51 protein-coding genes and 1 tRNA gene (1 of these 52 cut by a window edge) are annotated in these 57671 nt (G+C 42.6%); 20 read left to right on the top strand and 32 right to left on the bottom strand.

Annotated elements, in window-relative coordinates; all coding sequences use genetic code 11:
• The first annotated feature begins 190 nt into the window (after nucleotides 1-190).
• The 3 genes from crp (at nucleotide 191) to PR795_RS09700 (ending at nucleotide 3066) form a co-directional block, all read left to right on the top strand.
• The gene (gene crp / locus PR795_RS09710; RefSeq protein WP_006659550.1) at nucleotides 191-823 is read left to right on the top strand and encodes a cAMP-activated global transcriptional regulator CRP; all 633 of its coding nucleotides are present in this window, start codon (nucleotides 191-193) and stop codon (nucleotides 821-823) included.
• 169 nt (nucleotides 824-992) lie between these two features.
• Nucleotides 993-1643, top strand: coding sequence for a hypothetical protein (locus tag PR795_RS09705; protein ID WP_181480508.1), 651 nt, complete (start codon nucleotides 993-995; stop codon nucleotides 1641-1643).
• A gap of 187 nt (nucleotides 1644-1830) precedes the next feature.
• Nucleotides 1831-3066, top strand: a complete 1236-nt coding sequence (locus tag PR795_RS09700) for a hypothetical protein (RefSeq protein WP_232373758.1) — start codon at nucleotides 1831-1833, stop codon at nucleotides 3064-3066.
• A gap of 45 nt (nucleotides 3067-3111) precedes the next feature.
• On the opposite strand, the gene PR795_RS09695 is transcribed toward PR795_RS09700, so the two are convergent.
• From PR795_RS09695 to ppiA, 3 genes are all read right to left on the bottom strand, one after another.
• A complete protein-coding gene (locus tag PR795_RS09695; RefSeq protein ID WP_181480506.1) occupies nucleotides 3112-4329 on the bottom strand; it encodes an aspartate aminotransferase family protein in 1218 nt (405 codons plus the stop codon).
• A gap of 131 nt (nucleotides 4330-4460) precedes the next feature.
• A complete protein-coding gene (locus tag PR795_RS09690) occupies nucleotides 4461-5036 on the bottom strand; it encodes an aminodeoxychorismate synthase component II (protein ID WP_006659554.1) in 576 nt (191 codons plus the stop codon).
• Between the two features lie 424 nt (nucleotides 5037-5460).
• Complete coding sequence (gene ppiA / locus PR795_RS09685; RefSeq protein ID WP_006659555.1) at nucleotides 5461-6033, bottom strand: peptidylprolyl isomerase A; 573 nt, start codon at nucleotides 6031-6033, stop codon at nucleotides 5461-5463.
• Between the two features lie 267 nt (nucleotides 6034-6300).
• Here ppiA and yihA point away from each other — a divergent pair, with 267 nt between their 5' ends.
• Complete coding sequence (yihA, locus tag PR795_RS09680; RefSeq protein WP_006659556.1) at nucleotides 6301-6921, top strand: ribosome biogenesis GTP-binding protein YihA/YsxC; 621 nt, start codon at nucleotides 6301-6303, stop codon at nucleotides 6919-6921.
• 113 nt (nucleotides 6922-7034) lie between these two features.
• Here the strand turns inward: yihA and PR795_RS18130 are convergent, their stop codons facing one another.
• From PR795_RS18130 to PR795_RS09660, 5 genes are all read right to left on the bottom strand, one after another.
• Complete coding sequence (locus PR795_RS18130; RefSeq protein WP_438361642.1) at nucleotides 7035-7082, bottom strand: hypothetical protein; 48 nt, start codon at nucleotides 7080-7082, stop codon at nucleotides 7035-7037.
• Between the two features lie 549 nt (nucleotides 7083-7631).
• Nucleotides 7632-10436, bottom strand: coding sequence for a DNA polymerase I (gene polA / locus PR795_RS09675; protein ID WP_181480505.1), 2805 nt, complete (start codon nucleotides 10434-10436; stop codon nucleotides 7632-7634).
• A 329-nt stretch (nucleotides 10437-10765) separates the two neighbouring features.
• Nucleotides 10766-11389 (bottom strand): thiol:disulfide interchange protein DsbA, encoded by a 624-nt coding sequence (gene dsbA, locus PR795_RS09670; protein WP_006663036.1) that lies wholly within the window; start codon nucleotides 11387-11389, stop codon nucleotides 10766-10768.
• 33 nt (nucleotides 11390-11422) lie between these two features.
• Complete coding sequence (locus PR795_RS09665; RefSeq protein ID WP_036966595.1) at nucleotides 11423-12418, bottom strand: serine/threonine protein kinase; 996 nt, start codon at nucleotides 12416-12418, stop codon at nucleotides 11423-11425.
• A 6-nt stretch (nucleotides 12419-12424) separates the two neighbouring features.
• Entirely contained in the window at nucleotides 12425-12694 is a 270-nt protein-coding gene (locus PR795_RS09660; protein WP_006659561.1) for a YihD family protein, read from the bottom strand.
• 214 nt (nucleotides 12695-12908) lie between these two features.
• Between PR795_RS09660 and mobA the strand changes: the two genes are divergently transcribed.
• The gene (gene mobA / locus PR795_RS09655) at nucleotides 12909-13496 is read left to right on the top strand and encodes a molybdenum cofactor guanylyltransferase MobA (RefSeq protein ID WP_006659562.1); all 588 of its coding nucleotides are present in this window, start codon (nucleotides 12909-12911) and stop codon (nucleotides 13494-13496) included.
• A 2-nt stretch (nucleotides 13497-13498) separates the two neighbouring features.
• Nucleotides 13499-14017: a molybdopterin-guanine dinucleotide biosynthesis protein MobB gene (gene mobB / locus PR795_RS09650; RefSeq protein ID WP_006659563.1), complete on the top strand. Its 519-nt coding sequence runs from the start codon at nucleotides 13499-13501 to the stop codon at nucleotides 14015-14017.
• 35 nt (nucleotides 14018-14052) lie between these two features.
• Here the strand turns inward: mobB and PR795_RS09645 are convergent, their stop codons facing one another.
• The 6 genes from PR795_RS09645 to PR795_RS09620 are packed head-to-tail and all read right to left on the bottom strand — an operon-like array spanning nucleotide 14053 to nucleotide 19790.
• Nucleotides 14053-15066, bottom strand: a complete 1014-nt coding sequence (locus PR795_RS09645) for a LacI family DNA-binding transcriptional regulator (protein ID WP_036959695.1) — start codon at nucleotides 15064-15066, stop codon at nucleotides 14053-14055.
• On the bottom strand, nucleotides 15063-15803 hold the full coding sequence (locus tag PR795_RS09640; protein ID WP_006663039.1) for a ribonuclease Z: 741 nt from the start codon (nucleotides 15801-15803) through the stop codon (nucleotides 15063-15065). The genes PR795_RS09645 and PR795_RS09640 overlap by 4 nt, the downstream gene beginning before the upstream one ends.
• Nucleotides 15793-16833: an ABC transporter ATP-binding protein gene (locus tag PR795_RS09635; RefSeq protein ID WP_006659566.1), complete on the bottom strand. Its 1041-nt coding sequence runs from the start codon at nucleotides 16831-16833 to the stop codon at nucleotides 15793-15795. The genes PR795_RS09640 and PR795_RS09635 overlap by 11 nt, the downstream gene beginning before the upstream one ends.
• 12 nt (nucleotides 16834-16845) lie before the next feature.
• The gene (locus PR795_RS09630) at nucleotides 16846-17658 is read right to left on the bottom strand and encodes a carbohydrate ABC transporter permease (protein ID WP_006659567.1); all 813 of its coding nucleotides are present in this window, start codon (nucleotides 17656-17658) and stop codon (nucleotides 16846-16848) included.
• 2 nt (nucleotides 17659-17660) lie between these two features.
• Entirely contained in the window at nucleotides 17661-18524 is an 864-nt protein-coding gene (locus PR795_RS09625; protein ID WP_006663042.1) for a carbohydrate ABC transporter permease, read from the bottom strand.
• A 48-nt stretch (nucleotides 18525-18572) separates the two neighbouring features.
• Nucleotides 18573-19790, bottom strand: coding sequence for an ABC transporter substrate-binding protein (locus PR795_RS09620; RefSeq protein WP_006659569.1), 1218 nt, complete (start codon nucleotides 19788-19790; stop codon nucleotides 18573-18575).
• 219 nt (nucleotides 19791-20009) lie between these two features.
• Between PR795_RS09620 and PR795_RS09615 the strand changes: the two genes are divergently transcribed.
• Both PR795_RS09615 and PR795_RS09610 read left to right on the top strand, forming a co-directional pair.
• Nucleotides 20010-20708 (top strand): helix-turn-helix transcriptional regulator, encoded by a 699-nt coding sequence (locus PR795_RS09615; RefSeq protein WP_181480504.1) that lies wholly within the window; start codon nucleotides 20010-20012, stop codon nucleotides 20706-20708.
• Between the two features lie 50 nt (nucleotides 20709-20758).
• Nucleotides 20759-21358 carry a glutathione S-transferase family protein gene (locus tag PR795_RS09610; RefSeq protein ID WP_036959691.1) on the top strand — a complete coding sequence of 200 codons (600 nt, stop codon included), beginning with the start codon at nucleotides 20759-20761 and terminating at the stop codon, nucleotides 21356-21358.
• A gap of 8 nt (nucleotides 21359-21366) precedes the next feature.
• On the opposite strand, the gene PR795_RS09605 is transcribed toward PR795_RS09610, so the two are convergent.
• The 4 genes from PR795_RS09605 to PR795_RS09590 all read right to left on the bottom strand — a co-directional run bounded on the left by PR795_RS09605 (nucleotide 21367) and on the right by PR795_RS09590 (nucleotide 25958).
• Nucleotides 21367-22506, bottom strand: coding sequence for a terpene synthase family protein (locus tag PR795_RS09605; protein WP_272516821.1), 1140 nt, complete (start codon nucleotides 22504-22506; stop codon nucleotides 21367-21369).
• A gap of 12 nt (nucleotides 22507-22518) precedes the next feature.
• Nucleotides 22519-23478 carry an SAM-dependent methyltransferase gene (locus PR795_RS09600; protein WP_036966509.1) on the bottom strand — a complete coding sequence of 320 codons (960 nt, stop codon included), beginning with the start codon at nucleotides 23476-23478 and terminating at the stop codon, nucleotides 22519-22521.
• Nucleotides 23479-23645: 167 nt separating this feature from the next.
• On the bottom strand, nucleotides 23646-24998 hold the full coding sequence (gene gorA / locus PR795_RS09595) for a glutathione-disulfide reductase (RefSeq protein WP_006663047.1): 1353 nt from the start codon (nucleotides 24996-24998) through the stop codon (nucleotides 23646-23648).
• Nucleotides 24999-25115: 117 nt separating this feature from the next.
• Nucleotides 25116-25958, bottom strand: coding sequence for a 23S rRNA (adenine(2030)-N(6))-methyltransferase RlmJ (locus PR795_RS09590; protein ID WP_006663048.1), 843 nt, complete (start codon nucleotides 25956-25958; stop codon nucleotides 25116-25118).
• A gap of 230 nt (nucleotides 25959-26188) precedes the next feature.
• Here PR795_RS09590 and PR795_RS09585 point away from each other — a divergent pair, with 230 nt between their 5' ends.
• On the top strand, nucleotides 26189-26590 hold the full coding sequence (locus tag PR795_RS09585) for a DUF1090 domain-containing protein (protein ID WP_006663049.1): 402 nt from the start codon (nucleotides 26189-26191) through the stop codon (nucleotides 26588-26590).
• Between the two features lie 174 nt (nucleotides 26591-26764).
• Nucleotides 26765-27757, top strand: coding sequence for an inner membrane protein YhjD (gene yhjD / locus PR795_RS09580; RefSeq protein WP_006663050.1), 993 nt, complete (start codon nucleotides 26765-26767; stop codon nucleotides 27755-27757).
• A 44-nt stretch (nucleotides 27758-27801) separates the two neighbouring features.
• Here the strand turns inward: yhjD and PR795_RS09575 are convergent, their stop codons facing one another.
• Complete coding sequence (locus PR795_RS09575) at nucleotides 27802-28860, bottom strand: NAD(P)H-dependent flavin oxidoreductase (RefSeq protein ID WP_181480501.1); 1059 nt, start codon at nucleotides 28858-28860, stop codon at nucleotides 27802-27804.
• Between the two features lie 245 nt (nucleotides 28861-29105).
• Between PR795_RS09575 and PR795_RS09570 the strand changes: the two genes are divergently transcribed.
• On the top strand, nucleotides 29106-30098 hold the full coding sequence (locus tag PR795_RS09570; RefSeq protein ID WP_272516820.1) for a serine hydrolase domain-containing protein: 993 nt from the start codon (nucleotides 29106-29108) through the stop codon (nucleotides 30096-30098).
• A gap of 41 nt (nucleotides 30099-30139) precedes the next feature.
• Here PR795_RS09570 and PR795_RS09565 read toward each other — a convergent pair whose 3' ends face one another.
• The 10 genes from PR795_RS09565 to glyQ all read right to left on the bottom strand — a co-directional run bounded on the left by PR795_RS09565 (nucleotide 30140) and on the right by glyQ (nucleotide 42577).
• Nucleotides 30140-31672 (bottom strand): insulinase family protein, encoded by a 1533-nt coding sequence (locus tag PR795_RS09565; protein ID WP_272516819.1) that lies wholly within the window; start codon nucleotides 31670-31672, stop codon nucleotides 30140-30142.
• 354 nt (nucleotides 31673-32026) lie between these two features.
• Nucleotides 32027-32725, bottom strand: a complete 699-nt coding sequence (locus PR795_RS09560) for a HAMP domain-containing protein (protein WP_006663054.1) — start codon at nucleotides 32723-32725, stop codon at nucleotides 32027-32029.
• A gap of 195 nt (nucleotides 32726-32920) precedes the next feature.
• Entirely contained in the window at nucleotides 32921-33931 is a 1011-nt protein-coding gene (dppF, locus tag PR795_RS09555) for a dipeptide ABC transporter ATP-binding subunit DppF (protein ID WP_006663055.1), read from the bottom strand.
• Nucleotides 33928-34908: a dipeptide ABC transporter ATP-binding protein gene (gene dppD, locus PR795_RS09550; protein ID WP_006659583.1), complete on the bottom strand. Its 981-nt coding sequence runs from the start codon at nucleotides 34906-34908 to the stop codon at nucleotides 33928-33930. The genes dppF and dppD overlap by 4 nt, the downstream gene beginning before the upstream one ends.
• A 12-nt stretch (nucleotides 34909-34920) precedes the next feature.
• Nucleotides 34921-35823: a dipeptide ABC transporter permease DppC gene (gene dppC / locus PR795_RS09545; protein WP_006659584.1), complete on the bottom strand. Its 903-nt coding sequence runs from the start codon at nucleotides 35821-35823 to the stop codon at nucleotides 34921-34923.
• 11 nt (nucleotides 35824-35834) lie between these two features.
• Nucleotides 35835-36854 carry a dipeptide ABC transporter permease DppB gene (gene dppB, locus PR795_RS09540; RefSeq protein ID WP_006659585.1) on the bottom strand — a complete coding sequence of 340 codons (1020 nt, stop codon included), beginning with the start codon at nucleotides 36852-36854 and terminating at the stop codon, nucleotides 35835-35837.
• A gap of 177 nt (nucleotides 36855-37031) precedes the next feature.
• Nucleotides 37032-38642, bottom strand: a complete 1611-nt coding sequence (dppA, locus tag PR795_RS09535; protein ID WP_036959677.1) for a dipeptide ABC transporter periplasmic-binding protein DppA — start codon at nucleotides 38640-38642, stop codon at nucleotides 37032-37034.
• A gap of 639 nt (nucleotides 38643-39281) precedes the next feature.
• Nucleotides 39282-39358: transfer RNA gene (locus PR795_RS09530), tRNA-Pro, on the bottom strand.
• 231 nt (nucleotides 39359-39589) lie between these two features.
• Nucleotides 39590-41659 carry a glycine--tRNA ligase subunit beta gene (gene glyS / locus PR795_RS09525; RefSeq protein ID WP_006663057.1) on the bottom strand — a complete coding sequence of 690 codons (2070 nt, stop codon included), beginning with the start codon at nucleotides 41657-41659 and terminating at the stop codon, nucleotides 39590-39592.
• 9 nt (nucleotides 41660-41668) lie between these two features.
• On the bottom strand, nucleotides 41669-42577 hold the full coding sequence (gene glyQ / locus PR795_RS09520; RefSeq protein WP_006659589.1) for a glycine--tRNA ligase subunit alpha: 909 nt from the start codon (nucleotides 42575-42577) through the stop codon (nucleotides 41669-41671).
• Between the two features lie 200 nt (nucleotides 42578-42777).
• Here glyQ and PR795_RS09515 point away from each other — a divergent pair, with 200 nt between their 5' ends.
• Nucleotides 42778-43341 (top strand): DNA-3-methyladenine glycosylase I, encoded by a 564-nt coding sequence (locus PR795_RS09515; protein WP_006663058.1) that lies wholly within the window; start codon nucleotides 42778-42780, stop codon nucleotides 43339-43341.
• A gap of 205 nt (nucleotides 43342-43546) precedes the next feature.
• Nucleotides 43547-44803, top strand: a complete 1257-nt coding sequence (locus tag PR795_RS09510) for a valine--pyruvate transaminase (protein WP_181480499.1) — start codon at nucleotides 43547-43549, stop codon at nucleotides 44801-44803.
• Nucleotides 44804-45022: 219 nt separating this feature from the next.
• Here the strand turns inward: PR795_RS09510 and PR795_RS09505 are convergent, their stop codons facing one another.
• Nucleotides 45023-46681: a putative transporter gene (locus PR795_RS09505; protein ID WP_006659592.1), complete on the bottom strand. Its 1659-nt coding sequence runs from the start codon at nucleotides 46679-46681 to the stop codon at nucleotides 45023-45025.
• Nucleotides 46682-47007: 326 nt separating this feature from the next.
• On the opposite strand from PR795_RS09505, the gene PR795_RS09500 reads away from it, so the two are divergent.
• Complete coding sequence (locus PR795_RS09500) at nucleotides 47008-47352, top strand: YceK/YidQ family lipoprotein (RefSeq protein WP_036959671.1); 345 nt, start codon at nucleotides 47008-47010, stop codon at nucleotides 47350-47352.
• Nucleotides 47353-47623: 271 nt separating this feature from the next.
• On the opposite strand, the gene PR795_RS09495 is transcribed toward PR795_RS09500, so the two are convergent.
• Nucleotides 47624-48952 carry a DUF3748 domain-containing protein gene (locus PR795_RS09495; protein WP_006659594.1) on the bottom strand — a complete coding sequence of 443 codons (1329 nt, stop codon included), beginning with the start codon at nucleotides 48950-48952 and terminating at the stop codon, nucleotides 47624-47626.
• A gap of 123 nt (nucleotides 48953-49075) precedes the next feature.
• Here PR795_RS09495 and PR795_RS09490 point away from each other — a divergent pair, with 123 nt between their 5' ends.
• Nucleotides 49076-49690: a trimeric intracellular cation channel family protein gene (locus PR795_RS09490; RefSeq protein ID WP_006659595.1), complete on the top strand. Its 615-nt coding sequence runs from the start codon at nucleotides 49076-49078 to the stop codon at nucleotides 49688-49690.
• Nucleotides 49691-49725: 35 nt separating this feature from the next.
• Here PR795_RS09490 and ligB read toward each other — a convergent pair whose 3' ends face one another.
• Nucleotides 49726-51420, bottom strand: coding sequence for an NAD-dependent DNA ligase LigB (ligB, locus tag PR795_RS09485; RefSeq protein WP_181480498.1), 1695 nt, complete (start codon nucleotides 51418-51420; stop codon nucleotides 49726-49728).
• 317 nt (nucleotides 51421-51737) lie between these two features.
• Here ligB and gmk point away from each other — a divergent pair, with 317 nt between their 5' ends.
• The 5 genes in view from gmk to recG are tightly spaced (at most 56 nt apart) and all read left to right on the top strand, a layout consistent with a single transcriptional unit that may run on beyond the window.
• Nucleotides 51738-52361, top strand: a complete 624-nt coding sequence (gene gmk / locus PR795_RS09480) for a guanylate kinase (RefSeq protein WP_181480497.1) — start codon at nucleotides 51738-51740, stop codon at nucleotides 52359-52361.
• A gap of 56 nt (nucleotides 52362-52417) precedes the next feature.
• Nucleotides 52418-52693: a DNA-directed RNA polymerase subunit omega gene (rpoZ, locus tag PR795_RS09475; protein ID WP_006659598.1), complete on the top strand. Its 276-nt coding sequence runs from the start codon at nucleotides 52418-52420 to the stop codon at nucleotides 52691-52693.
• A 19-nt stretch (nucleotides 52694-52712) separates the two neighbouring features.
• Complete coding sequence (spoT, locus tag PR795_RS09470) at nucleotides 52713-54842, top strand: bifunctional GTP diphosphokinase/guanosine-3',5'-bis pyrophosphate 3'-pyrophosphohydrolase (RefSeq protein WP_006663061.1); 2130 nt, start codon at nucleotides 52713-52715, stop codon at nucleotides 54840-54842.
• 31 nt (nucleotides 54843-54873) lie between these two features.
• On the top strand, nucleotides 54874-55587 hold the full coding sequence (trmH, locus tag PR795_RS09465; protein WP_181480496.1) for a tRNA (guanosine(18)-2'-O)-methyltransferase TrmH: 714 nt from the start codon (nucleotides 54874-54876) through the stop codon (nucleotides 55585-55587).
• 9 nt (nucleotides 55588-55596) lie between these two features.
• A protein-coding gene (recG, locus tag PR795_RS09460; RefSeq protein WP_006663063.1) for an ATP-dependent DNA helicase RecG crosses the window boundary here: on the top strand, nucleotides 55597-57671 show its 5' portion. The gene runs 7 nt beyond the window's last position; the window shows 2075 of its 2082 coding nt (coding positions 1-2075); the start codon lies at nucleotides 55597-55599; its stop codon lies beyond the right edge, outside the window.

Raw genomic sequence — 57671 nt, 5'->3', positions numbered from 1 at the left:
AGTTGATAGGATTAAGATCAAAACTCAACGTTTCAATTGATTATATTATACAATTGATATTAATTTGCATTGGTCCATAGCAGCATTAATAATAGGCATCAATGTGACTTAATATGCTAAGCTAGACACTTTAAAGTCAGCCTTTCCCTACTTTTCGAAAGGTTGCAATAACATACAGAGGATAACGCTAATGGTTCTCGGCAAGCCACAAACAGACCCTACTCTTGAATGGTTTTTGTCACACTGCCATATTCATAAGTATCCATCCAAGAGCACTCTGATCCATCAGGGTGAAAAAGCAGAAACCCTTTACTACATTGTTAAAGGTTCAGTGGCTGTTTTAATCAAAGATGAAGAAGGCAAAGAAATGATTCTCTCTTATTTAAATCAGGGAGACTTCATTGGCGAACTTGGGTTATTTGAAGAAGGACAGGAACGTACTGCATGGGTTCGCGCAAAAGTTGCTTGCGAAGTCGCTGAAATTTCCTATAAGAAATTCCGTCAGCTGATTCAAGTCAACCCAGATATCCTGATGCGTCTTTCTGCGCAAATGGCGAATCGCTTGCAAACCACTTCCGAAAAAGTAGGTAACCTTGCATTCTTAGACGTTACTGGTCGTATTGCTCAAACATTGTTAAATTTAGCAAAACAACCTGATGCGATGACTCACCCTGATGGCATGCAAATTAAAATTACCCGTCAGGAAATTGGTCAAATCGTCGGTTGTTCCCGTGAAACAGTGGGTCGTATTTTAAAAATGCTGGAAGACCAAAATTTAATCTCCGCGCATGGTAAAACAATTGTTGTCTACGGCACACGATAATTTATTTTGATAGAGCATTTCCGCTCTGCCTCTTATAAAAACAGCCATATAGTTTAATATATTGGCTGTTTTTATTTCAAATAATGAAAACCAGCGTTTTTTTATATTATTACCATCCATCATTTGCATAGAATACTAATAATGAGTCTATTATTTATTAGGAGTTTTTATGCTAAATTCATCACTTTTCATTCATAAATCGCAGCTTGAACCGAGAAATACTTTCTTAAATACACCTCATGAAATGAGCTTTACTAGTAATATAAATTCAGTCAGTCAATCAGAAAAATCGGTTCCCAATAAAGTGAAAAGCTTTATTGAAATGTCATTTGAGGAACGTCAGGAGAAGCTCAATGTTGCCCAAAAAATTGCAGAACAAGTTAACAAACCTCAATTACCTAAATTGCCTAAATTAATCCCAAAATTAAGCTATACATTAAAAGCTGATATTTTACCAAGTAGTATCATCTCTCAACCTAAGACTGAACCCGCTAAACCGCTAGAGAGAGAAAAAACCCAATTAGCGATTAACCAAACACAACCCAAGCCTGTCATCAAACCCAAGCCCATAATAAAACCATCTGTATTCGTTAATGAATCTCCAAAAAAAATGATTTTCCCTAAACTCATATTAGCAAAGAAAGTCTACATTCCTATTATAGGTCAAGATATTAACATTGATTCAATCAGTTACACTAAAAGCCATGCATTTTTTAAAAAAATGCAATTTTCAGATCCATTAATTAGCCCAACAAAACAAACCCAGCCAATCGGAAAAAATATCGTATCGAAATTAAGAATAAATTTTGAAAACAAATAGTCTAGCCGCATTTTAAATCATTACACAGATCCAATGATTTTATGCCACACTTTTGCCTAACCGCTATTTGTTAGGCCTTTTTTATCAATTAGTTAATTATCTAAAGTCGTTTTTTTATATTGCAAGTACATATTACTGAATAAACTAGCCTCATTTTTACATTATCAAGGTGAGGTATCATATGCCCATGTCATTCCCAAAAATTCGATGTGACACCAGTTCCGCACTCAAACTCTATATCCAAAAAACCAACCAAGGTTCATTAAGTTCTGAGACTAAAATTTCATTAATTGCCAATCAAATTGCTAAAATAAAAAGTCGTCATGATTTTTTTAATTTAAAAAATCATGAAACAGAATTAAAAGACCAAAACACCACTCACGATTTTATTATGACCACAATGGATGATGCATCATGGGATGATGAGTCATTTGAATCCTGTGAAAAGTTGCCTGCTTGGAAACAAGAAATTTATGATGATTTTGCATCAAATAAATTTAAAAAATGGGATAAACAAACTAAACCATTAATCCATAATCATTACGATGGCACGGTATTTGCTCAATATTTTAATGCTAAAGAAGAACAGCATGAAGATAGCCTCCCCCCCACGCAAGCACCTTCTGACACAGCTACACCACAAATATCCCAGCCTTCAGCTACGGCATTATCTCGAAAATTAAAAACAGTGAAACAAGAAAAGAAACAGATTAATACAACAGTAAAACCAACGGTATTCCGTACAGATGGCACTCCGGTGAGCGCAAAACAACAATTAGCATCCAGTGACCGACTATCTAAGCATAAATCGTCGAATTTAACGCTGGTAAACTTAACAAAAAATAGTCAGAAAGAACACGTTACCCGACATACACCAAAATCGACGATCAAACCTGTTCGTAATGTGATATCAAAAACAACACACACCAGAATGAATTCAGCCAGTGAAAAAACTCGAGCTTCAACATCATTCAATCCGATATTAGAAGAGAGAAATGTTCCAAATGAATTTTCTTATAAAAAACAGGAAAGCCCGGCTATACAGGAGACAAAATCTACGCCCCAAACGATAAAAACGAAGAAAATTAATGGCAATTTGATCGGACTTTACACATCAGGAAGTACAGTCAAGTCGACAACTGACATGACGAAAAATAGGAGCACTGAAAATCAGTCAATAAAGAAAAATATCTCGTCGAAAAAAACCTTCAACTCTCGATTAGAACAAGAAAAATCAATTAATCGATTACAAAATCATCGAACTCAACAACCCATAATGTCGCAGTTACAAGATGGATTTGTTATGAATATCAACAAAGAAATGGTAAGAAATGCACAGCAAATAAAAGCATTGAAGACCGATATTGCCGTGAAAAAACAGAACGCAGAAATTATCAAACAAAGAATAGCAGCCCGAAAATAAGTCTAAAGCTCAAAGAGGTATCACTCTCTTTGAGCTTTGAGTTAATTATTCAGCCAATAGCTTTTCTATTGCTGCCGTCAGTTTCGCCATCCCACTGTTAATCTCTTCCTCAGAAATAATCAGTGATGGTGTGAAGCGCAACACGTTGGCTCCTGCACTGAGCATCATCAACCCTTCTGCTGCACTGGCTTGTAACACATCTTTCGAGCGATTCAGTAATTTACCTTTGAGCTCTGCACCAATTAATAAGCCCATTCCACGAATTTCAGCAAAAATTCCATGTTGGTCATTTAGCTTATTTAGGTGTGCGGTAAATAACTCACGGCGTTTTGCAACACCATCAAGCACTTCATCTGTATTGATAATATCGAATGCTGCATTACCGACTGCACATGCTAGTGGGTTTCCACCGTATGTCGTACCGTGAGAACCTACTTCCATCGTTTGTGCAATATCTTCAGTGGTGATCATCGCACTGATTGGAAAGCCGCCACCGAGCGCTTTGGCAGTGGTTAAAATATCAGGTGTCACATCGTAATGCATATAAGAGAATAGCTTCCCTGTACGCCCCATACCGCTTTGTACTTCATCAAAAATAAGCAATGCATTATTTTCATCGCAAAGTTGACGTACTCCTTGCAGGAATTCTAGAGTTGCAGGTGTCACCCCACCTTCTCCTTGAACGGGTTCCAGCACGACTGCACACGTGTTTTCATCGATAACCGCTTTGACGGCATCAAGGTCATTGAAAGGCACATGAATAATATCTGCAGGCTTTGGGCCAAAACCATCTGCATATTTTGCTTGCCCACCAACTGACACCGTAAATAATGTTCTGCCATGGAAAGCTTGCTTAAATGCAATGATCTTCGTTTTATATGGGCTATATTTGGTGATGGCATATCGACGCGCTAGCTTAAATGCGGCTTCATTTGCTTCAGAACCTGAATTAACAAAAAACGCGCGGTCTGCAAACGTTGCTTTCGTTAATTTTTGAGCCAGTTTTAGCGCCTGTTCATTCGTAAAAACATTACTCACGTGCCACAGTTTTTCGCTTTGGTCACGCACGGCCGCAACTAGACTCGGATGACAATGACCTAGCGCTAAAACCGCAATCCCGCCTGCAAAATCAATATATTCTTTACCTTGCTGATCCCAAACGCGGCTCCCTTCGCCTTTAACTGGAATAAATTCAGCTGGCGAAAAAATAGGTAGCATAACCTGATCGAAAGTTTGCCGATTGACTGCTTGTTGTTCTGACATACCCCTCACCTGCTCTTTATCGAATGCTTAAGTGAAAATATAAGCATCAAATATGAATAAAAAATCAATAAAGAGCAAGAGGAAAGGGTAAAATATGCATAATTAATTTTGCTAGCCGGAAAATATAGTGACTAGTATTTGAGGAAGTTACTCAACAGCTCATGACCTTGTTCGCTGAGAATACTTTCGGGATGGAATTGAACCCCTTCTATTGGCAGGGTTTTGTGGCGGATCCCCATAATTTCATCAATATCCCCGTTATTCAATGACCAAGCAGAAACATCAAAAGAAGCAGGAAGTGTTTCAGCCGCAATCACAAGAGAATGGTAGCGGGTCACAGTTAAAGGTCGGTTAAGCCCTTTAAATACCCCCTGATGGTTATGATGGATAGACGAAGTTTTGCCGTGCATCACTTCACGCGCCTTTACAACAGATGCGCCAAATGCTTGACCAATCGCTTGATGACCTAAGCAAATACCCAAAATAGGTACTTTGCCCGCAAAATATTTTATCGCTTCCAGAGAAATCCCCGCCTCATCTGGCGTACAAGGACCGGGTGAAATGACCAAATGGGTTGGAGCCAATTGTTCAATTTCTTCAATGGTAATTTCGTCATTACGTTTCACCAGCACTTCAGCCCCTAGTTCGCAAAAGTATTGGTATAAGTTGTATGTAAATGAATCGTAATTATCAATAAGTAAAAGCATAGTAGCCTATCCGACTGATTTTTATCATTATAAGTTTTTTGTTTATGCATAATTTATAGCGGTTAGCAATCAGAGCGCCACCCAAAATCCATAAATTTACACAAAGGGCGGCTATCATAGCACAGCCAAGACAGGAAAATAGCCTATTTAAGTCAAGTAATCTATTTTCAATATAAAAATTTCCATATAAAAATCATGGAATTATATTCACAGAGATATAACAATTTCATAATTGGACAAGAAATGCTTTAAATACAATAAAGTAAAATCACAACGGTCAGATGGGTAAAATCAGAAGATACGGTTAACCCACGAAAAAATCATGCATTCGCAAGCTAGGAAATAAGAAAAAATGCAAAGAAAGGGTTTTTAAACGAAATAAAGAGGATGATTAACGAAAACCATCCTCTTCATGAGAAAGATATTAAGGCTTTTTAATCACTTCAGCAGAAATAATCGTGATTGGTTCAACAGGAACATTTTGGTATGGTCCGACATTCTCTGTTTTGACTTTCGAAATTTTATCCGCGACATCCATTCCTTTAACCACTTTGCCAAATACGGCATAGCCAAAATCACGCTGTCCGTGATCTAAGAATGCGTTATCAGCAACATTAATAAAGAATTGGCTTGTTGCACTGTCTTTATTTGCACTACGCGCCATCGCAATGGTTCCACGTAAATTACGTAACCCATTATCAGCTTCGTTAGCAATTGGTGCACGAGTTTGTTTTTGCTGCAATTCTTTATTAAAACCGCCGCCTTGGATCATAAAGCCGGGAATCACACGGTGGAAAGTGGTGCCGTTGTAATAACCTTCATTAACATATTGCAGGAAGTTTTCAGTACTAACAGGGGCTTTTTTACTATTTAGCTCTAATTCAATATTACCTGCTGACGTCACTAATTTAACGTAAGTTTCACCAGCTGCTAATGCAAGAGAAGTTGTGCTCATCGCACAGACTGCCAATAATGGCACAAAAATTCGTTTCAACATTCAAGATCCCTTTTGTTAATACCCAAAAACATATTAATGCCCAATTCTAGAGCGAAGCGGGGGTAATTGCTAAAGATTTACCTATATTTACGCCGAATAGTTAAATTTCGCTAAATATAATTAATTGTAGGACATTTAAATGAGAAAGCTTTCGCATAATGTCATTCTCAAATAGATATAGCATCAAATATCCCCCTTTTGTTGTTTGTATGCTATTCAGTCGCTATAATCCCCCAGCCTTTTGAGGCTACTCAGGGAGAACCACCAATGGCAATTAAAAACCACAACTATCACATGACAAAATTTGTCATCAGTGCCCCCGATATCCGTCATCTGCCAAAAGATACGGGCATTGAGGTGGCGTTTGCTGGCCGATCTAACGCGGGCAAATCCAGTGCATTAAATGCATTAACACAGCAAAAAAGCTTAGCGCGTACCAGTAAAACACCGGGAAGAACTCAGCTTATCAACCTATTTGAAGTTGAAGAGGGCATTCGCCTAGTTGACCTCCCGGGCTACGGTTATGCCGAAGTGCCTGAAGACATGAAGCGCAAATGGCAGCAAGCTCTCGGTGAATATTTACAAAAAAGAGAATGTATCAAAGGGTTAGTAATTTTGATGGATATCCGTCATCCACTGAAAGACCTTGATATGCAAATGATCGAATGGTCAGTTGCGATGAACATTCCCGTCCTCGTTCTACTCACCAAAGCTGACAAACTGGCTTCTGGCGCGAGAAAGAAACAATTAATGGAAGTTCGCCAAGCATTAGCACCTCTTGAAGCTGAAGGCGATATTGAAGTGGAATATTTCTCGGCACTGAAAAAGATAGGTATTGATAAGTTACGTATCAAACTCGATAGCTGGTACAGTACTTCCGCAGAATAATCTTTTCGTTCCTTGTACGCCAATCGCGGCGTACAACGGTCTATGCCGTTAGCGCATCAGAATTTATGCAAAAAAAATGCTCCAGTCAAAAACTTGACTGGAGCAGCTAATATTCAGCTAAATCCGATTACGTGAAGTAAAAGGTCTGAAAGATAGAACATCTTACCTCTGTACCCTACGCCTGATAATGTACTTTATTTTTCGCTCGAAAAAAAGGCTTTTTGTAGTTTTTTTTCAAAGCTTACTACGATTCAGCTCCGAGAATCGTCTAAAAACTCGCATAAAACGTATTTTTACTACATATTTATGAGATCTAAGTCGCATAATTATCCCTTACGTCATTTCACTGATAGTTTTAAAATTCAGTGTTTTACCGACGAATTAACTGCAATTTAAAGAGAATAAAATGGCGGAAAGATTAACGCATGTTCCACTGATAAAAAAACACCCCAAACATTGTCTCCAACCTTTGGGGTGCCTTACATTATCTTTTGCTTTTAAAACCCAGACTAACCAATATTCTGAATAGCCCACCGTTTTATTAAACGTTTTTCTATTTTTATTTATTTCCCAATCAATACTCTAAATAGTTCGCGGCTGTAGGTAGGCGGCAAACGAGGATATTCCTAGGAGCATACACAAGTATGTGACTAGGGTGGCCGAGTGCAGCCACCATCCCTACAGCCCGGAATATGACGAGTAAACGAGTATTAGTGGGCTTCGTCCCAGTTTGAACCCACCCCCACCTCTACTTTGAGGGGAACATCCAACGTCATACTCTGTTCCATCAACTCCTGCACTTTTGCTTGTACTTTTTCTAGCTCGGATTCTTTGACTTCAAAAACCAATTCATCGTGTACTTGCATTAGCATGTCCGCACTTGGTTTTTCTGTTTCAAGCCAATTATCCACGGCTATCATCGCCTTTTTGATAATATCGGCTGCGGTACCTTGCATTGGTGCATTGATTGCTTCTCGCTCTGCCGCTTTACGACGCATACCGTTGCTCGACTTGATGTCTGCGAGATACAATCTACGCCCTTCTAATGTCTCGACATAGCCTTGTTCTGATGCTTGCAAACGCGTATTTTCCATATAACGCAATACGCCCGGGTAACGCTCAAAATAGAGATCCATATAACGCTGTGCTTCTCCGCGAGGGATCCCTAACTGACGCGCCAGTCCAAATGCGCTCATACCATAAATCAAGCCAAAGTTAATCGCTTTTGCACTACGACGTTGGTCGCTGGTCACTTCCTCTAATGGAACACCGAAGACCTCCGCAGCTGTTGCTCTATGAATATCTTTCCCTTGCGCAAAAGCGGTCAGTAAGCCTTTATCTTGGGAAAGATGCGCCATGATACGCAATTCAATTTGTGAATAGTCCGCAGCCATGACCTTATAACCATCACGAGCCACAAACGCTTGGCGGATACGACGACCTTCTTCGGTACGCACTGGAATGTTTTGTAAGTTCGGGTCACGTGAAGATAAACGTCCCGTCGCAGTCACAGCTTGATGATAGGACGTATGCACACGCTGCGTTCTTGGGTTAATCATTAGTGGCAGTTTATCGGTATAAGTCGATTTGAGTTTCGCTAAGCTACGGTGTTCTAACAATAATTTTGGTAGTGCATGGTTTAAGGCTAGCTCTTCGAGCACTTCTTCATTGGTTGAAGCTGCGCCACTTGGCGTTTTCTTAATAACAGGCAATTGCAGCTTTTCGAACAAAATCGTCTGTAGCTGTTTTGGCGATGCCAAATTAAACTCTTCACCTGCCAAGTCGAATGCTTGTTTTTCCAATTCAGCTAAACGCGCCGTAATGACTTGAGATTGAGCCGTCAATACAGCGGCATCAATCAGAACACCTTTACGCTCCATCCGCACCAGCACAGGGACGAGTGGCATCTCAATATTCTGGAAAACATGGGCTAATTTTGGTTCAGACTCCAGTTGAGGATATAACGCTTGATGTAATAGCAACGTCACATCAGCATCTTCGGCAGCATAATTCGCCGCTTGCTCTAATGGAATTTGATTAAAGGTTAATTGCTTTTTACCTTTACCCGCAATCTCTTCAAAACTCACGGTTTTGTGGTTGAGATGACGATCGGCGAGGCTGTCCATATCATGGCGTCCCATACCCGCCACACTGTTCAACACATACGATTCCAGCATCGTATCAAACGCGATGCCTTTTAGTTCAATATCGTAATTTAGCAGGACTTCGGCATCATATTTTAAATTTTGACCGATTTTGCCAATCTTCTCATTCTCCAAGATAGGCTTCATAACTGCGATCACCTCGTCCAACGATAGCTGGGCAGGGGCATCAAGATAATCGTGCCCGACAGGTAAATACGCCGCGCGACCTGCTTCGATAGCAAAAGACATTCCCACTAAGCGAGCTTCTTGAGTATCTAAGCTGTCGGTTTCAGTATCAAAGGCAAACAGCGTCGATTCGCTCAGTTTTTTTACCCAACGGTCTAACTGTGCTTTGTCTAAAATCGTTTCATAATTTTCAGCACTCAGCGTCGGTACTGCTGGCTTAGCTTTTGCTGCTGGCTGGCTTTCTGGAGCACGATAACTTTCAGCGACTTTTGCAGATTTTGCACCTTTGCCGTCCATCCAAGTCCCATTTTCAACATCTGCTAGCCAACGTTTGAATTCATAACGGCTAAATAATGCATGCAGTTTATCCGCATCGAGCTCCGCAACTTTTAACTCTTCGCAAGGCTTATCAAGTTCAACATCGGTTTTGATAGTGGCTAACTGGTAGGATAAAAACGCTAATTCGCGGTTATCTTCCATTTTAGGCGCAAGGGTTTTAGAACCACGGAAACCTAATGGAGCAATAGCCTCTAAATTTTTATAGATATCTTCTAAGCTACCAATACCTTGTAACAACGCGAGTGCGGTTTTTTCGCCAACGCCTGGGACACCCGGAATATTATCCGATGAATCACCCATTAGCGCGAGGAAGTCGATAATTAAACTTGGTGGAACGCCGTATTTTGCTTCCACTTCTTCAGGTCCTAAAATGGTGTTGGTCATAGTATTAATTAGCGTGATATTTGGCTCGACTAATTGCGCCATATCTTTATCACCTGTACTGATTAACACCGGCATACCCTTGCTGCTCGCTTCACGCGCTAACGTACCAATCACGTCATCTGCTTCCACTCCGGGGATCACCAACAGAGGAAGTCCCATCGCAGCAACCATTTCATGTAATGGCTCAATTTGCGCGCGTAAATCATCTGGCATTGGCGGACGATGGGATTTGTAGCTTTCAAACAATTCATCACGGAACGTTTTTCCCTTGGCATCAAAGACAACAGCCACATGATTTGGGGTGTATTGCATGATTAGGCTACGTAGCATATTCAACACGCCATACATCGCTCCGGTTGGTTCACCAGCGCTGTTGGTCAATGGAGGGAATGCATGATAAGCACGGTACAGGTAGGAAGAGCCATCTACCAAAATAAGGGGATTTTCAGCAATCTGAGCCATAATCTGTCATCATCTTGTTTATCGGGAATGAATGGGGAATAGGATGCCACATTGTGGCTTCAGATACACCTTGAGATTCAAATTCCCACACAGTTATCGTTTTTTATGCTGGCGAATATCCTGTGGATAACTTTGTGAGTAAAATTTGGTTATCTAACGGATTCAATAAGTAAGAGAATTGCAACAAGAAAACAAGAAAATAAAATCAATGAGTTAGCGACTAGAGGTTTGATGTATCACAAATCAGGGGCGATGGTCGAATTGTGGATATTGATAACGGACAATCCGTAAATAAAAAGATAGCGGCAAGTTACCGCTATCTTCTTGGATTATTTTTTATTGACTAAGAAGTTCACAACTTTTGAGTACTCTTTAGCATAGTCATCTGCGTTATCCACAGAAATACCATTATTACGGATTTGGTACTTACCATCGACGAATAACGCTGGCACGCCGCGCAGTTTTAAATCTTGCGCTGCATTTTGCTGTTTCGCGACTAACGATTTCACAACAAAGCTATTCAGTGCTGCATCATATTCTTCACCAGTCACACCCGCTTTAATAAACGCATTACGGATATCTGCTGGGGTATTGATAGTTTGCGTTTTTTGAACGCCTTCAAACAGAATTGGGGTCACTTTATCTTCGACTTTCAGCACCATCGCGACTGCCCATGCTTGAGTCAGCTGAGCACCTAAAGGACCTAAGAAATCAACATGATAACGAGCTTTAGTCACGCCTTCTGGCAGGTTTTTCTCAACGGTCTGTGGTACTTTATATATGCTTTCAAACTGATAACAGTGTGGACAATAAAATGAGAAAAACTCTAGTACTTGCGGTAAATCCTGTACCGGAGGTTTAACATCAGAGTACTCTTTACCTTCTGAATAATTTGCTGCTGCGGCACCAAAAGACATGGCAATACCAATCAAAGCCAACATGATTTTTTTCATAGAAAACATTCTCCAAAAACACAGTCTTAAATATTAAAATTGCGGGTTCAATTGCAAAGGAACTTCCAACAATCGTTCGGTTTGCTGTGCAAACTCAATTGATTGTTTTTGCCAAAAATCAGCAGATTGGATCCATGGGAATGCTTTCGGAAAAGCAGGATCTTGCCAGCGACGAAGGATCCATCCTAAGTAATGCACCATTCGCATCGCACGTAGCGGTTCAATCAGCTTTAACTCACGTACATCAAAATCGCAAAACTCGTTATACGCTTCTAATAACGTATCCAGTTGAATAATTTGCTCTTGGCGTGAGCCATTGAGCAACATCCATAAATCTTGTACCGCAGGACCATTGCGAGCATCATCAAAATCCACCAGCCAAGCTTCATCCCGCCACAAAATATTACCGGGATGACAATCTCCTTGTAGGCGGATAAACGATTGCTGAGCAGGCCACAGCATTTTAACTTGAGCAATCAACTTATCTAACGAATCAATTAATGGTGTTTTATCACGCTCTCTAATTAATGAACTCGTAGCAATAATATTTCTAGGCTGATCGAGATATTCATCCACACCGATAGTCGGACGAAATGCAAAATTTCGTTGTTTGCCTATCTGATGGACACGACCTAATAAATGCCCTACCCCTTCAAGTTGAAATAAGTTATCTGTTTCATATTGGCGCCCTCCGATGCTCGGAAAGACTGCAAACATAAATCCACCAAACTCTAAAACAGTCTGCCCTGCAAATTCTAACGGTGCTGCGACTGATAGACCTTCATCTTGCAGCTCAAGGGTAAAATCATGCTCTTCTTGAATTTGAGATCGGTTCCAACGCTCAGGTCGATAAAACTTCACCACATAGCGCTGGCGATTTTCATCCTGAAATTGGTAAACACGATTCTCGTAGCTATTTAGCTCAGTGAGCCCTGATTCGGGATAAATACCCGCTTCCATCAACGCATCAAGGATCACATCAGGGGAGATTCCACTAAAGTTAAAGCTCGAATGTTCTGTTAAATCCATATCCATTTAGTCTTTTATGATGCCACGCGCGCGCAAAATCGCCGTTTTAAAATCATCCTCGTAATCTTTTTGAATACCAGGGATAACCGCATTACTATCAGTACCACGCATTTTCAGATGATAAATTAATACGTCGTCAGTCAGTTCAGATAAACTGCCTTTAAAACCCGCTTCATCAGCCAGTTTTTGCAATAGTTGCACGAGATTTAAATCTGAGTTGTCCTTCCATACTGGATGCAGAAGTTCAATGACTTCATTTAAACGATGGCATTTCATGTTTATTCCTTATCACGAATATTCGATACAAGTTACCAATAATCCTACAATAGAAAAAGGGAACAGTTGTCAATCTAAGTAAAGTTTAACCGTTTCTTGTATTAATATTCATTGATTTTATAGGAAAATAGAATAGATTTTAGCTGTAACTATACTCAAAAAATTATTTAAGTTCGTTGAAACATTTTCGCTAAGATTTTCAGAGATATTGAACATGTCATTTCGTCAGTCAATTACAGGCGTTATCCTCGCAGGCGGCAAAGGCACTCGCATGGGAGGGCAAGATAAAGGGCTCATACCTTTATTGGGTAAGCCGTTGTACCGCTATATTATTGAACGCTTACAGCCACAAGTTGGTCGGTTACTGATCAACGCAAATCGCCATCACGCCGAATATGCTCAAAGCCAGCTGCCTGTCTTTAGCGATTTGACGACCGATTTTTCAGGTCCGTTAGCTGGTATGCAAGCCGCACTGCATCAAGCCACGACAGATTGGCTGCTATTTGTCCCTTGCGATGTTCCTGAATTTCCAACTGACTTAGCTGAGAAAATGTTTCATGAAAAAGGTGAGCATCTTGCCTGCTACGCCTGTGATAATGAGCGAGAACACCCCACATTTACTCTGATTCATCGGTCTCTACAAAAAACCTTGGATGATTACCTCGCAAGAGGGGATCGCAAATTGATGCTATTTATGCGTGAAATCGATGCAAAAAGCGTCATGTTTACCTCTGAAACCGGCACATTTGCTAATTTAAATACGCCGGAAGATAGCCGTAACTGGGAGTTGCAACAAAAATAATCATGAGCCAGAACACGTTACCTTTACTCGGGATCACCGCCTACAGTGGAACCGGAAAAACCACCCTACTCAAAAAAGTTATCCCGCTACTGAGACAACGCCATGTCCGTGTCGGCTTAATCAAGCACACGCATCACGATATGGAGATTGATACACCGGGCAAAGACAGTTATGAATTACGCAAAGCAGGTGCAGATCAAACGTTAGTCGCCAGTAATCAACGCTGGGCATTAATGACCGAAACCCCTGAATGCAATGATATGAACCTGAATTACCTTGCCAGCCGTTTTGATCCTACCTCATTAGATCTGATCTTAGTTGAGGGCTTTAAAGGTGAGCCTATCGATAAGATCGCACTGTTCCGATCCGATGTTGGTAAACCCTTAAATGGCTTAATTGATGAGTATGTTGTGGCAGTCGCCAGCGACGAAATCATCGATACCAATGTCCCACAGTTGGATATCAATAATCCAGACCAAGTAGCTGATTACATTGTCTCTTGGTGGCAAAAAAGCCAGTAACCTAAATACACAAAACGCCTCATTGTAGGCGTTTTTTATGCACTTTTTCGCACGATGAGTTCCGGTTCCAGCTGAATCAGTTTTGGTTGATAGCAGGACTGAGTCCAAATCCCTTCCAGTAAAATCATGACTTGCTGAGCAATGCTATTCACTGGCTGCGCCAACGTTGTAAGTTGATACCCTTCCCATCCCGCCATTGGAATATTATCGCACCCAATTATCCGTAATTGTTGTGGGATCTCGATATTTAACCTTTGGCGGCAATAATCCATCACGCCTAGTGCCAAAGAGTCCGCAGCACAGAAGAGTCCCTCTAAGGATGTCATCTGCGGTTGATGCAATAATGCTGCCTCAAATCCAGCTTGGTAGCGGTAGCTTCCTGCTGATAAGCAGATCGGTTCTGGCTGACCTAATGCCATTAAATAACGCTTAAATCCTTGATAACGTTCATTTGATGCTTGACCATCCCCTCTTCCTGCCATAAATCCTAGCTTGCTTAATCCTAAACTTAATAGGTATTTTGCCGCCATTTCCCCCGCTAATTGATTATTCGTTTGCACTGACGGAATCAACCCTGTGGCATCAGCACGACCCAAGGTAATGAGTGGTAACGAGAGCTTTAGGCACAGATGAAAATGTTCCGCAGGAAGTGACCCTACCACCGCTACCACCCCATCAATTTGGTAGCCCGATAGTTGTAGAATCGCACCATCAAGATCGCTCGCCTGTTTCACATTCAGCAGCATAGGCTGTTTCCCATGGCCTTGTAAGGCGCTAGATAACGCTTCAAACAAATAAGACTCATAGGGGTTCGATAAATCACTGACCAGAATAGCCACAATATTCGAACGTTTTTTCTGAGAGGGCATACCGAGCGTACGAGCAAAAAAATTGGGTTGATACCCCAACTTTTTCGCCGCTTCTAGGATTTTTTGCTGTTTTTTCGGGTGGATACTTGCCCCTTCAGTAAACGCCCGAGATACTGACGAACGCGAAACACCCGCAATCTCTGCAACGTCGGATGCCGTTACTTTTCGGTTGTGCATCATGCTAAGCATTCCCCCTGCTGAGCCAACTGAAGAAACGGATATTCGACAATATGTTCACTCAAGCTATCTCGGGAACGCTGCTCAATATGATAAAGCCGCCATTGGCTATTCGATTTTGGAGATAACTTTTGTAATCGCTGGTGTAGAGACGCCCAAGAGCCATGACTCGGATGAATATCGAGGGTTTCACACTCCAAAAATACCCAATCACTTTGTAACGCCAGTTGTTCCCCTTGGGGCGAAATCTCACCATCCCCTGAGTAAAACAGGCTGCGCCCCGAATTCGCCGTCAGGTGCAAGCTACGATTACTCACCGAATGCTGCGTTAACGCCGTTGTCACTTTCCAATCACCAATAAATTGAATCTCTTCACTATTTTGTTGGATGATTTCAAAACCTAATTGCGCTTTAGGCCAATGGGCAAAGGCAAGAAGCGGCGCTAATAGCACCCATTGTTCCCGCTGAGCAATAATCGTCAGTGGGCGCTTACGCTGGTATGAATCCATCCAATTCAGCAAAGACGTTAATCCCAAACAGTGATCAGGATGGGTATGCGTTAGATAAATTGCGTCCAAGTCCTCCACATGCATTTTTCCAAACAGCGCTTGAGGAACTGACGGACCACAATCTACTAACAATTGGTAACCGAATTCTTCCACCAAGATACTGGCGTTTGTCCGCTCACTGTCATAAGCATCCCCCGTTCCTACGACGGTAATTTGAAAACTAGGCTGCATGGTTCGTCCTTATTTGTTGGGGCTCAATCCGTTGTTCCTGCGCATCAAAAAAATGTAACGCCGAGCGCCCAACGTTAATCGGCAGCGCATCACCCGCAACATAAGCCTGATCACTTTCCACCACAAAGTGTTGACCTTGTAATGAACCATAATAGAGACGTGAATGCCCAAGAGGCTCCACGACAGAAATTGGCATGAGTGCATCGGGGTGTTGATTGTCTACCACGACTTGATTAGGACGAACCCCCACATATGCCGCCTCAATCGGTAATCGCCTATCTATCGAATTAAATACTTGTGGTGTCATAAAGTTCATCACCGGAGAGCCAATAAATGACGCTACAAACTTATTCGCAGGTTGGTTATATAGCGCTTCTGGCGTACCTACTTGCTCAATGCGCCCTTGATTTAAGACGACGATGCGGTCGGCTAAGGTCATAGCCTCAACTTGGTCATGTGTCACATAAATCATGGTGGCCTTTAGGTTTTGATGAAGCTGTTTCAAGTAAATACGCATCTCGCCGCGTAACTTAGCATCGAGATTCGACAACGGTTCATCAAATAAAAAGAGTTCGGGGTCACGCACAATTGCACGACCAATGGCGACACGCTGGCGTTGCCCGCCAGAAAGCGCCGATGGTAAGCGACCAAGTAAATGCGTCAGCTGTAAGTTTTCGGCGGTAGCGCGAACTTTCTGAGTAATATCCCGAGCGCTCATACCCGCCATTTTGAGCGGGAATCCCATATTTTTCTCGACACTCATATGGGGGTATAACGCATAAGACTGGAACACCATTGCCACATGCCTCAGCGAGGGATGCACATCATTCAAGCGCTGACCATTCAGTCGCAGCTCTCCTGCTGTTATCGATTCCAGCCCTGCAATCATGCGCAGCAATGTGGACTTTCCACAGCCAGAAGGTCCCACAAACACCACAAATTCACCCTCATCGATCGTTAAATCGACTTGTGGGATTACGCAGTGTCCCCCGTAACTTTTACCAATTTGAATGAGTTCAAGTTTTTTCATGATAAGCGCCTATTATTTCAATCCCATCGAGAAACCACGTAGTAAATAACGCTGCATATAGCCCGCAAGTGCCAGCATTGGCAGTGAAGAAACAATCCCTATCGCCATCATTTCACCCCATGCAGTGCCGTCTTCTGTCATAAAATTAGAAATAAACAGTGGGAGGGTGAATTTGTCCGGCGTATGAATAAATAACAGTGAAAACAAGAACTCATTCCAGCCTAGGATCATGGAGAAAATTGCTGTTGCCACTAGCCCCGGTGCACAGAGAGGAAAAACAATATAGCCCAAACGGCGTAATAGATTTGCGCCATCCATCGCGCCCGCTTCTTCAATTTCTAACGGAATATCGCGGATAAACCCAAGCAGCATCCAAATACAAAACGGCAAGGTATACACCTGATAAGACAAAATCAGTCCGATACGCGTGTTAAGTAACCCAACGTGATTCATCAGAGAATAAAGCGGAATAGCAATGACAATGGGCGGCATCATTTTGATAATTAAAACACCCAGTAAAAACACGTTATCGAGCTTTGCGGGAAAGCGATAACGCACTAAGGCGTAAGCACAAAAAAAAGCGAGTATCACAGAGAGTGCGGTAGCCCCTACAGAAATTAAAATGGTGTTACCAATTAACCTCAGCAAATCCCCTTCAAATAAGGATTTAAATGCCGAGAAACTCGGCTGGCTAGGTAATAGCTTAGCCCCCGATTGCAAAATTTCAGAGGGTGATTTAAACGCTGTGCCAAACATCCAAATAATGGGTAGCGTCATACTAAAAACGGCAATCCAAACAATTAACGTATGTATTTTTGCTTTCATAATCAGCGCCCTTTCATGACGTTACGGGCATAAATCAACGTCATCAGTAATGAAATCGCCAGCATCACTAATGCCGCCGCGCTCGCCATGCCTAAATCGAAGAATCGAAAACCGTATTTATAGACAAACATCGATAATGTCTCGGTGGAGTTGCCTGGCCCCCCACCTGTCATCACATACACTTTGTCGAATAACTTAAATGTATCGATAGAACGCAGTAAAAACGCCAACATCAGCTGTTTTTTGATTAACGGGAGCGTGATGTAAATAAAGGATTTCCAACCTTTTGCACCATCCACCATCGCCGCTTCGCCAATATCTTTAGGAATGGACTGTAAACCCGCCAAAATGATCAGAAATGCCATCGGTGTCCATTGCCATGTATCAACTAATGCAATGGCATACAGGGCTAAATTCGGATTGAATAACCACTCTTGGGGGGGGAGTCCGATAGCCACCAGCAAACTATTTAAAAAACCAAAATCATAGTTATACCAAGAGCGCCAAATCGATGAACACACCAGTGTTGAGAGCATCATTGGGTAGATAATGATAGGTAAAGCAAATTTTCGCCCAGCAAATTGACGGTTAAACAGCAGTGCTAGCCACAGTCCTAAGAGAACCTGGGCGATGGACGCTACTAGCGTAAAAATGAACGTATTTTTGATGGCAGCCAGAAAGAAAAAGTCATCGAACAATTCAGCAAAGTTTGACCAGCCAATAAAGTGATAACTATCATCGATATAATCTACCTGCCCAAATGCGTGATACAGCACGGATACGATGGGATACAGCGTCAATAATCCCAGCATAATAAGTGCGGGGAAAAGTAGCCAAAACAGCTGTTTACGATTTTCAAATAACATACTCAGCATTCCATAAAGGCGCTAGAAGCTAGCGCCATGAAAACATCACTATTTTTTGGTGCTACGTTCAATACGTTTTTGCGCTTGTTCCAAAGCTTGATCTGCGGTCATTTGCCCCATCATCGCCATTTGTAAAAAGTCCCCAAGAATACTTTCCACTTCTGCCCAATTTTGAATACGTGGGCGCGCTTTACCGGCCTCTAATGCGGCGGCTTGTTGTGGATACCAACGGTATTGATTTACGACTTGGGGGTCTGCATACACACTATGACGGGTAGGTGGCGTACCAAAATTTAGCGCTAAAGCTTTTTGCATCGCTGCACTGCTAGCAAATGCGAGGAATTGCTCGGCTTCTGCTTTGTTTTTCGCGTCCGCCGGAATGGCTAACTGCCAAATACCTAACATTGGTGCTGACTGCCCTGTTTCTGCGGGAGGTGCCATCATTTCCATTTTACCCACCACATTTGATACCTTGGCATTATCAAGATCAGGCACCCATGCTGGCCACACTTCGATTGCCATCGCCGCTGTGCCTTTTTGTAACGCATCACGCACTTCATCGGCGTTATACACATCGACACCTTTCGGTGCATATTGCTTCATCGCCAAGAACGTTTCTAACGCTTGTTTGGCTTGTGGAGTATTTAAGGTTGGTTTACCGTTAGCATCAACAACATCGCCACCATATCCCCACAGAATTGGTAAAAATCCCGTCACGATCGGGTTACCTTTCACACCACGATAAACCACGCCATTGGCTTTGCCATCTTGGCTAATGGTTTTCGCTGAGTTCAACACATCCGTCCATGTTTTCGGTTGCTGAAGTTTATACTGGTCGAAGAGGTCTTTATTCCAAGCGAACATCGCCACGTTACCTACCATTGGTAACGCATAGGTCGCCCCTTGACCATCTTGGCGACCAATATCCACGGTGGATTGAATAAAGTCTTTATCGTGTAATGCATCAGGAAGCGGAGATAACCACTTATTAGCAAGGAACTCAGGTGCCCATGTGTCGTCCATTAAAATCACATCATAGTTGCCCGTCTTTTCGCGCATGGAGAGCACGACGCTTTCGTATAACCCTTTACTTGGACGCTTCACTAGCGTGATTTCTGCTTTTGGATTATTTTTTTTATATTCATCGACAACAAACTGCATCGCATCACCGTAACCACTGTCTCGACCGGCAATAACTAATTCTGCGGCGCTAGCGCCAAATGTTGAGGCGATCAGAGCTGATGCCAATAATGTGCGCTTAATCATTTGCTTCTCCTAGTGTTTGGTTTTGCAGTACGAATTTTTGTTAAGTGATTTTTTTTGCACGCGTGTTCAAATTGCCATGGCAGGCTACGGCGGGGAGATGACAGTGAGATGAATAAGAAGTGAAGGTTTTATGGAGTGTAGTGAAGACGATTAGCATTACATTGCTACTTTCTTTAGTATGATGACAATAACTTGCATAACATCCTAATTGAGAGCTGAATGACTCGCACCCAACGCCTACTCACGCTGATCCAGATCCTGAAAGAGAATCGCTATCCGGTTACCGCAGACGCCCTTGCCTGTCAGTTAGAAGTGAGTGTTCGTTCCATTTATCGTGATATTGAATCGCTACGCGACCAAGGGGCTGAAATTACTGGTGAAGCTGGCATCGGTTATCAGTTAAAAAGCGGATTATTACTGCCACCATTGATGTTCGATGAAAATGAATTGGAAGCGCTGATTTTAGGGTTACGCTGGGTACAAAGTAACGCTGATACAGAACTCAAAAATTCAGCGCTACGCACGCTCAATAAAATTAATGCCGTGGTGGGTAAAGAGGCGCAGATCATCCTAAACAGTAATACTTTATTTGCCCCGACAACTCAGCTTAATGAAGTTGACGAGCATGTGGCTAAAAATTTGCGCTTGAGTTTACGGGAAGAGCGCAAAGCCAAAATAGCGTATATGGATATTAAAGGGCAACCCAGTGAACGGATTATTTGGCCGATTGCGGTGGGCTATATGAAAGATACCCAAGTGTTAGCCGCGTGGTGCGAGCTGCGCCAAAGCTATCGCCATTTCCGCTTAGATAGAATGCAATCTTACACCGTGTTAAGCGAGACACTTCCCTACCCGAAAGGCTATTTACTCACCCGTTGGCAACAAGAAGTCTTGTGTGTCACTCCTGACAATTTCTGACACTGCTCTCGCCTATAGTGAGTGTTCTACTTCATTTAAGGAAAATCACGATGAGCGAGCTAGTTCTATTTACCAATGCAATGTCCCGCGGCAATACCGCTGAATTACTCTTAAAAATGATGGACGTTCCCTATAAGCGCATTGAATTAGCTTATGGTGCAGAGATGCACACCAAGGAATACCTTGCCATTAATCCGATGGCAAAAGTACCCGCATTAGTTGATGGAGATGTCATTGTTACTGAATGTGCGGCGATTTGTCTTTATTTAGCCGATAAATTTATTGAAAAAGGCTTTGCTCCAGCACTCAATAGCCCTGAGCGTGGTGCTTATTACCGCTGGTTTTTATTCACCGCAGGTCCGATTGAATCTGCGTTTACCGTCCTTGATTTAGGTGTGGAATTAACAGAAGAACAGCAAAAATCGTCAGGCTTTGGCAGCGTTGAACGCACTTTAGCAACACTAGATGTCTGCCTTGCCAGTGCCAAACCGTATATTTGTGGTGAAACATTGATGGCAGTTGATGTGTATGTGGGCTGCTTTGTGATGTTTTTAACTAAATATTGTAACTATACCGCCACCCCTGCGATGCAAAAATATATGGATAACTTAGCAACACACCCAGAGATTGCTGCGCTGCTGGCAATATAGTACGTTCTCTACGCATCCCTTGAAAACATGTCGAATGAATTCAAGGGATCGTAATGCCACCACCAACGAACCGCATCAAAATCAATCGGCTGAGTTGCATTAAATTGTGACTCTGGAAGTTGCTCCGTCAAACGCCCTCCCTCAAACACACTCTCTCCGCCCTGACCGCTGATAGATTTATAGCGTCGTGTGTTTTGTGACCAGACTGTCGCGCCCATATAGTAGCGAATCAACGTTTCAATATATTCGCAGACACCCGCAGGGGCTTCTTTTTCAATATCTTTTTTCAAACGTAAAATCAGCCCAAGTAGCCGATCACGCATCTCCAAATATTCCTGAATTGCCTCATCGAACCCATATTGACGCTCACGCATCAGCACACGAATTAAATTATGTTCTTTATCCGTCGCACCACGTACAGATTCTTTGATATAAGCGTGAGGCTCCGCTTCCCATACCATTAAGTTGGCTAGCGCTTCAAATAACACGCGAACTTTACGATTTTCATAGTCACGCTGAGCAATATCCACATTTGCAATAATGTGCCCTAATGTCGGAAAAGCAAGTGCGCCACCTCCCGTTAAACGGATCGTCATATAGTCATTCAATGAAGGGGCTGGGTTCACGGCTTTCCACATTTCTGCCATCATATACACCCGAATATACTCCACAAATCTCGCGGTTTGTTCTGCCGTTGCGTATTTATCTAAGCGAATACGTAGGTCGCGCGCAGCAAGCGCGTATCGATCATTAGATAGCTTGTATTCCGGCACCTCAAATTGTCGCCAAATCTCTGCTGAATATTGAATCAGCTTTTCAGGTTGATGTGCGACTTCCCCCTCATCGCAGTATTCATCGTCGTAAGCAATTGACCACATACAAAAATCAATGCCGATTTGCAGTAGCTCATCACTGCCGACCGGAAACATTAACGAACCAAACCATGCACAATGACAGTTTGCCAGCCGCGCTCGTTGGGTGTCATCAGCGTATAACTCAAAGTGGTCAGCATAGTCCCGAGTGACTTTTTCAAATGGGTGATGGTCATACTCATCAAGTTGAATATAAGGTGTGGGATTGTTGGGATAAAAGCTAGGATGAATAGCGGGTAAAAATGGGTGAGGTAGAGAAGGAAGTTGTAATGGCATGCAATGACCTCTTTATTTTTTCTCGACAATGATGCTGTAAGTGGAAACTTTGTTTTTTAACAGTGCGACAGAGAAGTTTTCGGCTAAAACCCGTAGCTCTTCTAAAGCCCCATCGACACCTTCAGGGAAATGGCGTTCAATATTGGCTTTGGATTCCATTAACCAACGGGCGACATCAATATTTGACGGTAGCACCCGAAAATCGTTAATAACGAATCCGCTATGTTCAATAACTTGCCGAACATACTTGGGAGTTTTGCGGTATTTGCAAGCTAATCGGTCAACTTCATCGGAGGTATCTGACTGATATTCATCCAATTCTATATTGTATAAATTATCCGAAATGATGATTTTTCCACCCTTACGCAATCTTGGATATAGCGCAGAAAATACTTTTTCGAAAACATCGTTGGTGAAATGGGAAATTACGCCGCGAATAATCGCTAAGTCATAATATTTTTCTTCATCGGGTAATAATGAGAGGTCATGAGCTTGGCATAAATACAGATTGATTCGCTTACGAAGCCGCTCGTCACTATAGAGTTGATCGCAATAATCAAGCTGTTGGGCGCTAATATTAATGCCATCTAGGGTGGCACATTCCGTAAAGTATTCGGCTAAATATTTCAGCGTATATCCCCAGCCACACCCTAGATCCAGAATTCGTCCCACCGCTGGTCTGTTGGATCCCGTAACACCCGCTAGAAAAAGCTGCTGATTGAGATGTCGTAATCCTGATTTATCTAACGATGACAAGAGCCTACCATCGAGATAGTTTTCATTGGAAATGAAAGGACCATCATAAACACCAAATTGGAACAGCAATAATTCGCCAATCGCTTTTTTCCATTTTTCGGGGTCTTCACTGTAAGTTAAAGCGACTTTATCGCCATATTCATCATGTTGAACGCTGTGAATTACATGGTATTTTGCACCACATTGTGGCACACCATCAGAAAGCAACGGATCCATATCTACTCCACAAAAAATAAATGATGGAGGGAAGATAATAGGAAGCATGCCCAATTAATAATGTAAAAATTAATAGGGGCTGATAAGAACCTTTCGGGGGAATTAAAAAGTAAAAAGGCCAGATATTATCTGACCTTCTTTTTTATGACTTATTTACACGCAAATGCTTAACGCATTGTCACGAACTCTTCTGCACCGGTTGGATGGATTGCGACGGTATTGTCGAAATCTTTCTTGGTTGCGCCCATTTTTAGTGCAACCGCAAAGCCTTGCAGAATCTCATCCATACCAAAACCAATTCCATGAATACCAACAATTTTTTCATCTTCACCCACACATACCAGCTTCATGCGGCATGGTTGGCGATGAGAAGTGACTGCGGTATACATCGCTGTAAATGAAGATTTATAGCATTTCACGGCATCTGAGCCATATTTTTCAATCGCTTCTGGCTCAGTTAAACCCACAGTACCAATTGGTGGATGGCTGAATACAACCGTAGGTATGTTGGAATAATCTAAATGCTCATCTGGTTTGTTGTTAAATAAACGCTCAGATAAACGACGACCCGCAGCAACCGCAACAGGCGTTAATTCAACAGCCCCCGTGTTATCACCGACAGCATAAACACCCGCTACATTGGTATTTTGGTACTTATCGACCTTGATATACCCTTTCGCGTTCAGTTCAACACCCGCCGCTTCAATATTCAGGTTATCCGTCATTGGCTCACGACCGATTGCCCAAATCAACGCATCAACGGTTTGCTCATGACCATTTTCTAATTTAAGTGTCAGTGAACCATCTGCATTTTTTACCACTTCTTTCGGAATGGATTCAGTATGCAGTGTTGGACCTTCGGTGTTCATCACTTCCACTAGCGTTTCAACGATGAGTGGGTCAAAAGCACGTAGAGGCGCATGTTTACGAACAAACAGGTGTGCTTCGCTACCTAAACCATTCAATACACCTGCCAGTTCAACCGCAATATAGCCAGCACCGACAACAGCAACGCGTTTTGGTAACGCTTCCAATTCAAAGAAGCCATCGGAAGTCATGCCATATTCTGCACCGGGGATCGCGGGGATCACTGGGCGTCCACCTGTTGCGATCAGAATATGATCCGCAGTGTAGATTTCACCATTGACTTCAACAGTATGCGCATCAACGAAACGGGCAAAACCTTTAATTACGTCAACTTTATTATTACCCAGCACGCGGTCATAAGATTGATGAATACGGTCGATATAAGCAGTACGACTTTCAATTAATTTCTTCCAATTGAAATCATTGATGGTGGTGTCAAAACCATAGTCTGGACCATATGCACGAATCGCTTCGGAAATTTGCGCTGCATGCCACATCACTTTTTTCGGTACACAACCGACGTTAACACAAGTGCCGCCTAACTCTTTGCCTTCAATTAGGGCGCACTTTTGTCCGTACATCGCGGCACGGTTCATTGACGCAATACCGCCGCTACCGCCGCCAATTGCAATATAGTCGTAATGTTTGCTCATAACTTGGTTATTCCCATTTGTTGAATTACGAATACGTTAATATTCTCTTATTATGCTATGTAAACATAAACATTTAAGATAGCTATTGCCTGTTACTGCAATAGCCAGAGTCTATTGTTACTCAGGTACAATCCACTCAACTAATGTATGTCCAGTACCTTCTGGCACCAGTGTTTTATGTAACCACGGCAGGACATTTTTCATCTGCTGCTCAAGTTTCCAAGGCGGGTTAATCACAATCATGCCCGATGCGGTCATTCCGCGCTGGTCACTATCAGGGCGCACGGCTAATTCAATTTGCAGAATTTTACGGATCCCCGTTGCTTCTAATTGATGAACCATACGCTTAATTTGCTGGCGTAGTACCACTGGGTACCAAATCGCATAAGTGCCAGTTGCGAAACGTTTATAACCTTCCATAACGGCTTTTACGACGGCTTCGTAATCTGATTTCATCTCATAAGGTGGGTCCATCAGCATAAAACCACGACGACTTTGAGGTGGTAATTTTGATTTTAATTGTTGGTAACCATCTTCACGAGCCACTTGCGCGCGGCTGTCACGAGAAAACTCAGTACGCAGTAATGGGTAATCACTAGAGTGTAACTCGGTTAAAACCAGTTTATCGTCTTCACGCAGTAAATATTTCGCTAATAATGGCGAACCCGGATAATAACGTAAGCGCCCATTTTCGTTTAAACGACGCACAATGTTCATATACGGGAGAAGTTCCTCAGGTAAATCTGGTTGCTCCCAAATACGTGCAATCCCTTCGAGATACTCCCCTGTTTTTTCTGCATGTTCGCTGGTTAATTGGTAGCGACCCGCACCGGAATGCGTATCCAGATACAGAAATGGTTTCTCTTTTTCTTTAAGAGATTCAATAATCAGACTTTGCACCGTATGTTTGAGAACATCCGCATGGTTGCCTGCGTGAAAGCTGTGACGATAACTTAACATGTCGCGTTTATTTCCTGAGGAATTCAGCGGTCACCATTGTGAACGCTGTTAAATAGAGTCTGTAAAGAAGGTCTGTTGAATGAAAAATAGACCGAATAATTTCTTTCGCGCCATTATAGCTAAAATTTGATGGGATTGTCATAGTGACAAAACATGACAAAATTACACATGACCTTTCTTTGCCGAAAAGTTATCCTAAGCAAAATTTAAAACCATAACAAGGAAAACTAATGAAACGAGTATTCATAATATCCTCCATTTTAACCTTATTTTTAGTGAATAACTCTGCAATGGCTGGAAATTCATCACAGGGTTGTGAAATTAAAAAACAGAAGATTGAAACTCAGCTCAAATATGCGAAAGAGCATGGTAATACATATCGCATCAATGGGCTTGAACGTGCTCTCGACAATGTGACTCGCTACTGCACATCCGATTCACTCTATCGTGATAGCCAGGAGAAAATCGCTGAGAAACAAGAAAAAGTCGCTGAACGCGAAGCTGAGTTACAAGAATCTATCCAAAAAGGTGATCCTGAAAAAATCGCTAAACATAAGCGTAAAGTGGCTGAAGCCAAAGCTGAATTGAAAGAAGCCCAAGATCTTGCGGATATCTACAAAGACACGCTTTAATAGAAAAATAAATATAATCAAATAGTTATATTTATTTTTCACCTCACCCCATGCCTAATTTAGGATAAATAACGGCATGGGGTGAAATTACCAACAAACATAGGCTATAGTATAAAATAATATAGAATGGTGAATTATAAGCATATTTTGATTAAGCAGTGAAAAGGGGAACGCATGTCAGACATGCAAGATGAGCAACAAAAAGAGACCAACAAATTAAAATCCACTCTAAACAAAAGCCTAGATGGTAGTAAAAAAGCCCTAACGTTCTCAATGAGAGTGGTCGATTTTGTTTGTGCAATTCCATTTATTGCGCATTTAATCCGCACTGCCCAACGTTTTACCGATAGAATGGGCAATCAGTTTGGTGCCGCAATTACCTATTTCTCGTTTTTATCCCTGATCCCTGTACTGATGTTTAGCTTCGCTGCGGCGGGTTTCGTGTTAGCCAGTAATCCTGAATTACTTGAGAAGCTCATTCGTGGTATTTCCGCAAATATCACTGATCCAACATTAGCCAATACGCTTGAGCAAACTATCGACACAGCAATCCGCCAGCGTACCACCGTGGGATTAACTGGTTTAGCCTTAGCCGTTTACTCTGGGGTTAACTGGGTAAATAACTTACGTTTGGCGATTTTGGCACAATCTCGAACAGTATGGGAGCGTAACGAAGCAGAACAAGAAAATATCATTTTCCGTTATGTTCGTGACTTTTTTGCCCTCATTGGCTTACTTATTGCGCTTATTGTCACCATTACCCTAACGTCTGTCGCAGGTTCTGCGCAAGCGACGATTGTTAGTACGCTTGGATTAGACAGCATCGAGTGGCTTAAGCCCGTTTGGACACTGATTGGCTTAGCGATCTCCATCACCGCCAACTTCTTATTATTTTTGTGGATTTTCTGGATATTACCGCGCATGCAACACCGACGCCGTTCACTATTAAAAGGAACGTTGCTAGCTGCAATTGGTTTTGAAATTATCAAATCGATTATGACGTGGATTTTACCTACCTTAGCATCATCACCATCAGGAGCAGCTTTCGGTTCGGTGCTGGGATTAATGGCATTTTTCTATTTCTTTGCCCGATTAACGTTATTTTGTGCAGCTTGGATTGCCACCGATGAGCCAAAAGGCACAACCCAAGACGTACTCATGCCTTAACGTCAACAAAGGGGAATGAGCTGTTCACCATTCCCCTAACTCTCTCACACCATCTCTTTCACCAACGTTTCTATTAAATCTTTTGCGCTCATTTCACGCACTTTCGCCACATTTTGCCCTGCCCAATGAGCCGCATAATCATCACTACCAGACTGGGTTGCTGCTGCATTAAGCTGCTTACCAACATCATAAGCTATGGGGTAATCGGGTAATTTACTCACATCATACTGCTGCCCTGTCTGCATAAACTCATTAAAAATGCCACGGGCAGGTCGACCGGATATTGCAGCCGTTAAATGGGTATTATCTATGGTTTGACTCTTTAATTTACGACGATATCCATCGTTTGCCGCAGATTCAGGACACAACAAAAATGCAGTGCCTAATTGAGCCGCAGATGCGCCATGATTAAGTGCTTGTTTAATATCAGCACCATCCATAATTCCCCCTGTTGCAATAATTGGTAACTGGGTATGCTTGGCTAACAATGCCACCAGCTGATTAGTCGTGAGTTCCTCATCTTTGGCTTGTACATCAAACATACCACGATGCCCGCCCGCCTCAATTCCTTGAGCAACAATGGCATCAATACCTGCATCTTCGATTAATCGCGCTTCCTGCAAATTGGTCGCCGTCGCCATCGTGAAAATACCTTTTTCTTTCAAGGCGTTGATAATTTCACGAGACGGTACATTAAAATGAAAGCTCACTACCGCGGGTTGCATTTCTAAGAAGAGCTGTAGCATCGCAGGGTTATCCAAGAATGAAAGATAGATTTCATTCAATTGTTCCGGAGATTGGCGATTAAATTGTTGAAATTTTGGCTGTAAATGTGTCAGCCAAGCCTGCTCATTTTGACTATTACGCTGTGGTGTCGCATGGCAAAACACATTTACATTGAAGGGCTTATCCGTTAACGCTTGAGTCGCCGCTATCAATGTTCGAGCTTGCTCTACCGAACACGCACCTAAAGCAAGGGAGCCTAATCCGCCCGCGTCACAAACAGCAGCAACCAAAGCAGGCGTAGAAACCACTGCCATCGGTGCTTGAATAATCGGATAACGTAAGTTGAGGCGATGCAGCAATACATTCGAGTTATTCATACTTTCCCTTACCTTTTTATGCTTACGCGACAGATGAATGACATGTTAATAAATTGCATATAATATGTATCTTTATCATTCTATCCCAATATTTTCCCAATGAACCTAACTGTTTATCGGAATGTGATAGCGACCGCATTTCTCATGACTATCATAAAATTAGCGTATTAAACGCATTTTAAGCGTTTCTGTTATCGCCATAACATCACTAAGATACAGAGAGTCCATCCCTAAGGAAGCCGTCCATGCAAATCTCTCTGTTAGAAAATTTACCTTGTGGTGTTGTGGTGTATGTCCGTAATCACTCCCAAGACTGCGTTGGAACATTTTGCGCACGTGGAAGCGATCTTTCTGGAGAACCGTTAACAGTCGATACGCCTTTGCGTATTGCCAGTAATACGAAGCCGTTTACCGCTGCGGCGATTCTACGTCTCGCTGAGATGGGAAAATTGTTCGTTGATGATAGCATTTCTCACTATATCTCCCCCAAATACAATCAATTGCTCACGCCTAAATATGATACTGATGCTATTACTATCCGCCACTTACTCAGCCACAGTAGCGGATTATTAGATCATGCCAATGAAGAGTACCTCAAAGAGGTATTAAAGCGCCCAGACTATCAATGGACGCGAACAGAGCAAATTGAGTTATATGTTCAGCAAGATCATCCGTTTTTTCCGCCTTCTGAAATGTTTATCTACTCTGATACAGGCTATATTTTGCTTGGAAATATTATTGAACGCATAACAGGACAAACATTGGGAGAAGCCGTTCGAGAATTACTAAAATTTAATGTAATTGGCTTACAGTCCGCCTATTGGGAAACGTTTGAATACCCAAGCACAACTGTACCACGCGCGAAACAATACTTAGGTAAGCTCGATTGCTCCGATATGGATCCTTCCATGGATGTTTATGGCGGCGGAGGTTTAGTCATGTCATCAAAACAAATGGCGCAGTTCTTTGAAGCTTTGTTCTGCGGGAAAATATTTGATAAACCAGACACATTGAAAACCATGTTAAGTACAGGAGACCATGAAGGAGCAAGTCATTATCGACTTGGGATTATGGCAAAAGAAATCAATGGGATGATGCTATATTCTCATTTAGGTTTTTGGGGTTCAGTCGCTTACTACTCACCGGCAACTCAAACAAGCATCGCGGGGTTTGTTGATCATCGAGATTCGCGAAATGTTTTGATTCAAGTGGTTGAATCCCTCTTAACCTCAGCGTAAAAAAAAGCCCTCATAGAGGGCTTCTTGATGAAGATAATGTATTAGCGAGTCAGTGGTGCAGGTATTGGTAGTGCCGGTGCAGGCTCTCCATCTTGCGGCTCTGCGACTGCTGAAGCTTCTGGAGCAGGTTCCACAATCACTGGTGGAGCAGGCCATAACACTTGCGTGAATTTTTGGCGAATCTGCTCTGCATCCATGATCTGTTTTTCTTTTGGCTGAGCTAAAACAATTGCGGCTTCTTGAGATAATAAACGACGAGCTTCCATGTTGACTTGCTCAAGATTTTGGCTGCCTAAAAATGCTTGTCTGAGCAATTGATACTGCTCAGGTGCAATATCCACCACTCCATTTTGCTGAGAAATCAAACGTTGGCTAATCAACACGTCGGTACTGGTACGTGCATACGCAGCAAACAACTGTGACAATTGCACTTGTTTCTCTTTCATCATGTCGTTGAATAGCTCTGGGTCGATACCATTTTGGTTGATTGCCGCCAACTCATTTAAAACCACATCCGAAACAGCTGCCATTTTTTCTGGTGGCGCTGAAATCGCTAATGTGCAGCTTGCTTTTTGATATTGAACACGGCAATCCAGACCTGGCGTTCCACCATCGTCAACAAATTTCTGCTTAAAGGTTTTCTGTAATGAGCGGTAAATAGCTTCACGCGCCAGATCACTTCCCCAATAACGTAACAGTACATTGGAGTCTTTAATCGGTAACCAATCGATATCCCAAATCAGAGAAAGCGTATCTTGTGTTGCTTTATCTTGCAGAATATTAATAGATTGCGGCTTGACTGATGATAATACGGCAACTGAAACTGGTTCAGAACGTCTACCTTCTAGTGATGAAAACGCTTGAGTGATGCTATCAGATAACATACGCGCATCGACATGCCCAGCCACATACAGTGTCATGACATCGGGTGTATACCATTTTTGATAAAACGAGTTCACACTCGCTAAATCTACTTTACCGTTTGGCTTCTGCCCTGGATCGTAGCCTAACATCGCTGAACCATTAAGGCGTGCACGCCACACAGGATCATTCGCATTGACAGGTAGTGTTGCCACTGGGACATTCGGTACGTTTAACCCACTTTGTAATGAGTTTTCAGTGTACTGCGCTCCAGCTACTGATGTTGCAAGCCAACTTAACGCCTGTTTGATAAGATCAGGACGGTTGTTTGGCAAACTTAAACTGTAGATTGTGTAGTCGTAAGAGACAACGGCTGGAGGTAACGGCATATCAGGATCAGTCGCCTGACGCCAAAAACTTTGTAATGTAGCAGCAGGAAAAGCGTCAGACTGATGAAGTAGCGCCATCCGAGGGATCAGATAGCTGTACCCTTTTTCACTGGCTTTCTCAGATAATGAACCTGTTTTAATGGCTAACCGAAGTTGAATTCGGTCATTTGGACGCTGTGGTGTTTGTAATAACTGCCAATTAAAGCCATTCTCGAGCTTTCCTTGCTGCCATGCTGGATCGGGTTGTAAAGGTTCAGCACTTGCAAAACCAGTGACTGATAAAAGTACCACTCCGATGATATATCGCACTTTCAAACCCTGCATGTAGACCCCTATGTTCTTTATATCCTTGTATTTAACCGTAAACAGCAACAGATGAATTAACGAAAAACGCTAATTGACTCGGTTAAGCGATATAATTTGGCTTCATCAAAAATTTGATTATCACTATACCCGAAAAAAACATCGTTGCATGTTATTGAGATCATTGGACTGCACTCACTACACTAAGTCGCTACGTTGATCACTAAAATACATCTTGAACACCGCCATCTCGAATGCGGATGTTTTGTATTTTTGAACACTATAAATAGCGAGAGCCGCCTGAATCTTGTCGCTAACAATATGATAGGTATGTGTAATGATATTAGACCACAAACCTTATAACATGTTCATGGCTTAATCTGAATTTTGTCGTTTTATTTGACGATTATAACCTTTCGCCAATAACCCTATCTCATCATCTTGATGATATTGAGAAACCTCTAGGTGATCGACCTGTTGATTTGCTTGCAATTCGCCCGCAATTTTACGTAGTGGGCGTACAATCATGCGGCTCACACACCATGTCATCGCAATAGCAATGATCAGCGCTAACAGTAAATAAGTTGTTATTAACAGTGCAAATGTGTTGAGAGCAAAACGGTATACCCGATTAGAATCCACTTGTAGTGTCAAATAACCTTGAGGTTTTGCTTGTGGGGCCATGGTGCCATAGGCATACAAAGGCACAGTCATTTCCACAGGAATACCGATAAGAGGCAAAGACCATTCAGGGATCGGCTTTGGCGTGGCGAAGCTGAGATTCATCACCGTCGCATTATCTACCGTCACAATCGCCTTCCCCATAATTCCTGAGGTTTTCAGGCTGACAAGAAGCCTTTTGACTTCATTTAAATCAGAACTGAGTAGCGAGTCCGTTAATGGTTTTTGGACTTGAACTACAGCATTACTTAATTGATTTAAATAGTCTTGTTTGCGCTGTTCTAACAGGTAAGTAAATTGAATGGACAAAAAAAGTGCAAGAAAAAGCAACGTAATCACAAAGAATACGATCATGCTCTTAAACGTGAGTGAACGTTGGACACGAGTGTTCATTTCCCACAACCTTCCTAATCAAGCTGCTTTTTAAAGAAAAAAATCGGACGAACAGTATACTTGATTTTCCGTATAAAAGAGCATCTTTAAAAAAGAAAGATCACATATTTAGGATAAGCTCCAAATTAACCGCTAAAGTGAGTATAAACAGGATGAGGAAACGGCAGAAAGTCTGTTTTCTGCCGTCTAAAGTCGTTAATTCACGACCACTGCTTGTTTTTCGTCTTCTTCGACAGCAAAACACGCCACTAATTGCTCTCGATAATTTTTCAACGCAGGCTGAGATTGGGTACATGGACCGAACGCTCGTCGACAACGCGCTGCAAATGCACACCCTGGAGGTGGATTAAGCGGGCTGGGTAGTTCCCCCGTTAATTTGATTCGCTCACGGCGTTGGTCTGGATTCAAACGTGGTGTCGCAGATAACAGCGCTTGAGTATAAGGATGTTGAGGATTATTAAAAATCTGCTCTTTCGTCCCTTTTTCTACACAACGCCCCAAATACATCACCATCACTTCGTCCGCAATGTGTTCTACGACTGACAGATCATGGGAGATGAAAACGTAGGAAAGCCCCAATTCTTGCTGCAAATCCATCATGAGGTTCAAAACTTGAGCACGCACAGAAACGTCCAATGCCGAAACGGGTTCATCCGCCACAACCACATCAGGATCTAACATCAAGCCACGAGCAATCGCGATACGCTGACGTTGCCCGCCCGAAAACATATGTGGATAGCGACTATAATGTTCGGTTTTTAGCCCCACTTTAGCCATCATCGATAACACTTTTTCTTTACGCTGTTCTTTAGACAAGGAAGTGTTAATCAATAAGGGCTCTTCCAAAATTTGCCCCACTTTTTTACGTGGGTTCAATGAGCCATAGGGGTTTTGAAAGACGATTTGAATTTTTTGACGACGTAACTTCTCCGCCGATTTATCTTTGATCAGCAAGTTTTGGTCGCGATAATACAGCTCACCCTCGGAAGGCTGCTCAATCATCGTGAGTAAGCGACCAAGTGTGGATTTACCACAGCCTGACTCCCCAACCACCGCCAATGTTTTTCCCTTTTCTAACTCAAAAGAGACGCCATCAAGTGCTTTCAGGGTTTTCTCCTTTGAGAAAACGCCCCCTTTCACTGAATAGTATTTTTTCAAATCTACCGCTTTTAATAACGGCATTCCTTTGGAATGTTGTTCACTCATAGCGTTGGTCTCCCCATATCATCCAGTGGCATATGACATTTCACCTGACGGTCGCCAATGGTCTGCAATGCAGGCTCTTCTTGGCGGCAACGATCCGTCGCGTACGGGCAACGAGGATTGAGCAGACACCCTTCAGGGCGATCATATTTACCAGGTACGACACCCGGCAATGACGCCAAACGAGATTTATTACTGGCAAACTCAGGCAACGCACGCAATAGCGCTTGTGTGTAGGGGTGTCTTGGATGTTTAAAAATATCCTTCGCTTTTGCCGACTCCACCACTTGCCCTGCATACATCACGATAATGTGATGTGCTGCTTCTGAGACTAAAGCTAAGTCATGGGTGATCAACACTAACGCCATATTTTCTTGTTGTTGTAATTCCAATAATAGCTCGATGATCTGAGCTTGAATCGTCACGTCTAGGGCCGTGGTTGGTTCATCTGCAATCAACAACTTAGGACGACAAGCAATTGCCATCGCAATCATAATTCGTTGGCTCATCCCTCCAGATAATTGATGAGGATAAACGTCAAGACGAGAATGCGGATCGGGAATTCCCACCATATTTAAGAGATCAACGGCGCGCTGTTTACGCGTGCTTCTACTGCCACCTTGATGGACTTTCAGCGCTTCCATAATCTGGTAGCCAACGGTAAAGCAAGGGTTCAGACTGGTCATCGGATCTTGGAAAATCATGGCCACATCTGCACCGACAATTTGACGACGTTCTTTTTCTGGTATGGACAGGAGATCACGCCCATCAAACTGCAGTGATTGCGCCATCACTTTTCCGGGGTAATCAATTAACCCCATAATCGCAAGAGAACTAACCGATTTACCGGAACCAGACTCACCCACAATTCCTACCACTTGTCCTTTCTCAACTTGATAGCTGATGCGGTCAACGGCGCGAAATGGGGTCTCTTCGTCACCAAAGTGAACAGAGAGTTGTTCTACATTTAACAATGCCATTAGATTACCTCATCACTGCTTGAGTTTTGGATCAAAGGCGTCACGCAAACCATCACCCATCAGGTTAAACGCTAATACCGTTAATAAAATTGCTAATCCAGGGAACGTAACAACCCACCATGCGCTTTGTGCAAACTGCAACACGTCAGACAACATCGTTCCCCATTCTGGTGTTGGCGGCTGAGCACCCATTCCCAGAAAACCCAGTGCAGCCATATCTAGAATGGCATTTGAAAATCCTAACGACGCCTGCACAATCAGCGGTGCTAAACAGTTAGGTAAAATATTAACGAACATTTGACGGAATGCACCTGCTCCAGCAACTCTAGAAGCAGTCACATAGTCTCGGTTAACCTCTACTAACACCGCGGCTCGCGTCAAACGAATGTAGTGCGGTAATGCGACAAAGGTTAACGCTATCGAGGCATTGACAATGGAAGGACCAAAAATTGCGACTAGAACTAATGCTAATAATAAACTTGGCAGCGCTAACATGATGTCGACCACACGCATAATCAGCGCATCAACCACACCACCAAAATAACCCGCAATCACCCCAATCGTTACGCCCATTATCAGGGATAACACAACGACTAAACAGCCGACTAACAAAGAAAGTCTTGCGCCATACATCAGTCGGGATAAGAGATCACGCCCCACGTCATCCGTCCCAAGGATAAACTCCCATGAACCTCCGTCTTCCCATACTGGCGGAGTCAACAACGCCTGACGGAACTGCTCATCTGGAGCATGAGGGGCTAATACGCCAGCAAAAATAGCGATTAATACCATCAAAATAATGTAGAACATACCTACGACAGCGCCTTTATTGCGCTTAAAGTAATGCCAAAATTCTTGTAAGGGTGTCATCGGCTTCGGGGCGCTGACAGCTTTAGACTCAGTTGTTTGAGACATTCTTGCGCTCCTTATTTTTTATGACGAATACGAGGATTAACAATGCCATACAGCACATCAACCACTAAGTTAACGAAGATAATCAAGGTGGCGACGAGTAATACACCCCCTTGAACGACGGGGTAATCTCGACGTTGTAATCCTTCAATTAACCAACGACCTAATCCTGGCCATGAGAATATCGTTTCGGTCAAAATAGCCCCTGCAAGCATTACCCCCACCTGCAAACCGATCACCGTCACTACCGGCAGCAACGCATTACGCAGCGCGTGAATTAAAATCACACGTGCACGGCTGACACCTTTTGCGCGCGCAGTACGAATATAATCTTCCCCTAATACTTCCAACATGGCAGAACGCGTCATGCGCACAATCACGGCTAGCGGGATAGTTCCAAGGACAATAGAAGGTAAAATCAAATGTTCAACCGCATCTTTGAAGTCACCAGCTTCCCCCCAAATGAGGGTATCAATTAACATGAATCCAGTGAGTGGATTAGAGTCATCAAGGAAGACCGTGTCGCTAACCCTTCCGGCGACAGGCGTCAGATCCCACTGGACCGAAACCAGCATGATCAACATGATCCCCCACCAGAAAATTGGCATTGAGTAGCCTGTTAATGAAACACCGATCGCTGTGTGATCGAAAATAGAACCACGCTTAACCGCAGCTAACACCCCAACAGGGATCCCCACAGAAACAGCGAAAATCATTGCACACGTCGCCAATTCTACCGTGGCTAGGAAGCGAGGTAAAAATTCCTCCCAAACGCCAATGCGGCTTTTTAAGGAGATCCCTAAATCACCGTGCAGTACACCGTTCAGATAATGGAGATATTGTTTCCAAAGTGGCTGGTCGAGTCCTAATTCAGCCATTAAATAGGCGTGTCTTTCTGGAGATAATCCTCGTTCGCCCGCCATAATCATGACTGGGTCACCTGGGATCATATGAACGAAAGCAAATGTAAGTAGCGTGATACCGATAAAGGTGGGGATCACGAGCCCGAATCGTCGGAGGATAAATTGCAGCATATCCTGAGTCTCTTTAATAATGCCGTCGACGGCTCTTAGTCCGCTTGGCTGGTCAGAAAAAACAACGTTTTCATCTGCTCACAAATAACTAAATTTATCTGTTTCTTCTGAATGTCAGAGGAGAAAACGCCCTCCGCTGCAAAGAGGCAACGAAGGGCATTTACAGATTAAAAACAATTACTTATCAATGTCTACGTTTTCGAAGTGGTGTTTACCTAATGGATCAACCACGTAACCTTTCACTTCTTTACGCACAGGCTCAAATACCGTGGAGTGAGCGATGATCAGCGCTGGTGCTTGCTCGTTCATCACCACTTGAGCTTGTTTGTATAGCTCAACACGTTTGTTGTGATCGGATGTCATACGTGCAGGTTGAATCACGTCTTCAAAGCTTTGATCACACCATTTAGAGTAGTTTGAACCCTGTTTTTTCGCTGCGCAGCTGAACAATGTCGCGAAGAAGTTATCAGGGTCACCATTGTCCCCAGTCCAACCCATCATTACAGTTTGTGGCTCGCCGCTCTTAGCTCGTTTCAGGTATTCACCCCACTCGTAGCTAACAACTTTCGATTTAACGCCAATTTTCGCCCAGTCAGCTTGGATCATTTCTGCCATTCTGCGCGCATTTGGGTTATATGGACGTTGTACTGGCATCGCCCACAGATCGATTTCAAACCCTTCAGGGAAGCCCGCTTCCGCCAGCAGTTTTTTCGCTTTTTCTGGGTTGTATTCGGTATCTTTAATCGCGTCGTTATAACCCCACATTGTTGGTGGAATTAAGTTTTTCGCTTTTTGACCCGCGCCCTGATAAACCGCTTGGATGATGGCGTCTTTATTTACAGCCATCGATAGCGCTTGGCGAACTTTTTGGTTATCCAGTGGTTTTTTCTCAACGTTATAAGAAAGGTAACCTACGTTCAGACCTGGCTGCTCCATTAACGTAATTTCTTTATCTGCTTTCATGCGTTCTAAGTCTGCCGGATTTGGATACGGCATAACTTGGCACTCATTTTTTTGCAGTTTTGCATAACGCACTGATGCATCAGGAGTGATAGAGAATACTAAGCGATCAATCTTCGGTACATTGCCCCAGTAGTCTTTGTTCGCTTTGTACAGAATACGAGAATCTTTCTGGTACTGTTGCAGCTCAAAAGGACCTGTTCCGATTGGGTTTAAATCAACTTTCTCAGGCGTTTTCGCCTTCAACATTTGATCAGCATATTCCGCAGATAAAATGGAAGCGAAGTCCATTGCCATATCAGCTAAGAATGGTGCTTCAGGACGAGTTAGTGTGATGCGAACGGTGTTGTCATCGACTTTCTCAACTTTGTCGATGATCTTATCCATGTCCATCCCCATGAAGTACTCATAGCTACCGCCAGAAACTTTGTGATATGGGTGATTTGGATCTTTCTGGCGCATGAATGTGTAAATAACATCATCCGCATTCAAGTCACGGCTTGGCTTGAAATCTTTATTTGAATGCCACTTCACGCCTTTGCGCAGATGGAAGGTGTACACTTTGCCATCGTCACTCACTTCCCAACTCTCTGCTAAACCAGGCTCAATTTCAGTGGTGCCCAATTTAAATTCAACTAAGCGGTTATACAGAGGAATAGAACTCGCATCATAAGTTGTCCCAGAGGTAAACAACTGCGGGTTAAACCCTTCAGGTGAACCTTCAGAACAATAAACCAGTGTTTTAGCCTGTACTGAGGCAGACACAGCCAAAGCAGCTAATGTTAAGCCTACAGTTAATAAACCTGTCTTTTTCATCGAGAGCGTCATTGGTAATGCTCCTGTGGTGTATGTTGTTTTATCGAATACTGAAATCCGCCTTGAACAAGACAGATGTCGTATCTGTATTTTTTTGTTATTCACTGTGCAATTAATCAACTGGAATACATTTCGTCAATAGCATTATTCTCTGTAACAATTTGGCTTAAATGACACATTTCGGATTATTTTGGTGTAAATATAGCCTGATATGTTACGAAAATGTTTATTAACCAGCGGTTATAACCACAGAAACATTACTGGATAGATTTTTATAAGGACGTTAATTATTTGTATATTTGTGATTAAGTGCTGAATTACTGAGCGGAAATGGTGGGCAATACAAAAAACTGCAACATAAAACGCTAAATAGAATTTGTATAAAACTATTTGATAGCTGATTGTTTTGCATGTTTTTTATACTAAAAATAATTATTAGCGAATTTATATATCATATTCCTATTTTCACGAGATCACGGGTGAAAATACCAATCGCATAATGAAAGTGTGCTTTGAAGTGAATTTGAATTGAAGATATGGACTGAAAAAACATCGTCTTATTTGTGTTCAAAGAACAACAGAAGAAAGAAAAGAAAAATGAAGGGAACTATAAACGAAAAAACCCACCTCTATGAGGTGGGTTTTGGAATTTGGTCGGCGAGAGAGGATTCGAACCTCCGACCCACTGGTCCCAAACCAGTTGCGCTACCAAGCTGCGCTACTCGCCGAAAACGGTGTGAATAATACTGCCAAGAATGGGGATCGTCAACCCTATTTTTAGTGAAAACCGTTCGTATGCTGATAAAACCATCAAAATGGTATGGTTTCTTAATTTTAAGCCTATTTTAGGACAAAAAAATAAGCGCTAAAAATATTTAGCGCTTATTTATCCCAATCACTGGGAAGGCAATATTTATTCAATCATTTTTTTAATCAAAAATAACTGACTAAAAATCAACCTATTGCAACAGAGAGATATCTGCTACTTTTAAGAATAACTCGCGAAGCTGGCTTAACAGGGTTAAACGGTTAATACGTACCGCAGGATCTTCATCCATTACCATGACGTTCGCAAAGAATTCATCAACCACTTCACGTAAAGAGGCTAACTCAACCAATGCTTCTTGGTAGTTACGTTCAGCAAACATTGGCGCTAACTTGTCTTGCAGTACCACAACGTGAGTTGCTAACTTCACTTCTTCTGGGGTTTTCAGTACAGAAGCTAACACGCTATCGGCGAGTTTTTCTTCTGACTTGCTCAGAATATTAGAAACACGTTTATTGGCGGCTGCCAGCGTTTGTGCTTCTTCTAAAGAGCGGAAGTGAGTCACTGCTTTAACACGAGCATCAAAGTCAGCAGGCTGAGTTGGGCGACGAGCTAATACCGCTTGGATGGTATCGATGCTGTAGCCTAGTTCTTGGTACCAAGAACGGAAGCGACCCAGCATGAACTCAACCACATCTTCCACGACATTTTTGTTAGTTAGTTTATCGCCATACAGACGCACAGCTTCTTGGGTCATTTCCACAAGATCAAGCTGATAGCCTTTTTCAACGATAATACGTAACACACCTAATGCCGCACGGCGCAGAGCGAATGGGTCTTTATCCCCTTTCGGATGCTGGCCGATACCGAAAATACCTGCGAGGGTATCCATTTTTTCTGCTAATGCTAATGCCGCAGAAACATCGGTAGATGGCAGTTCATCCCCCGCAAAACGCGGTTGATATTGTTCTTTCAGTGCAAGAGCAACATCTTCTGACTCACCGTCATGGCGAGCATAGTGCATTCCCATGACACCTTGAGTGTCTGTGAATTCAAAGACCATGTTGGTCATTAAGTCACATTTTGCCAGTAAACCAGCACGAGTTGCATGATTAACATCTGCACCGATTTTACTTGCAATCCAACCCGCTAACGCTTCTAAACGGTCAGTTTTATCACGCAGGGTTCCCAGCTGTTGCTGGAACAGTACAGTTTCTAAACGTGGTAAATTATCTTCTAGACGCTGTTTACGGTCGGTTTTGAAGAAAAACTCCGCATCCGCTAAACGCGGGCGAACAACTTTTTCGTTACCGGAAATAATTTGCTGAGGATCTGATGACTCAATATTTGCCACAAAGATAAAGTTTGGCATTAACTTGCCAGCATCATCATAGACAGGGAAATATTTTTGGTCGCCCTTCATGGTGTACACCAATGCTTCAGCAGGAACTTCTAAGAATTTATCTTCGAATTTTGCTGTTAGTACCACTGGCCATTCAACCAAAGAGGTGACTTCTTCAACTAAGCTGTCTGTGAGATCTGCTTTACCGCCTAACGCTTTAGCTGCTTTTTCTGCGTTCGCAATAATTATCGCTTTACGCTCAGCGTAATCCGCAATCACTTTACCACGTGTGCGTAAAATTTCTGGGTATTGCTCCGCGTTATCAATGGTGAATTCAGCTTCCCCCATAAAGCGGTGACCACGAATAATACGGTCGCTCTTAATACCAAGAATCTCACCGTTAACGACATCACTACCCAACAGTAACGTGACCGTATGAACAGGACGCACAAACTGAGTGTCTTTATCTGCCCAACGCATTAATTTAGGGATAGGTAATTTCGCCAGAGATCGGCTTACCATATCAATCAGTAATTCACTGACAGGCTGCCCTTTCATTTGAGCACGATAAAGTAACCATTCACCCTTATCGGTTGTTAAGCGTTCCGCTTGGTCGACTGTAATACCGCAACCACGTGCCCAACCTTCAGCTGCTTTTGTTGGTTTACCTTCCGCATCAAACGCTTGCGAAATCGCTGGACCACGTTTTTCAACTTCACGATCTGGCTGAGCTGCGGCTAAGCTTTCTACTTTCAACGCTAAACGGCGAGGTGCAGCGAACCAATTCACCGCACCGTGAGTAATATCTGCACTATCTAATTCAGCCGTAAAGTTGGCTGCGAATGATTCTGCAAGAGAACGAAGAGCCTTCGGCGGTAACTCTTCTGTACCGATTTCCACAAGGAAAGTCTGTTGAGTCATGACAGCCTCTTAGTTCTTATGACACATAGGGAAACCCAGCGCTTCACGAGAAGCATAATAAGCTTCTGCGACCCCTTTAGTCAGGGTGCGAATGCGTAAAATATAACGCTGGCGTTCGGTTACTGAAATTGCTTTACGGGCATCCAGTAAGTTAAAGGTGTGAGCCGCTTTCAAAATACGCTCGTAGGCCGGCAGTGGCAGTGGCGTTTCTAAAGCGAGCAGGTATTGAGCTTCTTTCTCATACTCTTCAAAGCATTTGAATAAAAACTCAACATTTGCATGCTCAAAGTTATAAGTAGATTGTTCAACTTCGTTTTGATGATAAATATCACCATAAGTGGTCTTGCCTAGAGGGCCATCACACCAAACCAAATCGTACACGCTATCAACGCCTTGAATATACATCGCAAGACGCTCAAGACCGTAAGTGATCTCACCGGTAACCGGTTTACACTCCAAGCCACCTACTTGTTGGAAATAAGTGAACTGAGTCACCTCCATTCCATTTAACCACACTTCCCAGCCCAAGCCCCAAGCACCTAATGTTGGGTTTTCCCAGTTATCTTCAACGAAGCGGATATCATGGACTGTAGGGTCAATACCCAGCTCTTTTAATGAGCCTAGGTACAACTCTTGGATATTGTCAGGTGAAGGTTTGATAATCACCTGAAACTGGTAATAGTGTTGTAAACGGTTTGGGTTCTCACCGTAGCGACCATCGGTTGGTCGACGAGATGGCTGAACATAAGCTGCTGCGATAGGTTCTGGACCTAAAGCGCGCAAACACGTCATTGGGTGTGAAGTACCAGCGCCGACTTCCATGTCCAGTGGTTGAACAATGGTACAGCCTTGGCGCGCCCAGTAGTCCTGTAATGTCAGGATAAGACCTTGGAAGGTTTTGGTATCAAACTTTTGCATGTTAGATCCGCACGCGATACGTGAAATTTAAGAAAGTGACCAGTATACCCTTTGACCGCCAGATATACAGCAATGAATACATATGTAATCATTCTAAAAAGAAAAAAAATTAATTTCACCCCTTTAAAACTGTATTTTTATACAGTATAAAGATTCTATTCTTGCTCACAAGCTGAACATAATTAGAAAAAGGATGAAAAATGGAAACATTGCCCACTCGCTGCCATTGGGTTAACCAAGACCCTGAATATATTGCCTACCACGATAATGAATGGGGGAAACCCACCAAAGATAATCACCAATTATTTGAAATGATCTGCCTTGAAGGGCAACAAGCGGGGCTGTCTTGGTATACCATTTTGAAAAAACGCCAAGGTTATCGAGAACTATTCCATCAATTTGATCCCGAAAAAATTGCCTTAATGAATGAAACCGATGTAGACAGATTGATGCAAGACGCTCGCATTATCCGTAACCGATTAAAAATCAATGCGATTATTTCCAATGCTAAAGCTTATCTATCCATGAAAAACCACGGTGAGGATTTTTCGACGTTTATTTGGGCGTTTGTTAATCATCAACCTAAAGTCAATAACTGGACTGAATCATCCCAAGTTCCTGCGGAAACAGAACTGTCTAAAACGCTCTCTAACGCACTAAAAAAGCAAGGTTTCAAATTTGTTGGTTCGGTGACTTGCTACGCCTTTATGCAAGCCACTGGTATGGTTAATGATCATTTAGTAAGTTGTTGCCAATATAAATAAATCAGAGTTTATCCATAATAATCGAATAAATTGCAATTCAAATAAACTACATTTAACACACAAGTTAATTCAAAAAACCAATTTATTAGTAATATTTGATATTTTATACGAAAAATAACTGCAACTATGCTATTGAACTCCAGATGGTAGCGCGGTATGTTTGAAATTCCATTAACAAACTCATCAATAGACGTGAAAAAACACAATGAATTTCTCTAAATTTGGTAATAAATTTGCTAAGAATTCAGGTATTTCAGAATTAATGAAAGACTTGAATGAAGGCATTCGAACCCCCGGCGCTATTATGCTGGGTGGTGGGAATCCTGCTCATATCCCCGAAATGGACAAATACTTTCAGGATCTCCTTGCAGAGATGTGTGCAAATGGTCAATTAACCGACACATTATGCAATTATGATGGTCCTCAAGGCAAAGATGCCATGTTGAAAGCGCTAGCAGCAACTCTAAAAGCGAAACTAGGCTGGGATATCAGTGCACGAAATATTGCGCTAACAAACGGTAGCCAAAGTGCGTTTTTCTATCTATTTAACTTACTTGCTGGTCGCTTTGAAGATGGTATCTCCCGTAAAGTTCTATTCCCTATCGCACCAGAGTATGTCGGGTATGCAGATTCAGGACTGGATGAAGATCTTTTTGTTGCTAACAAGCCACAAATTGAGTTCTTACCGGATGGACAATTTAAGTATCATGTTGATTTTAATACACTAGAGATCACGAAAGACATTGGGGTTATTTGTGTATCACGTCCAACCAACCCAACAGGAAACGTGATTACAGATGAAGAAGTTCTGCACCTTGATCAATTGGCGAAGCAGCACAACATTCCATTACTGATTGATAATGCCTATGGCGTTCCTTTCCCCGGTATTATTTTTAGTGAAGCCACTCCATTTTGGAATGAAAACATTATTCTGTGCATGAGCCTGTCAAAACTGGGTCTACCGGGCACACGTTGCGGCATCATCATTGGTAGTGAGGATTTAATTGATGCTATCAGCAATATGAATGGCATCATTAGCCTTGCCCCTGGAGGTATTGGTCCAAGCATCGCACTTGAAATGCTACAGCGTGATGATTTATTTAAACTATCTCAAAATATTGTTGGTCCATTTTATAAACAGCGTGTTGAAGAAGTTATTAAAATCATTCGCCGCTACATTCCTGAAGATAGATGCCTCATCCATAAGCCTGAAGGCGCTATTTTCTTATGGCTCTGGTTTAAAGATATGCCAATTAGCGGTTTGGAACTTTACCGTCGTTTAAAAAAACGTGGTGTGTTGATGGTTCCTGGGCACTATTTCTTCCCAGGGCTTGAAGAGGATTGGCAACATGCACATGAATGTATGCGAATGAATTATGTACCTGAGCCAGAAAAAATTGAGCAAGGCATTCAAATCCTCGCTCAAGAGTTAGAAAAAGCCTATCAAGAATCTGAACACTAGGTCTAATTAATAGATTAAAAAAAGCCCTTTCCATCAAGGAAAGGGCCAAAATTAGCGAGAACTCCATAATTGAAATCGAATATATTTGTTCATGACAAATGTTATTCGCGGTTATTAAACCACTTTTCTGATATCAGTTATGGCGAGAACAAGCCCCAATTACACCCTTATATAGACGGATACTTTTTCTCCACATCCCATTTTCCCATTCAACCATCGTCATAACGCCCAAAATAAAATGGCTAATAACTGCGGTGAAATAATGCGTAAAAACATTGCTAATGGGTAAACCGTTGCATAGGAAAGCGCCGCAGCTCCACTCGTTGGGTGAATATTATTGGCAAAGGCTAATGCAGGAGGATCTGTCATTGAACCTGCGAGTACTCCACATAAACTTAGATAATTCATTTTACCGAAGATACGAGCAACTAGACCCGTGATGAACAACGGGATAAATGTAATTAATATCCCATAACCAATCCACCTGAGCCCATCACCTTGAATAAGAGTTTCGATAAAACTGCCACCTGAATTTAATCCTACCACGGCAAGGAACATCACGATCCCCAGTTCTCGTAATGCTAAGTTTGCACTTGGTGGCATAAACCAATACAACCGCCCAATAGTACCTATTCGACCAAGAATCAAAGCCACAACCAATGGTCCCCCTGCCAAACCTAATTTCAATGCAGCAGGAAAGCCCGGAACAAAAATTGGTAACGAGCCTAAAACAACACCTAAGCCAATCCCAATAAACACAGGTAACATTTGAACTTGTTGTAATTTTTGTTTCGCATTACCCAGTAAAGCCGTTACCGCTTCAATCGACTCTGGGCGCCCAACAATATTCAGAATATCACCGAATTGCAGCACTGAATTATTGTTCGCCATCAGGTCAATACCCGTTCGATTCAAACGCGTCACGACCACATCGTACTTTTGCTTCAGATTCAACTCTTTTAGTCGCTTACTTAGCACTGCATCATTAGTGACCACGACTCGGACTGAGTGTAATACGGAGCTAGATGTTGATAATGATGCGTCTACCTCTTCCCCTAAAATTAAACGAACTTTATTTAAGTCCTCTTTCTGCCCAACCACATGCAGTAAGTCACCAAGATGGATTTCCGTTGTTGGTTGAGGCACAACAAGCATTTCACCACGCTTGAGCCGCGAGCAAACAATTTCTTCATTACCTAGCATAGGAATATCTTGAATCATCAAACCATCAAGATTGCTATTACGTACCGCAATGTTCATGGTTTGCAATAAGTCTCTATGCTGAACATTTGTGCTATTAAACTCTGATGCTTCTTTTTCTACTGAAATGCGGAAAATAATTCGCACTAGCCACATCACTAAAAGAATACCGCAAATACCCATAGGGTAAGCCATGGCATATCCCATTCCCATCTGACCGATCAAACTAGGATCAGAACCTAAATCAGAAAGGATTTGCTGCCCCGCACCTAGGGAAGGTGTATTCGTTACAGCACCAGAAAAGATACCTAAAATAATCGGTAAAGGAATATCGGCAATTTTATAGATAATAGCGGTAACGACTGCACCTAAAATAACCACCATCAACGCAAAGCCGTTAAGTTTTAAGCCTGAAACGCGCAAAGAGGAGAAGAAGCCGGGTCCCACTTGTATCCCGATGGTATAAACAAACAGGATAAGACCAAACTCTTGAATAAAATGCAGCATATCATTATTGAGAGACAAGCCATAACTGCGTGCAAAATGCCCAACGATGATCCCACCGAAGAGAACGCCACCTATCCCTAAACCCACATTGCGGATTTTCCAATTACCTATCCATAAGCCTAATGCGGCAGCTAAGGCTAATAAACTGACTGTAAGCGCTAATTCACTCATAGACCGCTATCCTTTTGACGACAGTAACCAAAATATGGGACATACGGAGTATTACATTTATAACTGAATCGATTGTGCCAAATAAATACAAGGGAAGTTGTGTGATAGAGCACAGTTCACAGCAATTCAATCGCGCAGCTTAATTCCACAAATAAAACAATTCCATTGCTAATTATTAACATGACCGACATAAAATAATACAAAAAAGAACTATTATTCAGAGTGTATCTTAAATAATAATAGGTTCCCGAGATTGTGAATTTTTTGTTTTTAGTTATCATGATATCAAGTTAGACAAAGCCCCTCTCAATGTAGGTCAACATTATATGCCAAGCTTGATTTTTTTTAGGTCGTTAGCATTTTCCACATCATTGATTTTTACATTGAGCGGTTGCTCAAGTATTATGACTCATGCAGGCCCTACCGATAGTTATTATCCTGGCACTAAAAATAGTATTGATATGTTGCAACATGAAGATACTGGCTGGGTTGTTAAACCGTTACTTATTATTGATTTACCGTTCACAGCTGTTGTAGATACATTATTAATCCCTATTGATTATATGCATTCCAGCGATTCTCAAACCGCTGAATCACCAAAAAAGCGCGTAGAACAACTTGATAAGCAACAAGAATCAAAAAAACATAATGAAAAGCCCATTATTGAATAGTATTTATTCGACACTCCAATTAGGAATATAATATTTCTGTTTCATTAATAACGTTGTTTTAATTTGGCTTAATATTTTATTCTTTCATTGAACGATTTATCATCTCCTTTAATCTATTCTATTTAATACCGCGATGATTAGTTTTAACCAATACTTTTCATTTCATATCGCACATTTCATTTAATGAAAGTTTTTGCCTTTTATTTTGCTGAAGAATAAAAAGATGAATCATTATCTCTTTATTCTTCATGAGTGTTAATTCAGAGTAAAATTAATTCGCCAACCCAGTCTCAACAATATAAATCTGTCTAAACCCATCAACATCACGCATAAATGCTACAAATTTATCATTTGGAGAAAACACAACCGCATCTGCAACTGGTGCGGCGTCTGTTCTTTGCGTCAACCTTTCGATGCTGCCCGTCGCCACATGGCAACGCACAATGCTGTTATCATGAACAAAACAGAGATACTCACCTGTATTATTCCAACTAAACGCAGACTGAATTGGGGAGTTTTCAAAGGTCACTTGAGTCAATACTCCGGTTGCGGTTCCCACGGTCCATAATTGTACAATGCCTTGATTATCATGCATTAAGCAGGCAATTAACTCTCCATTTGGTGATGAGCGTAGCCAATGTCTTGGCTGTTTCGCTAAACCCGGAAATTTTCTCTGATGTGTATAGGTTAAGCGCTTTTGTTGGACACCTTTAGGTGGTGCAGGCATGGAATTTCTAGTGCCTTGCAGGGGCTCATGACTTGGGATTTTGAATTTCTCTGGGTCTTCAGGTAAATCAACCAGATAGATTTCTGGAACAACCTCACCATTATGATGATGCGTATCCCCAATAAATGCTAAGGCTCGCCGTTGCCATTGACCTTCTTGATTCCTATACCCACATTGACCAATCCACCCTTCCTCATAGGCCCGACCAATTTCGTCACTATTTGGAGTGGGAGTCAGAGTCGTTTTTGTTACAACACAGCAAAAGAAATCACCACCGTACTCTCTCGTGTGCCCAATAGGCTCGACAGTCACTGCACCAATTGGTATAGCCACCGCCACATTACGTTGATCTAATTTAGGATCGAGTTCATGCATAACATGGTCGTTGTAGGTAAAACTGAGCCACTTTCCGTCTGGACTAAAAACATGTACATGAGTCCCTCCCCTTAACGCTCCTGCAATATAGGGTGGAGTAATACACATCGCATCGATGGGATGTGCATTTCCAAGCTGATTATCGTAGACATAGACACCTCGGCGGTGATGAAAATCATACTGCCAAGACTCATCTGGATGTTCAGGTCCTTGAATAAACGCATAACGAGGAGGATTTTCAGCACTCACTGTCACCACTCCGACGTGGGATCCGTGCTGGCTACGATAGATTTCGACTTTTTGCTGCGTCGTGACATGAATTTTTTCTATAGTTTGCCCAGTAAATGAACTGCCGCTTGGTCGGACATCATAAGCAAGCCATTCGCTATCTGGTGTCCAAACATTAATATTTGTAAGCTGATGACTACGCGCTTCATCGGTAATACGCTTTTCTTTATAAGGCATTTTACTGTTCAATCTGTTATCCTTTGACATCATTTAATACAGGCTATCGGATTACTTTAACTAATCAATTCTTAATGAGAGCAAAAAATCTCAGTCGAGAAGTTACACAAGTAATATTACCCTTAAACAATCACTATAGTATTGAATAAAACCATCATGTTATTAAGTGTTCTTTATATTATTGGTATTACTGCCGAAGCCATGACTGGCGCTTTAGCTGCTGGACGTCGTAAAATGGACGTCTTTGGCGTGATCATTATCGCATCTGCGACCGCTATCGGTGGCGGATCTGTTCGTGATATTTTGCTCGGACATTACCCTCTCGGTTGGGTTGCTCATCCTGAGTACATTATGACCGTGGCTGGTGCCGCCGTTGTTACGATCTGGATAGCCCCAATGATGAAACACCTTCGTCGACTCTTTTTAATACTCGATGCAATTGGCTTAATTGTTTTCTCAATTTTAGGTGCCCAAATTGCTCTCGATATGAATTATAGCCCTATCATTGCCGCTATTGCTGCGGTGGTAACTGGCGTATTCGGCGGCGTTCTTCGCGATATGCTATGCAATACCATCCCCCTAGTCTTCCAAAAAGAAGTTTATGCGGGTGTTTCTTTTGCCGCTGCATGGCTATACATTGGTTTGCTGTATACCCCGCTACCTAAAGATATCGTGGTGATTATCACTTTAGTCGCTGGTTTAAGCGCTCGGTTACTTGCCATCCGCTATCGCTTGGGGTTACCAATTTTCAATTACGAAAGCCAAGATTAATGCCCTCATTTTCTATCAGCCATTAGCGTTAACAACTAATGGCTGATGCCTAAATTCTGCAAAGTTTGTAATGCCTGTTTAATTTCGGGTGCTGCCAGCCACTGTTGTAGTGCTTGCTTCCTCGTCTCAGATACCGCCATCTTTTCTATCTGTTCTGGTTCATTCAATGTCGTAATTGCCGCTATTTTTTCTAATTGTTCAGCCTTTAGCGGAATACCCAATCCTTTCAACCAATTTGCCATTAGTTGATGTTGTGCTTGTTGAAGTTGTTCAAGAGCATTAGCGGTTTGTTGAGTTTTAGGTAATCTATTTTGCCAATCAGGTGATAACCATCCGAGTAACTCCGACAGCCCATATTTTTCTACCCACACCATCCATGTTTTTTCACCGACACCACGAATATTAAGTTGCTTACCCAACCAAGTGAGCCGAGCAACAAACTGAGAGGCACAATCTGTCGAATAAGATAAACAACTCAATGCATGAAAGTTTTCCAATGGTAATGTATTAAGGTATTGTCGCGGTTCCTGTCTCCATATGACTTTTTCCATTAATGGAGCACCGTGCCCAGATAGCGTCAGCTGAATTTTATCTCCCACTAACACATCTTTTTGTTTCCACGAATTGAGTGAACCTAAGCGTATTTTACTGACTTTTTTATCATCTATCCTGACTGGTTCAATGTTTGCAATGACATTCACTACTCCCGACCTTCCTACCCGAAAAGTTAAATCAACAACATCTGAAACAACACTTTTTAGTGGGTATTTCCAGGCAATACTCCAACTGTTTTGGTTTGCTCGCCAAGCTGATGATGACGGTGTCGGAAAACTTTTTAGAACAACACCGTCCGTCGCGAATGGCATTGAGATTGAATAGTAGTGATCACGCCACTGCGCGATAGATTGGCTCTCTACTATGGGGTGGCTATACCGTTGCGCCAAATCGAATCCTAGCATTGCTAGCTCACTAAGTTGCTGACTCATAGGCGTCGAGTTATCAGGCCAAGACCAAATAAACACACCAATATCATCCGTTACTTGTGCAGGCATATCTTTACGCATCAACCAACCCGCAACTTTACTCCTCGCATTTTGTCCCCCATCTATTTTTTGTACATGTTCATTAAGCTTCCAGAATAACTCTCCTTGTAAAACAATAGATTGCTTTATTGAAATTGTTTTTGGGATCCCCTGAATAAAATCCGCTTTTTCTCGCCAATTAAGTCCTTTGCTACCGTCACCTCGACTGATCATTGACACTAAGCGCCCATTCTCATAGTGCAAAGTCACCGCCACACCATCTACTTTGGGTTGCAACCATACTTCATGACGTGACTCTAGCCAGGGGGCTATTTCCTTAAATTTCATTTTTTTCAACCCTGTATGAGGAATGGGGTGCTTCACTAATCGTTCCGTATTAGGCTGTACTGGTTGTGGCAATCTATCAGGCAAATTTAGACAGCGCTGTCCACGTCGCCACTGAGCCAGAATCTGGTCATAAACTTCATCACTAACCTCACTTACTCCCTCTATTTGATATTGCCGATCCCACTCTTGTAGCTGCTCCCCTAGCCGTAATTGTTCCGCTCCCATTAATTTATCATCTAATGTGTGACATATTTTCTGGGAATCAACGAACTCTGTACCATAAGCTATTGATACTGCGTATTGAAGTAATAGGCAAAACCAACCAAATTTCCAGAACTTCCTGACTGAAAAATAGTACATAATATCCCTATCATATTTGTGTTAAATAAATTGCACTAAACTGCATAGCGCTGCGTTGCTATCGTATTCTGAGTGATTAAATCAAGGGACACAGTAAGTCATGCCGTTAATTGCATAACGTTTCGCAAAACAAATGGTATTTTCATTAAGTTAAATTTATTTTCTGGAAGGCGTTCACAGTTTTTCAATTACCAAAATTTTTTTATTCATAATTCATGGTTAATTGATATCGCTGCATGTTGTCTTAAGTACGTGTATACTATGTAGGGTTTATCGCTATCTTTTATGTCTAACCCTCAAATATTCAAGAAATCATCATGATACAAGGCACGTTATATATTCTCTCTGCGCCTAGCGGTGCAGGTAAGTCCAGTCTTATCCAAGCATTATTGAAGACACAACCGTTGTATGACACGCAAGTTTCTGTTTCTCATACAACTCGATCTGCACGTCCAGGTGAAGTTCATGGGGAACATTACTTCTTTGTTTCTGAAACCGAGTTTCTCCAGATGGTTGATAATAATGACTTTTTAGAGCATGCCTGTGTTTTCGGTAACTATTATGGCACCTCAAAACCTATTATTGAGGAAGTCCTAAATAGCGGAGTGGATGTATTTCTTGATATCGACTGGCAAGGTGCTCAGCAAATTCGTACGAAAATGCCTGAAGCACGGAGTATTTTTATACTACCTCCTTCAAAAGATGAGCTCTATCGTCGTCTTCGTGGTCGTGGGCAAGATAGTGATGAAGTCATTGAAAAGCGCATGTCGCAAGCTGTTGGTGAAATCGAGCACTACAATGAATACGATTACGTTATCGTAAACGACGATTTCAACACTGCACTGAGCGATTTACAGTCAATCATGCGTGCGGAGCGTTTGAAATTAAGCCGCCAAGTCCAGCGACATGGTGCTTTAATCAGCAAATTACTAGCAGACTGAGAATAGTTTCAGTATCATATCAGGTCATTTTTTTATTTCTTTGGAGTAGCACACTTATGGCACGCGTAACTGTTCAAGACGCAGTAGAAAAAATTGGTAACCGTTTTGACCTCGTACTGGTCGCAGCACGTAGAGCTCGTCAGTTACAAACTGGTGGTAAAGATCCTTTAGTTCCAGAAGAAAACGATAAGCATACTGTTATCGCGCTACGTGAAGTAGAAGAAGGTTTAATTAACGGTCACATTTTGGATGTGCGTGAACGCCAGGAACAGCAAGAGCAAGAAGCCGCTGAAATGCAGGCAGTTTCTGCGATCGCTGAAGGTCGTCGCTAATTACTAAGGTGGGTCTGCCTTGTATCTGTTTGAAAGCCTAAATCTCATAATTCAGCAATATCTCCCTAAGGAGCAAGTTGAGTTACTGAAAAAAGCCTATGTTGTCGCACGGGATGCCCATGAAGGACAAACCCGTTCCAGTGGTGAGCCTTATATTACTCACCCTGTTGCCGTTGCTTGTATTCTGGCTGAAATGCGTTTGGATCATGAAACACTGATGGCTGCGCTACTTCATGATGTGATTGAAGACACTCCAGCGACATTTCAAGACATCGAGCAATTGTTTGGAACCACCGTTGCAGGGCTTGTTGAAGGCGTTTCCAAACTGGATAAGCTGAATTTCCGCGACAAGAAAGAAGCTCAAGCAGAAAACTTCCGCAAAATGATCATGGCAATGGTTAAAGATATCCGTGTCATTTTGATCAAACTGGCAGACCGCACTCACAATATGCGCACGCTTGGGTCACTTAGACCCGATAAGCGTCGCCGCATAGCGCGTGAAACACTGGAAATATACAGTCCCCTCGCGCACCGTTTAGGTATCCACCATATTAAAACTGAGCTTGAAGAGCTAGGTTTTGAAGCGCTTTATCCAAACCGTTATCGAGTTATCAAGGAAGTGGTGAAATCCGCCCGAGGTAACCGCAAAGAAATGATCCAAAAAATCCTTTCGGAAATTGACGGTCGATTAACTGAAGCAGGTATACCTTGTACCGTCAGCGGTCGAGAAAAACATCTGTATTCTATTTATCGAAAAATGCATCAAAAAGAGCAGCGATTCCATTCGATTATGGATATCTATGCCTTTCGCGTCATCGTTGAAGACGTTGATACCTGTTACCGTGTTTTAGGTCAAATGCACAGTCTCTATAAACCTCGTCCGGGGCGTATTAAAGACTATATTGCCATTCCTAAAGCTAACGGTTACCAATCCCTACATACATCCTTAATCGGGCCTCACGGGGTTCCTGTTGAAGTACAAATTCGTACTGAAGACATGGATCAAATGGCAGAAATGGGTGTTGCTGCTCATTGGGCATACAAAGCACAAGGGGAGCAGGGAACCACAGCACAGGTAAAAGCACAGCGCTGGATGCAAAGCTTACTCGAACTCCAACAGAGTGCGGGGAGCTCATTTGAATTTATTGAAAGTGTAAAATCAGACCTGTTTCCTGACGAAATTTACGTTTTCACTCCTGAAGGTCGTATTGTCGAATTACCGACAGGCGCAACCCCTGTGGACTTTGCTTACGCTGTTCACACTGACATCGGTCATGCCTGCGTCGGTGCACGTGTTGATCGCCAACCTTACCCGCTTTCCCAACCACTCTCGAGTGGTCAAACAGTTGAAATTATTACTGCTCCGGGAGCTCGACCAAACGCTGCATGGTTAAACTTTGTCGTGAGCTCCAAAGCTCGTGCGAAAATCCGCCAACTGCTGAAAAATTTAAAACGCGAAGACTCTGTCAATTTAGGTCGTCGTCTACTCAATCATGCGTTAGGTGCAGGAACAAAAATCACCGATATTCCACGTGAAAGCATCGATGCTGAATTAGCACGCATGAAGCTGCACTCTGTTGATGACTTACTCGCTGAGATTGGTTTAGGTAATGCCATGAGCGTTGTGGTTGCACGCAACTTACAAAATAACCCTCAAAGTGCTCAACCAAATGCAGTTGAAGAGCCTGTTATTACAGAAAACCGTCATAAACTGTCTATCAAAGGTGCTGATGGTGTCTTGATCACCTTCGCAAAATGCTGTCGCCCGATCCCTGGGGACCCTATTATTGCGCATATTAGCCCAGGTAAAGGTTTGGTTATTCACCATGAGTCTTGCCGTAATATTCGCGGTTACCAAAAAGAACCCGATAAATTTATGGCTGTCGAGTGGGATACCGAGACAGATACTGATTTTATCGCTGAAATTAAAGTCGATATGATAAACCATCAAGGTGCATTGGCTAACTTGACCGCAGCTATCAATGACGCGAATTCAAGTATTCAAAGCATGAATACCGAAGAAAAAGATGGTCGTGTTTACTGTGCCTTTATTCGCTTATCAATTAAAAACCGAATTCAATTGGCAAACGTCATGCGTAAAATTCGTATTATGCCTGATGTACTTCGTGTCAGTCGAAATCGTAATTAATTGATATAATTAAAAAATACCAAAACATACTATGAATGAACGCCGCTATCGCCGCATTTGCCAAATGATGGCGATGCGGCAGCCCGACCTAACTCTCTGCCTCGAAGAGATCCATAAACCCCATAATGTTTCTGCCATTGTGCGCAGTGCTGATGCCGTGGGGATCCACAATATTCATGCTGTTTGGCCATGCCAACACGTTAAACTTTCCGTGTCTTCCGCTGCGGGAAGCAATAGCTGGGTAAAGGTCATCCCCCATCAATCCACTGAAAACGCAATTTCTCAAATAAAATCCCAAGGAATGCAGATTCTAGTCACTAACCTATCGGATAGTGCCGTTGATTTTCGCGAAATTGATTATACCCAACCAACCTGTATTATGGTGGGACAGGAAAAAACGGGGATCTCCGACAAAGCATTAGCCCTTGCAGATCAGCATATTATCATTCCTATGGTTGGAATGGTTCAGTCACTCAATGTCTCCGTCGCCTCTGCACTTATTTTGTATGAAGCCCAGCGCCAGCGCCAATTGGCAGGCATGTATGATCGCGAAAATAGTCTATTATCTGAGCAGGAACAACAAGAGTGGCTGTTTGAGGGGGGATATCCCGTACTCGCCGAAGTCGCAAAACGCAAAGGTCTTCCTCGCCCATATATTAACCAACAGGGTCAAATAGAAGCCGATGATATTTGGTGGGCACACATGCAGCTTTCTGAAAAAATGAAGAGAAAACAACTCAGCTAAGGAATCGACATGAACCGTGGTCTACTTAATACCATTTCACTGACTTCACTGCATGGCATTGGTGCCAGCCAGTCAGAAAAAATGCGTAAAATAGGTTTGAACACCGTTCAGGACCTGCTTCTACATTTTCCACTTCGTTATGAAGATCATACGCGTTTATACCACATTAAAGACCTCATGCCCGGCACCACCGCCACTATCACTGGCGAAGTTCTGCAAACCAAAGTGGTATTTGGTCGCAAACGTATGATGACCTGCCTGATAAGCGACGGTACAGGCAATTTAACTCTGCGTTTTTTCAACTTTTCTGCTGCGATGAAAAATAGCTTAGCAGAAGGTCGCCAAGTTACCGCTTATGGCGAAGTACGGCGCGGTAATACTGGACCTGAAATTATTCACCCTGAATATAAAGTGTCCCAAGAAGCGGATAATGTCACCCTTCAAGAAAACTTAACACCGGTTTACCCGACAACTGAAGGCGTTCGCCAAGCCACACTGCGCAAAGTGATGGATCAAGCGATCGCCATGTTAGACAGCAGTAACATTCAGGAACTCCTTCCTGAAGAATTTAGCCGTAGCTTAATTAGTTTACCTGACGCAATTCGGCTGCTGCACAACCCGCCGCCCGATGTCTCATTAGACGAGTTGGAAAAAGGTCATCATCCCGCTCAAAAGCGCTTGATCCTAGAAGAACTACTTGCTCACCATTTAAGCATGCTTGCGATTCGAGCAGGTAATGAACGACTCTATGCCGAGCCATTGATTTCCACTGGAAAATTGAAAGCACCGCTACTGGCAAATTTACCCTTTTCTCCAACCAATGCTCAAAAACGCGTTGTCGCGGAAATCGAAGCTGATTTACACAAAAATGCGCCGATGATGCGTTTAATCCAAGGCGATGTCGGTTCAGGAAAAACCTTGGTCGCTGCCTTAGCCGCAATTTGCGCCATTGAAAATGGCAAACAAGTGGCATTAATGGCACCGACTGAAATCCTCGCAGAGCAGCATGCGAGCACATTTAAACAATGGTTCGAGCCTTTAGGGGTTAAAGTTGGCTGGTTGGCTGGAAAACAGAAAGGTAAAGCCCGCCAGCAGCAGCAAGATGCTATTGCTAATGGCGAAGTTTCTATGGTGATTGGTACTCATGCAATCTTTCAAGAACACGTTAGCTTCCATTCATTAGGGTTAGTCATCATCGATGAGCAACATCGCTTTGGCGTTCACCAGCGGCTCGCGTTGCGTGAGAAAGGTGAACAACAAGGTTTCCATCCTCATCAATTAATTATGACCGCCACGCCAATCCCACGCACGCTAGCGATGACCGCCTATGCTGACCTAGATACATCAGTGATTGACGAACTTCCTCCGGGAAGAACACCAGTCACCACCGTCGCAATTCCTGATTCGCGACGTAGCGACATTGTCGAACGTGTTCGCCAAGCTTGTTTAGAGGAAGGACGACAAGCTTACTGGGTATGTACATTAATTGATGATTCTGAGGTACTTGAAGCCCAAGCAGCTCAAGCCACAAGTGAAGAACTCGCACTTGCATTACCTGAACTCAAAGTAGGTCTGGTACACGGTAGAATGAAGCCTACCGAAAAGCAGAGCATCATGGCGGCTTTTAAAAATAACGAAATTCAGTTGTTAGTTGCTACCACCGTAATCGAAGTCGGTGTCGATGTTCCTAATGCGAGTTTAATGATTATTGATAACCCAGAACGACTTGGGCTAGCGCAGTTGCACCAGTTACGAGGGCGAGTTGGTCGTGGTTCCGTTGCATCGCACTGTGTACTGCTTTATAAAACGCCACTCACCCATACTGCTAAGCAGCGCTTGCAGGTTTTACGTGACAGCAACGATGGCTTTGTGATTGCTCAAAAAGATTTGGAGATCCGCGGACCAGGAGAGCTATTAGGCACAAGACAGACGGGAAATGCTGACTTTAAAGTCGCTGATTTATTGCGCGATCAGTATATGTTGCCGGAAGTGCAACGTCTCGCACGCCACATACAACAAAACTACCCTGAACATGCTCAGAAGATTATTGAGCGCTGGCTTCCCGAACGCGAGCAATACAGTCA

It is taken from the genome of Providencia sp. PROV209 (genome assembly GCF_028479485.1).
Lineage (GTDB): Bacteria > Pseudomonadota > Gammaproteobacteria > Enterobacterales > Enterobacteriaceae > Providencia > Providencia alcalifaciens.
The sequence above is the reverse complement of the archived record's forward strand: the minus strand, read 5'-3'. Positions and strand labels throughout refer to the sequence as shown.

Bases quoted from the DNA above. Each gene is read 5' to 3' on its own strand.
- PR795_RS09495 (WP_006659594.1), bottom strand. From the start codon at position 48,952: ATGATGTCAAAGGATAACAGATTGAACAGTAAAATGCCTTATAAAGAA.
- crp (WP_006659550.1), top strand. From the start codon at position 191: ATGGTTCTCGGCAAGCCACAAACAGACCCTACTCTTGAATGGTTTTTG.
- PR795_RS09515 (WP_006663058.1), top strand. From the start codon at position 42,778: ATGGAAACATTGCCCACTCGCTGCCATTGGGTTAACCAAGACCCTGAA.
- PR795_RS09570 (WP_272516820.1), top strand. From the start codon at position 29,106: ATGCAAATCTCTCTGTTAGAAAATTTACCTTGTGGTGTTGTGGTGTAT.
- PR795_RS09560 (WP_006663054.1), bottom strand. From the start codon at position 32,725: ATGAACACTCGTGTCCAACGTTCACTCACGTTTAAGAGCATGATCGTA.
- PR795_RS09490 (WP_006659595.1), top strand. From the start codon at position 49,076: ATGTTATTAAGTGTTCTTTATATTATTGGTATTACTGCCGAAGCCATG.
- PR795_RS09615 (WP_181480504.1), top strand. From the start codon at position 20,010: ATGACTCGCACCCAACGCCTACTCACGCTGATCCAGATCCTGAAAGAG.
- PR795_RS09605 (WP_272516821.1), bottom strand. From the start codon at position 22,506: ATGCCATTACAACTTCCTTCTCTACCTCACCCATTTTTACCCGCTATT.
- dsbA (WP_006663036.1), bottom strand. From the start codon at position 11,389: ATGAAAAAAATCATGTTGGCTTTGATTGGTATTGCCATGTCTTTTGGT.
- PR795_RS09505 (WP_006659592.1), bottom strand. From the start codon at position 46,681: ATGAGTGAATTAGCGCTTACAGTCAGTTTATTAGCCTTAGCTGCCGCA.
- yhjD (WP_006663050.1), top strand. From the start codon at position 26,765: ATGTCAGACATGCAAGATGAGCAACAAAAAGAGACCAACAAATTAAAA.
- yihA (WP_006659556.1), top strand. From the start codon at position 6,301: ATGGCAATTAAAAACCACAACTATCACATGACAAAATTTGTCATCAGT.
- dppD (WP_006659583.1), bottom strand. From the start codon at position 34,908: ATGGCATTGTTAAATGTAGAACAACTCTCTGTTCACTTTGGTGACGAA.
- polA (WP_181480505.1), bottom strand. From the start codon at position 10,436: ATGGCTCAGATTGCTGAAAATCCCCTTATTTTGGTAGATGGCTCTTCC.
- PR795_RS09625 (WP_006663042.1), bottom strand. From the start codon at position 18,524: ATGTTATTTGAAAATCGTAAACAGCTGTTTTGGCTACTTTTCCCCGCA.
- dppA (WP_036959677.1), bottom strand. From the start codon at position 38,642: ATGACGCTCTCGATGAAAAAGACAGGTTTATTAACTGTAGGCTTAACA.
- PR795_RS09510 (WP_181480499.1), top strand. From the start codon at position 43,547: ATGAATTTCTCTAAATTTGGTAATAAATTTGCTAAGAATTCAGGTATT.
- dppF (WP_006663055.1), bottom strand. From the start codon at position 33,931: ATGAGTGAACAACATTCCAAAGGAATGCCGTTATTAAAAGCGGTAGAT.
- mobA (WP_006659562.1), top strand. From the start codon at position 12,909: ATGTCATTTCGTCAGTCAATTACAGGCGTTATCCTCGCAGGCGGCAAA.
- PR795_RS09660 (WP_006659561.1), bottom strand. From the start codon at position 12,694: ATGAAATGCCATCGTTTAAATGAAGTCATTGAACTTCTGCATCCAGTA.
- PR795_RS09640 (WP_006663039.1), bottom strand. From the start codon at position 15,803: ATGCAGCCTAGTTTTCAAATTACCGTCGTAGGAACGGGGGATGCTTAT.
- dppC (WP_006659584.1), bottom strand. From the start codon at position 35,823: ATGTCTCAAACAACTGAGTCTAAAGCTGTCAGCGCCCCGAAGCCGATG.
- PR795_RS09590 (WP_006663048.1), bottom strand. From the start codon at position 25,958: ATGTTAAGTTATCGTCACAGCTTTCACGCAGGCAACCATGCGGATGTT.
- PR795_RS09575 (WP_181480501.1), bottom strand. From the start codon at position 28,860: ATGAATAACTCGAATGTATTGCTGCATCGCCTCAACTTACGTTATCCG.
- trmH (WP_181480496.1), top strand. From the start codon at position 54,874: ATGAATGAACGCCGCTATCGCCGCATTTGCCAAATGATGGCGATGCGG.
- mobB (WP_006659563.1), top strand. From the start codon at position 13,499: ATGAGCCAGAACACGTTACCTTTACTCGGGATCACCGCCTACAGTGGA.
- PR795_RS09565 (WP_272516819.1), bottom strand. From the start codon at position 31,672: ATGCAGGGTTTGAAAGTGCGATATATCATCGGAGTGGTACTTTTATCA.
- PR795_RS09705 (WP_181480508.1), top strand. From the start codon at position 993: ATGCTAAATTCATCACTTTTCATTCATAAATCGCAGCTTGAACCGAGA.
- gorA (WP_006663047.1), bottom strand. From the start codon at position 24,998: ATGAGCAAACATTACGACTATATTGCAATTGGCGGCGGTAGCGGCGGT.
- PR795_RS09665 (WP_036966595.1), bottom strand. From the start codon at position 12,418: ATGGATTTAACAGAACATTCGAGCTTTAACTTTAGTGGAATCTCCCCT.
- glyS (WP_006663057.1), bottom strand. From the start codon at position 41,659: ATGACTCAACAGACTTTCCTTGTGGAAATCGGTACAGAAGAGTTACCG.
- PR795_RS09630 (WP_006659567.1), bottom strand. From the start codon at position 17,658: ATGAAAGCAAAAATACATACGTTAATTGTTTGGATTGCCGTTTTTAGT.
- PR795_RS09610 (WP_036959691.1), top strand. From the start codon at position 20,759: ATGAGCGAGCTAGTTCTATTTACCAATGCAATGTCCCGCGGCAATACC.
- PR795_RS09500 (WP_036959671.1), top strand. From the start codon at position 47,008: ATGCCAAGCTTGATTTTTTTTAGGTCGTTAGCATTTTCCACATCATTG.
- rpoZ (WP_006659598.1), top strand. From the start codon at position 52,418: ATGGCACGCGTAACTGTTCAAGACGCAGTAGAAAAAATTGGTAACCGT.
- PR795_RS09690 (WP_006659554.1), bottom strand. From the start codon at position 5,036: ATGCTTTTACTTATTGATAATTACGATTCATTTACATACAACTTATAC.
- glyQ (WP_006659589.1), bottom strand. From the start codon at position 42,577: ATGCAAAAGTTTGATACCAAAACCTTCCAAGGTCTTATCCTGACATTA.
- dppB (WP_006659585.1), bottom strand. From the start codon at position 36,854: ATGCTGCAATTTATCCTCCGACGATTCGGGCTCGTGATCCCCACCTTT.
- PR795_RS09700 (WP_232373758.1), top strand. From the start codon at position 1,831: ATGTCATTCCCAAAAATTCGATGTGACACCAGTTCCGCACTCAAACTC.
- PR795_RS09620 (WP_006659569.1), bottom strand. From the start codon at position 19,790: ATGATTAAGCGCACATTATTGGCATCAGCTCTGATCGCCTCAACATTT.
- PR795_RS09695 (WP_181480506.1), bottom strand. From the start codon at position 4,329: ATGTCAGAACAACAAGCAGTCAATCGGCAAACTTTCGATCAGGTTATG.
- PR795_RS09635 (WP_006659566.1), bottom strand. From the start codon at position 16,833: ATGAAAAAACTTGAACTCATTCAAATTGGTAAAAGTTACGGGGGACAC.
- ppiA (WP_006659555.1), bottom strand. From the start codon at position 6,033: ATGTTGAAACGAATTTTTGTGCCATTATTGGCAGTCTGTGCGATGAGC.
- PR795_RS09585 (WP_006663049.1), top strand. From the start codon at position 26,189: ATGAAACGAGTATTCATAATATCCTCCATTTTAACCTTATTTTTAGTG.
- gmk (WP_181480497.1), top strand. From the start codon at position 51,738: ATGATACAAGGCACGTTATATATTCTCTCTGCGCCTAGCGGTGCAGGT.
- PR795_RS09600 (WP_036966509.1), bottom strand. From the start codon at position 23,478: ATGGATCCGTTGCTTTCTGATGGTGTGCCACAATGTGGTGCAAAATAC.
- ligB (WP_181480498.1), bottom strand. From the start codon at position 51,420: ATGTACTATTTTTCAGTCAGGAAGTTCTGGAAATTTGGTTGGTTTTGC.
- PR795_RS09645 (WP_036959695.1), bottom strand. From the start codon at position 15,066: ATGATGCACAACCGAAAAGTAACGGCATCCGACGTTGCAGAGATTGCG.